General features: G+C 63.0%; 52 protein-coding genes (1 of these 52 running past the window's edge). 22 read left to right on the top strand and 30 right to left on the bottom strand.

Annotated features, from left to right (window positions below):
* Positions 1–415, bottom strand: the 5' portion of a protein-coding gene (locus H0W47_RS04515) for a hypothetical protein (RefSeq protein WP_296921279.1). Its footprint begins 194 nt before the window's first position; the window shows 415 of its 609 coding nt (coding positions 1–415); it begins with the start codon at positions 413–415; its stop codon lies off the left edge, out of view.
* Positions 416–651: 236 nt separating this feature from the next.
* Here H0W47_RS04515 and mpl point away from each other — a divergent pair, with 236 nt between their 5' ends.
* Positions 652–2079: a UDP-N-acetylmuramate:L-alanyl-gamma-D-glutamyl-meso-diaminopimelate ligase gene (gene mpl, locus H0W47_RS04510; RefSeq protein ID WP_296921277.1), complete on the top strand. Its 1428-nt coding sequence runs from the start codon at positions 652–654 to the stop codon at positions 2077–2079.
* A 52-nt stretch (positions 2080–2131) separates the two neighbouring features.
* Here the strand turns inward: mpl and H0W47_RS04505 are convergent, their stop codons facing one another.
* The 16 genes from H0W47_RS04505 to H0W47_RS04430 form a co-directional block, all read right to left on the bottom strand.
* On the bottom strand, positions 2132–2629 hold the full coding sequence (locus H0W47_RS04505; protein WP_296921275.1) for a hypothetical protein: 498 nt from the start codon (positions 2627–2629) through the stop codon (positions 2132–2134).
* Positions 2574–2933: a hypothetical protein gene (locus H0W47_RS04500; protein ID WP_296921273.1), complete on the bottom strand. Its 360-nt coding sequence runs from the start codon at positions 2931–2933 to the stop codon at positions 2574–2576. Before H0W47_RS04500 ends, H0W47_RS04505 begins: the two co-directional genes overlap by 56 nt.
* Positions 2934–3021: 88 nt before the next feature.
* Complete coding sequence (locus H0W47_RS04495) at positions 3022–3246, bottom strand: hypothetical protein (protein WP_296921270.1); 225 nt, start codon at positions 3244–3246, stop codon at positions 3022–3024.
* The gene (locus H0W47_RS04490) at positions 3243–7541 is read right to left on the bottom strand and encodes a hypothetical protein (protein WP_296921268.1); all 4299 of its coding nucleotides are present in this window, start codon (positions 7539–7541) and stop codon (positions 3243–3245) included. The genes H0W47_RS04495 and H0W47_RS04490 overlap by 4 nt, the downstream gene beginning before the upstream one ends.
* A 156-nt stretch (positions 7542–7697) precedes the next feature.
* On the bottom strand, positions 7698–8009 hold the full coding sequence (locus tag H0W47_RS04485) for a hypothetical protein (protein WP_296921266.1): 312 nt from the start codon (positions 8007–8009) through the stop codon (positions 7698–7700).
* Between the two features lie 85 nt (positions 8010–8094).
* Complete coding sequence (locus tag H0W47_RS04480) at positions 8095–9120, bottom strand: hypothetical protein (RefSeq protein ID WP_296921265.1); 1026 nt, start codon at positions 9118–9120, stop codon at positions 8095–8097.
* 95 nt (positions 9121–9215) lie between these two features.
* Positions 9216–10340 carry a 3-deoxy-7-phosphoheptulonate synthase gene (locus tag H0W47_RS04475; protein WP_296921263.1) on the bottom strand — a complete coding sequence of 375 codons (1125 nt, stop codon included), beginning with the start codon at positions 10338–10340 and terminating at the stop codon, positions 9216–9218.
* Between the two features lie 368 nt (positions 10341–10708).
* The gene (locus H0W47_RS04470; RefSeq protein WP_296921260.1) at positions 10709–11272 is read right to left on the bottom strand and encodes a hypothetical protein; all 564 of its coding nucleotides are present in this window, start codon (positions 11270–11272) and stop codon (positions 10709–10711) included.
* A 192-nt stretch (positions 11273–11464) separates the two neighbouring features.
* Positions 11465–12997 (bottom strand): metalloprotease TldD, encoded by a 1533-nt coding sequence (gene tldD, locus H0W47_RS04465; protein WP_296921258.1) that lies wholly within the window; start codon positions 12995–12997, stop codon positions 11465–11467.
* Between the two features lie 84 nt (positions 12998–13081).
* A complete protein-coding gene (locus tag H0W47_RS04460; RefSeq protein WP_296921256.1) occupies positions 13082–13414 on the bottom strand; it encodes a YegP family protein in 333 nt (110 codons plus the stop codon).
* 120 nt (positions 13415–13534) lie between these two features.
* Complete coding sequence (locus tag H0W47_RS04455) at positions 13535–14419, bottom strand: NAD(P)-dependent oxidoreductase (RefSeq protein ID WP_296921254.1); 885 nt, start codon at positions 14417–14419, stop codon at positions 13535–13537.
* A gap of 106 nt (positions 14420–14525) precedes the next feature.
* A complete protein-coding gene (gene rodA, locus H0W47_RS04450; protein WP_296921252.1) occupies positions 14526–15680 on the bottom strand; it encodes a rod shape-determining protein RodA in 1155 nt (384 codons plus the stop codon).
* Positions 15681–15749: 69 nt separating this feature from the next.
* On the bottom strand, positions 15750–16793 hold the full coding sequence (locus H0W47_RS04445) for a VWA domain-containing protein (protein WP_296921291.1): 1044 nt from the start codon (positions 16791–16793) through the stop codon (positions 15750–15752).
* Between the two features lie 36 nt (positions 16794–16829).
* Positions 16830–17843 carry a DUF58 domain-containing protein gene (locus H0W47_RS04440; protein ID WP_296921250.1) on the bottom strand — a complete coding sequence of 338 codons (1014 nt, stop codon included), beginning with the start codon at positions 17841–17843 and terminating at the stop codon, positions 16830–16832.
* A 227-nt stretch (positions 17844–18070) separates the two neighbouring features.
* Positions 18071–19081, bottom strand: a complete 1011-nt coding sequence (locus H0W47_RS04435; protein WP_296921248.1) for a MoxR family ATPase — start codon at positions 19079–19081, stop codon at positions 18071–18073.
* An 11-nt stretch (positions 19082–19092) separates the two neighbouring features.
* The gene (locus tag H0W47_RS04430) at positions 19093–19995 is read right to left on the bottom strand and encodes a trypsin-like peptidase domain-containing protein (protein ID WP_296921246.1); all 903 of its coding nucleotides are present in this window, start codon (positions 19993–19995) and stop codon (positions 19093–19095) included.
* Between the two features lie 124 nt (positions 19996–20119).
* On the opposite strand from H0W47_RS04430, the gene H0W47_RS04425 reads away from it, so the two are divergent.
* The 12 genes from H0W47_RS04425 (at position 20120) to H0W47_RS04370 (ending at position 31754) form a co-directional block, all read left to right on the top strand.
* Positions 20120–20971 carry a TatD family hydrolase gene (locus H0W47_RS04425; protein WP_296921244.1) on the top strand — a complete coding sequence of 284 codons (852 nt, stop codon included), beginning with the start codon at positions 20120–20122 and terminating at the stop codon, positions 20969–20971.
* A complete protein-coding gene (locus tag H0W47_RS04420; protein WP_296921242.1) occupies positions 20965–21465 on the top strand; it encodes a DNA-deoxyinosine glycosylase in 501 nt (166 codons plus the stop codon). Before H0W47_RS04425 ends, H0W47_RS04420 begins: the two co-directional genes overlap by 7 nt.
* 8 nt (positions 21466–21473) lie before the next feature.
* Positions 21474–22238, top strand: coding sequence for a spermidine synthase (locus tag H0W47_RS04415; RefSeq protein WP_296921240.1), 765 nt, complete (start codon positions 21474–21476; stop codon positions 22236–22238).
* 22 nt (positions 22239–22260) lie between these two features.
* Positions 22261–24063 (top strand): GspE/PulE family protein, encoded by a 1803-nt coding sequence (locus H0W47_RS04410; RefSeq protein ID WP_296921237.1) that lies wholly within the window; start codon positions 22261–22263, stop codon positions 24061–24063.
* 130 nt (positions 24064–24193) lie between these two features.
* A complete protein-coding gene (locus H0W47_RS04405) occupies positions 24194–24682 on the top strand; it encodes a tripartite tricarboxylate transporter TctB family protein (RefSeq protein ID WP_296921235.1) in 489 nt (162 codons plus the stop codon).
* 10 nt (positions 24683–24692) lie between these two features.
* A complete protein-coding gene (locus H0W47_RS04400; RefSeq protein WP_296921233.1) occupies positions 24693–26204 on the top strand; it encodes a tripartite tricarboxylate transporter permease in 1512 nt (503 codons plus the stop codon).
* Positions 26205–26324: 120 nt separating this feature from the next.
* Positions 26325–27311 carry a tripartite tricarboxylate transporter substrate binding protein gene (locus H0W47_RS04395; protein ID WP_296921232.1) on the top strand — a complete coding sequence of 329 codons (987 nt, stop codon included), beginning with the start codon at positions 26325–26327 and terminating at the stop codon, positions 27309–27311.
* Between the two features lie 37 nt (positions 27312–27348).
* Positions 27349–28959 carry a gamma-glutamyltransferase family protein gene (locus H0W47_RS04390; RefSeq protein WP_296921230.1) on the top strand — a complete coding sequence of 537 codons (1611 nt, stop codon included), beginning with the start codon at positions 27349–27351 and terminating at the stop codon, positions 28957–28959.
* An 18-nt stretch (positions 28960–28977) separates the two neighbouring features.
* The gene (locus H0W47_RS04385) at positions 28978–29910 is read left to right on the top strand and encodes a DMT family transporter (RefSeq protein WP_296921288.1); all 933 of its coding nucleotides are present in this window, start codon (positions 28978–28980) and stop codon (positions 29908–29910) included.
* Positions 29911–30070: 160 nt separating this feature from the next.
* Complete coding sequence (locus H0W47_RS04380; protein ID WP_296921228.1) at positions 30071–30868, top strand: SDR family oxidoreductase; 798 nt, start codon at positions 30071–30073, stop codon at positions 30866–30868.
* Positions 30869–30902: 34 nt separating this feature from the next.
* The gene (locus tag H0W47_RS04375) at positions 30903–31418 is read left to right on the top strand and encodes a thioesterase family protein (protein WP_296921225.1); all 516 of its coding nucleotides are present in this window, start codon (positions 30903–30905) and stop codon (positions 31416–31418) included.
* A 3-nt stretch (positions 31419–31421) separates the two neighbouring features.
* Positions 31422–31754, top strand: coding sequence for a thioredoxin family protein (locus tag H0W47_RS04370; RefSeq protein WP_296921223.1), 333 nt, complete (start codon positions 31422–31424; stop codon positions 31752–31754).
* 18 nt (positions 31755–31772) lie between these two features.
* Here the strand turns inward: H0W47_RS04370 and H0W47_RS04365 are convergent, their stop codons facing one another.
* Complete coding sequence (locus tag H0W47_RS04365; protein WP_296921221.1) at positions 31773–32969, bottom strand: MFS transporter; 1197 nt, start codon at positions 32967–32969, stop codon at positions 31773–31775.
* 110 nt (positions 32970–33079) lie between these two features.
* Between H0W47_RS04365 and H0W47_RS04360 the strand changes: the two genes are divergently transcribed.
* Positions 33080–33940 carry a PA4780 family RIO1-like protein kinase gene (locus tag H0W47_RS04360; protein ID WP_296921219.1) on the top strand — a complete coding sequence of 287 codons (861 nt, stop codon included), beginning with the start codon at positions 33080–33082 and terminating at the stop codon, positions 33938–33940.
* A 15-nt stretch (positions 33941–33955) separates the two neighbouring features.
* Here H0W47_RS04360 and H0W47_RS04355 read toward each other — a convergent pair whose 3' ends face one another.
* Positions 33956–34855, bottom strand: a complete 900-nt coding sequence (locus H0W47_RS04355) for a DMT family transporter (RefSeq protein ID WP_296921217.1) — start codon at positions 34853–34855, stop codon at positions 33956–33958.
* Positions 34856–35010: 155 nt separating this feature from the next.
* Here H0W47_RS04355 and H0W47_RS04350 point away from each other — a divergent pair, with 155 nt between their 5' ends.
* Both H0W47_RS04350 and H0W47_RS04345 read left to right on the top strand, forming a co-directional pair.
* Positions 35011–36006 (top strand): quinone oxidoreductase, encoded by a 996-nt coding sequence (locus tag H0W47_RS04350; RefSeq protein ID WP_296921215.1) that lies wholly within the window; start codon positions 35011–35013, stop codon positions 36004–36006.
* 12 nt (positions 36007–36018) lie between these two features.
* Positions 36019–36816 (top strand): NUDIX domain-containing protein, encoded by a 798-nt coding sequence (locus H0W47_RS04345; RefSeq protein ID WP_296921213.1) that lies wholly within the window; start codon positions 36019–36021, stop codon positions 36814–36816.
* A gap of 127 nt (positions 36817–36943) precedes the next feature.
* On the opposite strand, the gene H0W47_RS04340 is transcribed toward H0W47_RS04345, so the two are convergent.
* The 5 genes from H0W47_RS04340 to H0W47_RS04320 all read right to left on the bottom strand — a co-directional run bounded on the left by H0W47_RS04340 (position 36944) and on the right by H0W47_RS04320 (position 44441).
* Positions 36944–38170, bottom strand: coding sequence for a multidrug effflux MFS transporter (locus tag H0W47_RS04340; RefSeq protein WP_296921211.1), 1227 nt, complete (start codon positions 38168–38170; stop codon positions 36944–36946).
* Positions 38171–38176: 6 nt separating this feature from the next.
* Entirely contained in the window at positions 38177–39844 is a 1668-nt protein-coding gene (locus H0W47_RS04335; protein ID WP_296921209.1) for a Na/Pi cotransporter family protein, read from the bottom strand.
* A 150-nt stretch (positions 39845–39994) separates the two neighbouring features.
* A complete protein-coding gene (gene lspA / locus H0W47_RS04330) occupies positions 39995–40492 on the bottom strand; it encodes a signal peptidase II (RefSeq protein ID WP_296921207.1) in 498 nt (165 codons plus the stop codon).
* Entirely contained in the window at positions 40492–43323 is a 2832-nt protein-coding gene (gene ileS / locus H0W47_RS04325) for an isoleucine--tRNA ligase (protein WP_296921205.1), read from the bottom strand. The genes lspA and ileS overlap by 1 nt, the downstream gene beginning before the upstream one ends.
* A 107-nt stretch (positions 43324–43430) precedes the next feature.
* On the bottom strand, positions 43431–44441 hold the full coding sequence (locus tag H0W47_RS04320; RefSeq protein ID WP_296921203.1) for a bifunctional riboflavin kinase/FAD synthetase: 1011 nt from the start codon (positions 44439–44441) through the stop codon (positions 43431–43433).
* A 160-nt stretch (positions 44442–44601) separates the two neighbouring features.
* On the opposite strand from H0W47_RS04320, the gene H0W47_RS04315 reads away from it, so the two are divergent.
* Together H0W47_RS04315 and H0W47_RS04310 are read left to right on the top strand one after the other, a co-directional pair.
* On the top strand, positions 44602–45159 hold the full coding sequence (locus H0W47_RS04315; protein ID WP_296921201.1) for an HNH endonuclease: 558 nt from the start codon (positions 44602–44604) through the stop codon (positions 45157–45159).
* Positions 45160–45241: 82 nt separating this feature from the next.
* On the top strand, positions 45242–45442 hold the full coding sequence (locus tag H0W47_RS04310; RefSeq protein WP_296921199.1) for a hypothetical protein: 201 nt from the start codon (positions 45242–45244) through the stop codon (positions 45440–45442).
* 104 nt (positions 45443–45546) lie between these two features.
* Here the strand turns inward: H0W47_RS04310 and H0W47_RS04305 are convergent, their stop codons facing one another.
* From H0W47_RS04305 to H0W47_RS04290, 4 genes are all read right to left on the bottom strand, one after another.
* Positions 45547–46527: an IS5 family transposase gene (locus H0W47_RS04305; protein WP_296921197.1), complete on the bottom strand. Its 981-nt coding sequence runs from the start codon at positions 46525–46527 to the stop codon at positions 45547–45549.
* Between the two features lie 341 nt (positions 46528–46868).
* Positions 46869–48248, bottom strand: coding sequence for an alpha/beta fold hydrolase (locus H0W47_RS04300; protein ID WP_296921195.1), 1380 nt, complete (start codon positions 48246–48248; stop codon positions 46869–46871).
* A gap of 34 nt (positions 48249–48282) precedes the next feature.
* Positions 48283–49398: an acyl-CoA dehydrogenase family protein gene (locus tag H0W47_RS04295; protein WP_296921193.1), complete on the bottom strand. Its 1116-nt coding sequence runs from the start codon at positions 49396–49398 to the stop codon at positions 48283–48285.
* 17 nt (positions 49399–49415) lie between these two features.
* The gene (locus H0W47_RS04290; protein WP_296921191.1) at positions 49416–50621 is read right to left on the bottom strand and encodes an acyl-CoA dehydrogenase family protein; all 1206 of its coding nucleotides are present in this window, start codon (positions 50619–50621) and stop codon (positions 49416–49418) included.
* 62 nt (positions 50622–50683) lie between these two features.
* On the opposite strand from H0W47_RS04290, the gene H0W47_RS04285 reads away from it, so the two are divergent.
* The 3 genes from H0W47_RS04285 (at position 50684) to H0W47_RS04275 (ending at position 53287) form a co-directional block, all read left to right on the top strand.
* Entirely contained in the window at positions 50684–51970 is a 1287-nt protein-coding gene (locus H0W47_RS04285) for an MFS transporter (RefSeq protein ID WP_296921189.1), read from the top strand.
* Between the two features lie 22 nt (positions 51971–51992).
* Positions 51993–52586 (top strand): phosphoribosylglycinamide formyltransferase, encoded by a 594-nt coding sequence (purN, locus tag H0W47_RS04280; protein WP_296921187.1) that lies wholly within the window; start codon positions 51993–51995, stop codon positions 52584–52586.
* Between the two features lie 146 nt (positions 52587–52732).
* On the top strand, positions 52733–53287 hold the full coding sequence (locus H0W47_RS04275; protein ID WP_296921185.1) for a fasciclin domain-containing protein: 555 nt from the start codon (positions 52733–52735) through the stop codon (positions 53285–53287).
* Positions 53288–53373: 86 nt separating this feature from the next.
* Here the strand turns inward: H0W47_RS04275 and mdeB are convergent, their stop codons facing one another.
* Positions 53374–56067, bottom strand: coding sequence for an alpha-ketoglutarate dehydrogenase (gene mdeB, locus H0W47_RS04270; RefSeq protein WP_296921183.1), 2694 nt, complete (start codon positions 56065–56067; stop codon positions 53374–53376).
* Between the two features lie 101 nt (positions 56068–56168).
* Here mdeB and H0W47_RS04265 point away from each other — a divergent pair, with 101 nt between their 5' ends.
* Positions 56169–56636 carry an Lrp/AsnC family transcriptional regulator gene (locus H0W47_RS04265; protein WP_296921181.1) on the top strand — a complete coding sequence of 156 codons (468 nt, stop codon included), beginning with the start codon at positions 56169–56171 and terminating at the stop codon, positions 56634–56636.
* Positions 56637–56642: 6 nt separating this feature from the next.
* Here the strand turns inward: H0W47_RS04265 and H0W47_RS04260 are convergent.
* Positions 56643–57671: diguanylate cyclase (locus H0W47_RS04260; protein ID WP_296921179.1), on the bottom strand; the 1029-nt coding region annotated here is incomplete at its 5' end.

Below are 57671 nucleotides of genomic sequence, written 5' to 3'. Positions count from 1 at the left end.
CGGTGAAACCCGTCACGGTGCGCGGTTCGTAGTCCACCTGGTGATCGATCAGCGCGATCTCAGCCGACTTGGAGTCGTCGCAAAACAGCTGGATATAGATGTCCGACAGCCGCGTTGCCGTGCCGTGCCAGACCGCGCCCCCCAGGTAAGGGCGAAATGCCGCCATGCGTTGCATCCAGGTCAGCGCCAGTTCGCGCAGCGCCCGCAGCTCACCCGGCTGGCTGTCGGCGCAGAAGATGGCGATGTAATCATGCACCGCGTCCTCGACCTCGTCATTGCCGGGCAACTCGGTGCGGGCAGGCAGGCCCATCTGTTTGACGGCGCGGTGTTTGGCCGGCCCATATTCCAGGCCTTCCTCGACGATGAGGGCGGCGGCGGCGCCGGCGATTTCCAGTTTCAGAGTGGTCGGGTTCACGGTGGATAGGGTGCGGAGCGAGCTTGTGACTCTACAGCGATGGAGCCGCAGGCAGGCCGGAAAGTTGCAATCCCTGGCGCGGTGTGCTGGAAAGCTATCAAATTCATAGCTATCCACGCTTGATGGACGGGGGCTGGAGGCCAATTTTACCAATAATTCGCCATGGCCAAGCCTGCACCGCCGCAGTTCAGCCCCGTCCCTCGGGATACTGGGAAGCGCTTCCCTAGAATACCTGCATGCACATACATATCCTCGGAATCTGCGGCACCTTCATGGGCGGTCTCGCAGCGCTGGCGCGCGAGGCCGGCCACACCGTCACCGGCTGCGACACCGGCGTCTACCCGCCCATGAGCGACCAGCTGCGCGCCCTCGGCATCGAACTGGTGGAAGGCTACGGCGCGGACCAATTGGCTTTTAATCCTGATGTGTTTGTGGTCGGCAACGTGGTGTCCCGCGCGCGCGACGCCAGCGGAAAGGCGAAATATCCGCTGATGGAAGCCATTCTTGAGGCCGGCCTACCCTACACCAGCGGGCCGCAATGGCTGTCGGGCCATGTGCTGCATCACCCCACGCACCACGCCACCGGCCCGCGCCATGTGCTGGCGGTGGCAGGCACCCACGGCAAAACCACCACAACGGCCATGTTGGCGTGGATTCTGGAGTGCGCTGGCCTGCAGCCCGGCTTTCTGGTCGGCGGCGTGCCGCTGAACTTCGGTGTCTCTGCCCGGCTGGGCGAGGGCAACACCTTCGTGATTGAGGCCGACGAGTACGACACCGCGTTTTTCGACAAGCGCAGCAAATTTGTGCACTACCGGCCGCGCACCGCGATTTTGAACAACCTGGAGTTTGACCACGCCGACATTTTTGACGACCTGGCGGCGATTGAGCGGCAGTTTCACCACCTGGTGCGCACTGTGCCCGGCTCTGGACGCATCGTGGTCAACGCGCAGGAAGAAAGCCTGGCCCGCGTACTGTCCCAGGGCTGCTGGAGTGAGCGGGTACTCTTCGGCGGCCCCGCAGCGGAAGGCTTCTCGGCCCAGGGTGAGCCAGCTGCTTTCGACGTGCTCAAGGACGGCCAGAAAGTCGCCCGGGTCGAGTGGGCCATCAGCGGCGTGCACAACCAGCTCAATGCCCTGGCCGCCATAGCCGCCGCCGAACATGTGAGCGTGGCACCCGCGCTGGCCGCCGAGGCGCTGGCGAGTTTTCAGAACGTCCGGCGCCGCATGGAGATTGTGGGTGTGGCGCGGCGGGCAGAGGGCGGCGACATCACCGTTTACGACGACTTTGCCCACCACCCAACCGCCATCCACACCACCGTCGACGGCCTGCGCCGGCAACTTAATGCCGCAGGCAAGCAGGGTGACCGCATCCTGGCTATCTTTGAACCACGCAGCAACACCATGAAGCTGGGCACCATGACGGCGCAACTGCCCTGGAGCCTGGAGCAGGCCGACCTGGCGTTTTGCCATGCCGGTGGACTCGACTGGGACGCCGGCGCCGCACTCGCGCCCATGGGCGCGCGCGCGCAGGTGGCTGACAACATCGACCAACTGCTGACTCAGGTCCAAGTCGCAGTCCGCCCCGGCGACCATTTGCTGTGCATGAGCAATGGCGGCTTTGGTGGCGTTCATACGCGGCTGCTGGAGGCGCTCCGCGCTGCTTAGCCTCCCTGGATTGCTATAAATTCAGGAGCGCCTTGCGCCCGTATTTATTGGGCTAGAGCCTGAAATCGCTTATATCCAAAAAATCAGGCTCCCTGGACAACTGCTTTTGCAGCTTCAGCCAGCGCTTGAAGCCCGCGTCGTCCTGAACGGCCTGAAGGTCATGTTCCATGGCCGCTAGATCCTGCTTCAAAGCGTGCTCTTGCGCCAGCAGCTGGGGGCGCAAGCTGGAGACATTTGGCGTCTGGTAGGGGGGAAGATCGAACTCGTCCACAAGCTGCAGCCGCTGCGTCCGGAGCTCCTGCTCCAGTTCGGCGGCTTGCTGTTTGAGCAGCAGACTCATGGACTCGATTTTTTCCTCGGGCAACTGTGACAAGGACTGGGGGTCGGCTTGTTCAATACGCAGCTGGATGTGCAGCAAAGCCATGAGGTCCTGCCGCCCGTACGCAGCGTTGGCCTCACTCATCAAGGCCGTCTTACGCCGGTGTTCACCCGGATCACGCTCGCGGTCGGGGTGCAGGGCGCTGGCCAGTTGCCGGTACACCTTGCGCAAAATGGTCTCGGCGTCTTCCAGCCGTTCCTCGGCCTTGCGTTGGGCTGCCGTCGGTTTTTTGCTGGCCCGCGCCGCCTGGCGCCTGGCGCCTGGCCTGCTCAGCCTGCTGGGCCGCCTGCACCTGCGCCATGCCGGCGCGCATCACGGCGTCCAATGAGTCCAGCGATTCATCCGGTGCTATCTGCTGCCCTAAAGCATCCTCCATCATGGCCCGCATGTCTGCAGCAGCGGCCTGCTCCTTCTCTTGCAGGCTCTTGGGGCTGCGCTTGTCGTGAAAGGCGCGCATGGTTTCATCGCCGTCCATGGCGAGGGTTTCGCAGAGCCCGCAAAGAATTTCGGTTGCCACAGCGCCATGCGGCGCATCAGCGACTGGTGCCGCTCACGAAGCGGCGTCAGGGTGGCGTGAAGCAGCGGCGATGCACGTCCGCCAGCGCCTGGACATCGGCAATCTGCCCCTTCAGCTTGTCAATACGCTCCACCAGCTGGTTAAAGCGCTTTTGCGCCGGGGAAAGGCGCGCGTCCTTGCTGCCCAGGCGAAGCGCCGTACCAGTCGGGGTGGCCGCCGCCGCAGATGCGGCTGCGGTGTCATTGCCAAACAAATCGGTTTGTTCTTTCATGGCGTATCGAAGAGGCTGAAATACTGAAGAATGTCTTCTTTGGTACGGTAGCGGCCAAAGGCCTTGGTGTCCTGCTCCCGCACGATGGGAAAAGTGTCCAGGATGTACGCCGCGTCATCGGCGTCCAGCCCATACAAGTGGAAGAACAGCGCATCCAGCGCCGCCAGCCGCGTGCGGCGCTCTTCGTCGTTCCAGACAAGGGGCGGCAGGACCTCGCCCGCCGCATCCACATACCCCAGGTCGCGCGCAAACGGCGCCATGTCGTGGGCGGTGTAGGTCAGGGCAAGCACTTGGGGAATCACAAAATCAGCCACGGTGGGCTGCGGGTGGTGGCCGTTCATCAGGCCGGCCGCGCGCATGGCTTGGGTGAAGGTGGCGGGGAGTGGTTCGTTGAAACGGGCTGGGGCGATGACGGGGAGTTGCTCCAGGATGTACCAGTTGACATTCGAGGTTTGAATTTTTTGCCTCAAAACATAGTCAAGTGCAAATGAACTCATATTCGCTTGCAACAAGCAGAGGCTACGTGATTGCCCATTCTCTGCCAACAAAACCGGAAGGCTATTGCCGGTGCCAGATTCAGGTATGAGCGAGCAAATTAGCGTACGCGCATCGGTTGCCCTCGCAATTGAGCGAAATCCAAAATAGTATTTACGACGGTCATTGGAGGGTATGGAAGTAGCCAAAACCCAGTATTGAGGTAGCGGAAAACAATTCGAATTTTCTTTGTCTTTGCTTACCAAGCCGTCACTCAGTGTTGCGTGGAACGTACTTTCCTCATTAGTCGTAACGTTGGCTGCACGATGGTCGAAGTGGTGAATCATCCTTCCCACATAAAGCGGCAAAGCCTCTGCGCCATCAGTATTTTTCCAGCGATTGAGTCCAGCAGGTTGCCAGCCTTTATCCATCAACTCGCCAGACTTCATAAACAACTTGGAATCATTGGTCATGTCAAACATACGCAAATATTTGACTCGCCATGCTTTTTCGTCAGGCTTGACGCCCGTGGAGGCACTCACCTCGCCGCGCTTCACCAGAACCGGATGAGTGGCATAGAGCCTGAGCGTGATGTTTGCATCGCGCCGACTGCGAAAAATCGGCGCAGCGCCCGTGTTGGGATTCACGGCTTTGAAGTCGCTCGCGGTCAGCACCAGCGAGCGCGCCGGGTCATCGAGCTCGGCCAGCTGGTGCAAGTAAAAAGCACAGCGCGTTTCCGCAAAGTTACGCTGCAAGCCACCAAACACCAGCGCGCAAAACTTAAAGCTGGCATGCACGTCCGGAAAAAATACCTTGCGGTTTTCGAAATCAAACAGCGCGCCGAGCCGCCCGGTGTTGCTGATGCTGCCGAAGAATTCTGCTGCTCCCTTGTCGGCCGCAATGCCGCTGGGTGTTAGCAAGGCCACCAAGCCGTCAGGCGCCACCAGGGCCTGGGCGCGCTCGACAAACAGGCTGTAAAGGTTCAGGTCACCCCCACCGAGCAGCGGGTAGTCGCCACTGCCTAGTTTGCCGTTGCCCAGCACGCGGGCATTGGCCTCTGCACCGGCAACCGCATCCTGGTACTGCGCCCACAAATCCACCACGGGCGGCGTGTTGGTGGCGGTCTGCGTCATGTTGACGTTGGCGAGCGCGGCAATCATGCGTTTGCGGTCAGCGGCGCGGGGTTGGGCGGCAATCGCAGGCGAACGCTCCGCAAACCATTCCACCTCCTGCAGCTTGATGCGGTCCCACGGAGGGTTGCCAATGACGGCGTCAAACCCGCCGCGCCCGCCCGTGCCGAACACGGTGGGAAAGCTGGTCCACCAATGAAAGAAGGTTTCGCGTTTTGCCAGTGCACGCGCTTTGGCCATCAGGTCGTTGGCTGCCAGTGTGGCCGCGTCTTTTCCGTCAAGACGGCCCGAGGCCAGCACCGCAGCCAGGTTGTTGTCGGGGTTCAGTAGTTTGACCAGGCCTTCGAGCACCGGGCTGGGTTTGTCTTTTTCAGACTTCAGTATTTTTGACAGCTTGCTGATCTTGTCCACCGGCCAACCCGGCACGAGCCAGCGGAGCGCGCGCCAGAAGTCCAGCACGGCGTGAATCGGGGCCACCTGCGCGGCAGCCTCCTGCGCGAGCTTTTTTGACAGTTGCGCTTCGGCGATGTCCACGTCGGTCAGGTCGGCCACCTGCGCGATGTTTTTGGCCGCCAGCGCCAGCCGGTCAAATTCAGTTTGCAGCAGCAGTGCACCCAGGTCTTGCAGGCTGCGCTGCACCTGCGGCAAGCGCTCGCCGTGCAGGCTGTCGCCGATGCGCAGGTGGTGATCCAGAAAACTAAGCGGCGCGCCCACAGTAAAGGTGTGCAGCCACAGCGCGGTTTTGGCCAGTTCGACCGCCATCGGGTTTTTATCGACGCCAAAGATGGTCTTTTTCAAGATCATGCGGCGCACGATGTGGCGGTCGTCCAGCTGCGCGTCGGTCACGGCCCAACCATGCTCTTTGGCGGTGGTTTTGATGCTGCGGCGAATATGCGCAATGCGTGCCAGCAACGGGCTTTGCCAGGGGCGGCCGGTTTCAACCAGATGCGCGGCCCACGGCTGCAGGCTGACCTGGTGCGTGGCGGTGACCATGGCTTCAAGCACGCGGTCCGCCAAGTCGTCTACCAGCGCCACCAGAAAATGCCCGCTTCCCATGGCCGGGTCGCAAATTTTGAGTTCCAGAATCTGGCTGGCCGGGTCCATGGCGTCCAGCGCGTCCCAGTCGCCGGGGTTGAGCGAGGCCTTTTTGGATAGCTTTTGAAGGTGGGCCTCAAAAGCATCCAGCCGCTCTTTGGCCAGCAGTCCCACGGACTCGCGCAAGATCAACCGAACCAGATCGTCATGCGTGTAGTAACTGCCCGACACCTTGCGGGCGAAGCTGGCAGGCTGGGCGGTCAGGCGGTTGATCTCTGGTTTGTCTTTGTAGTCGTCTTTGGCCTGGACTTCATGCACCAGGCTGTAGTCGAGCAGGCGCTCGTAAATACCCCCGAGGTGCGAGACCGACAAGTCGCGGTAGTTGATCCAACCGCGCAACAGGTCTTCGGTGCGGCGCGACAGCGCATCAATGATGGGCGCCATGACGGCGTCGGTGACGTGGGTGCGCTCCAGCAGTGGCGCGCGTGCGCGGTCAAACAAGCCGCCGTTGTAGGCGGGCATGCCAATGTCGTCATCGCCCACATTGATGATGTGAAACACGCCGTTAAGCGACAGCCACATCTTGGGCACCGTGCTGGAAAACTTGGTCCCTGCGTCCACCTTGTCCCGCACCTCTTCGCGCAAGCGCCGCACGCTGTAGGGCGCATAACGCGCGTCCTTCACCGGCAGCAAATTGCGGTCTTCGGCGTAAAACAAAAACAGCAGGCGGTACAGCAGCACCAGCGCGGCTTCGCGCACTTCGTCCAGGTACTCGCGGGTGTACTGCGGGCGCTTGAACTGGCCGTAGCCGACCTCTTGCGTGACGGCGTGCAGGTCGCCGCGTGCCAGGGCGTCGGCAAGCTGCGGAAAAACCTCGCCAGACACACGGGCGCCCAGGTCTTGCGAGACTTTTTCTTCGTACAAGCGCGCTTCGTTGAGCGCATAGGCATGAAAAGTCCGCTGGGCGCTGTCCCAGCTTTGCGGCAAAAAGGCCGCGCGGTGAAAAAACAAATAGAACAGGCGCAGCGCGTGGCTGGGCTCAATTTCGTCCAGCTCGTGCTGCACGCCCGGCACACCGAGGGCGGCCGCCAGATCAACCTCAAAAAACTCTTCGGCGCGTGAGCGGGCATCTTGCCAGTAAAGCCGCCAGACGGCGCCGTTGGTGAGCATGCCCCATTTGACGGCGCGGTCGGACACCACGTCGGCGCGGCTCAGGTAACGCAGCATTTGCGACGAGGGGGCATCGGGGTCGGTAGCGTCGGTGGCGTCGCCCCGGTCCAGCGGGCGCAGCCAGCGCTTGGCTTCCAGAATGGCCAAGCCGTGGCGGTAACGCTGGTCGTCTTTCAGCGGCAGGGCGGTGGCCTTGGCAGCGGCGTTGGCAAACAGCAGCACGTCGGGCACATCTTCGCGGCGCTTGCCGGAAAGGTTGACCTGCGGCAGCATGTCGTCGCCCCAGCCCAGCTCAACCAAAACCTTGTTGATGACCAGCGCCTCGGTCTGCGCTTCGTTAATGGTCGACTCGCCGTCCAGGCCTTTAAAAATCTCCAGCAATTGGTGCCGAAAAGCGCCAAACCCGGTATCAGTCAGCGCCTGGTGCGGCGGCGTATCAGTCACACCACGGGTCAAAAAGTCCTGGGTAAAAAGTTGCCCTTGCATGGTCTGGTGTGCGCGATAAGCCTGTGGAGTTGGGTCGAGTGTAAAGGTGGCGAATTGGCGGCTGCAGTTAAGCGCAGCGCTCTTGCCAAATTGCTACGATTTTTATAGCTGTCTAAGCCCATCCGACGCGGGCTGGATGTCAAAAAAGCCAGAAATCTAGTAGCTGATACTCATCGTCACCACGTCGATGTGCACCGCTGGCTTGGCCAGTGCTGCGCTGGCTGCGCGTGCAAAAGCCTGGGCCCAGGCGGGGTCGGCAAAGCGGGCTCGGCCGGCCGCCTGCGCCACCACCAGCACTTTGTCGGCGGTCAGCAGCTTGCCTGTGGGCCGTAGCGGTTCGCAGTCCATTTGCGTGAACTGGTCTTCCAGCCAGATCCTGGCCAGGTCGTGCGGCAGCGGCTGGACTTCTTCCAGGTCCACGCGGATGGGCGGGGCGTTTTTGAACGACACGGTGACTTCGCTGCGCATGGGGTTCTCGCTGTGAAATAAGGGCAAGCCCAGCTTGGGCTCAGCGGCCGTGGCTGGCAATCGGCTGAAACCCGGGCGTCTGCTTTTATTTGCGGCCGAGCTGGGCGGGCGCCGTCGGATCCACCGTCACGGTGCGCGGCTGGCCGACAGCGGCTGCGGCCGCCGGAGCCGCCAGCAGGGCTGCGCAGTCCGCAGCGCTGCCGGCCGTGACGTCGAGATTGACAAAGCTGCCGGTGCCAGCCTTGTCTGGCGTGGTGGTGATCGATCCGGCGAAATACAGACTGGCGAGATCGCGGGTGAGCTGTGCCGCCGTCAGGCCGGTGCGCTGCTGCAGGCGCTCAAAGGTGCTGATCTCCTGCGACAGGGCGCGCAGCAGCAGCAGTTGCGAGTCGCGCAGCCAGCGCATGGGCACGTCTGGCGCGCGTCGTAAATACACCGGCTTGCTGCGATAGCGCGGCGGCAGCACATCGCGCCGGGTACGCTGCGTATAGATCCAGCGCAGCTGCGACAGGCTGTTGGGCAAAAAATGGGCCGGTATGCCGCGCGCTGCCAGCGGACGCCGGTCCCACCGGGCCAGTTCGAAATCCGGCGGTTCAGCGTCCGGCGAAATGCCGATGCGCCATTCGTGAAAATCCATCACGGCCAGCAAGGTGCCGTGGTGGCTGACCTGGTAAATGCCGGGCAGCAGTTGGCTTTCCCGCGCAATCAGTTGCCCGCCGAGCACGAACTGGCAACGCAGCGAACGTAACCGGGTTTCGAGCTTGTGCAGCATCTGGTGCAGGCTGGGCACTGAAGTCGGATCGAAGGTGTACATCGGGTCCAGGTTGCCGGGCGCCAGCGGCAGCGAGAACGCGATCGGCCGGTCGACTTCCGACAGGTTGATCTGGAGGGTGCGCTCGGTGGGCCGGCCGGCCAGCACTTTCAGGGTGTCGGCACTCAGCAGCCTGCTCTTCTCGCCGCTGACCAGCCAGGCGTCGGCTTCTGAAAATGCGCTGATCTGCCACGCGGCCAGGCCCTGGGGCAGGCGCGCCAGCAGCGCTTCCAGGTGTTTGGTTTGCTCCGGCGTGAAGCCGGCCAGACCCAGGCACAAAATGGGCTGCTCTGACGACATGGAAAGTGTTAGGCGAGAGGTGAAAACTGTGATGCCGAGCGGCCGCGGGCACACGTCATCAAACTGTAACCCTTCCCTGCGCGCCCGGCAACTTGTTAGCGCGCGCGCCGCGTCTTGACCGCCTCAGACAACAGGTCCAGAACGGTCAGCGAATCGTCCCAGCCCAGACAGGCATCGGTAATGCTCTGGCCGTAGTCCAGCGCCTTTGCATCGTCTTTGCCAGGCGTGAATTTCTGCGCCCCCGGCTTCAAATGGCTTTCCACCATCAGGCCGAAGACCTGTTTGGATCCGCCTGCCACCTGCGCGGCGATCTCGCGCGCGACGTCACGTTGCTTTTCATGCTGCTTGGAACTGTTGGCATGGCTGCAGTCAACCATCAGGGTCGCCGGCAGTTTTGACGCCTCGAGTTCCTTGCAGGCGGCGCTGACGCTGGCCGCGTCGTAGTTGGGCGCCTTGCCGCCGCGCAGGATCACATGGCAGTCTTTGTTGCCGTTGGTCTGCACAATGGCGACCTGGCCGTTTTTGTGCACCGACAAGAAGTGGTGGCCGCGCGCCGCAGCCTGGATCGCGTCGGTGGCGATACGGATGTTGCCGTCGGTGCCGTTTTTGAAACCGATGGGCGCCGACAGGCCCGAGGCCAGCTCACGGTGGACCTGGCTTTCGGTGGTGCGCGCGCCAATCGCGCCCCAGGCGATCAGGTCGCCGATGTACTGCGGCGAGATCACGTCCAGGAACTCACTGCCGGCCGGGAGGCCCAGGCGGTTGATGTCGATGAGCAACTGGCGCGCAATGCGCAGGCCCTCGTCGATTCGGAAGGTTTCGTCGAGGTAGGGGTCATTGATCAGGCCTTTCCAGCCGACGGTGGTACGCGGCTTCTCGAAGTACACACGCATCACGATTTCCAGCGTATCCGCGTATTTTTTGCGCTGCTCGGCGAGGCGGCGTGCGTACTCCAGGGCGGCCACCGGGTCGTGGATGGAGCACGGGCCGATCACCACCAGCAGGCGGTCGTCGGTGCCGGCCATGATGTTGTGAATGTCCTGGCGGGTCTTGCCGATCAGTGTCTCGACAGGGGTGTCGCTGATCGGGAAGAAGCGGATTAAATGCTCGGGTGGGGGCAACACGGTGATGTCCTTGATGCGTTCGTCGTCGGTCTGGCTGGTTTTGTCGACGGGGCTCGCATACCAGGCATCGCTGGTTGAGGTGGCTTTGGCATTCATGGCTGGCTTCCTTGTGGGACTTTGAACAATCAATCGGCAGGTAACGCGGGCAAAAAAAAACCGCCGGAGGTCCGGCGGGTTTTCAAGAATCGGTTGCGTATTTAACAGCTTACGCGAGGATCTCTCTACCGCCGGAGGCGCTTGAGAACCAAAAGTAAGCAAAATAAAATTTCGCGGAGGTCATGGCTGGAATGTAGCACAAGCCACAGCCAGGGCAACAGCGCGAGCGCTCAGGCTGTCTCCTTACAGCGTCGTTCGAGGCAGGAACCTCTTTCAAGCAAGGGCCGCGGGTCCGGCTCAGCCGGCCCGCAGGCGCAGCGGCCCCCTCGGGGGGCAGGGCGCTACGCGAAGCGAGCAACCGTGGGGGCTCACCTCCTCAGGCGTACCCACCAGCTGCGGGCGCGCTTGAGGCGGGTGGCATCCAGCGCGGCGGGTACGGATTCCGCGAGCGCGTGGTTGCTCAGTTGCTCGTACATGTCGATGAGCAGCATGCCCTCGCCGAGCGTGCGCCAAGCGACCAGCTCAAAATCCTCCAGCGGAATGTCCTGCGGCGGCAGCACCTGCGCCGCTTCCGGCTGAGCGGGCGGCAGAAGCCACTGGCCAATCAGCACGCGGAAGTTGTTCAGTGCGGCCAGGTAGGCGGCGTATTCGTAAAGGCCGCGCCAGGCCGGGCTCAGGCCAATCACCAGCGCCCGGTGTTCGCGCAGGTTGGTCATCAGGTCCATCAGCAGGGGCGCGGCTTCGACCGGTCCTGCGGCCAGTTTCAGGCGCGTCAGCACTGCCTCGATGCTGACCGACAGCACGCCCATGCCCTCGGCCAGTTGCAGCGACTCCTCGTCGGCCATGGCCGAACGCAGGAACTGGCTGAGTTCATCAAAACTCTGGATGCTGGGAAGCTGGGTCTCGGGATCGATGACCAGCCGGGGATTCATGGACGCCCCCCGAAGCGGCCATTGGCCGCCCTGTGCCGATTACCAGAGGCAATGGCCCTTCGAGCCGTCCAGGCCTGCCAATGCAGGCCTGTAGCCGCGGTTCTCAGCCCCCACTGGGGGACGAGGCTGGCGGACCGGCAAAGCCGGTTCCGCGGCATCCTGGAATGGTGTCCCTGGAGCACAGCGGCCCGCCTACGCCGTACCACCTACGGTGAGGCCGTCGATGCGCAGGGTCGGCTGGCCGACGCCGACCGGGACGCTCTGGCCTTCCTTGCCGCAGGTGCCGACGCCGCTGTCGAGCTGCATGTCGTTGGCGATCATCGTCACGCGGGTCAGCGCGTCCGGGCCGTTGCCAACAATCGTCGCGCCCTTGACCGGGTACAAAATCTTGCCGTTTTCGACCCAAAAGGCCTCGCTGGCCGAGAACACGAACTTGCCCGAAGTGATGTCGACCTGGCCGCCGCCGAAGTTGGTGGCGTACAGGCCCTTCTTGATGCTGGCGACAATTTCTTCGGGCGCCTTGTCGCCGCCCAGCATGTAGGTGTTGGTCATGCGCGGCATCGGCACATGGGCATAACTTTCGCGGCGGCCGTTGCCGGTGGGCTTGACGCCGGACAGCCGCGCATTGAGCGAGTCCTGGATGTAACCCTTGAGGATGCCATCCTCGATCAGCACATTGCGCTGGCTGGCATGGCCCTCGTCATCGACGTTGAGCGAGCCGCGCCGGTCGGCAATCGTGCCGTCGTCAAGCACCGTGACACCTTTGGCCGCCACACGCTCGCCAATCCGGCCGGAAAACGCGCTGGAGCCCTTGCGATTGAAGTCGCCTTCCAGGCCGTGGCCAATGGCCTCATGCAGCAGGATGCCGGGCCAACCGGGGCCAAGCACCACGGTCATCTCGCCGGCCGGCGCTGGGCGCGCTTCCAGGTTGGACAGCGCCGCAGTCACTGCGTCGGTGACATATTCATTGATCTGCGCCTCGTCGAAATAGGCCAGGCCGAAACGCCCGCCACCGCCACCCGAGCCCATTTCCCGGCGGCTCACGCCGCCAATTTTTTTCTCTGCAATCACGGTGACCGACAGGCGCACCAGCGGCCGCACGTCGGCGGCCAGCGTGCCGTCGGCACGTGCCACCATCACCACGTCGTATTCACTGGCCAGGCCAGCCATCACCTGCACGATACGCGGATCTTTGGCCTTGGCGAGTTTTTCGACGCGTTCGAGCAGTTTGACTTTGGCCGTGCTGCCCAGCGTCGCGATGGGGTCCATGTCCTTGTAGAGCGCGCGGCCTGGTGCCACCTTGCGCGAGGGCACCTTGATACGGCCGGCACGGGTCGCTGCCGAGATGGTGCGCACGGTGCGCGCCGCGTCGAGCAGCGAGGCTTCGGAAATGTCGTCGGAGTAGGCAAAGGCGGTTTTTTCGCCGCTGACTGCACGCACACCCACACCCTGGTCGATGCTGAAGGAGCCGGTCTTGACGATGCCTTCTTCCAGGCTCCAGCCTTCGCTGCGGGTGTACTGGAAATACAGGTCGGCGTCGTCCACGCCCCAGGAGGTGATTTCACCCAGCGCGCGCGACAGATGTGCCTCGGTCAGCCCGAAGGGCGCCAGCAACAGCTTCTGCGCAATCTCCAGCCGCTGCGAGGTCGCGTCGGCAGTGGGCCGGGCGCTGGTGGCGGAGGCCGGACGGCGGGCCGAAGAGGGCGAAGATTTGAGTGAGGTCATGCGGTCATTGTAGGCAGTCCGCCCTCGCCTGCGCCTCGCGGGGCTTTGCCCCTCAGGCTGTGCGACGCGCCCGAAGCCGGTTCCTTAGCTCAGGTCGCTGGTGGTAGCGCCCGGGCCGTTGGTTTTGCAGGATTCGATGCCGTTGTCGCGCGCAGAGGCGCTGGAATACATCTGACTCTGGCCGATCACCTGGTTGTTGCCAGCGCGCAAGGTGAAATAGGGCGATCCGTCCTTGCCGTCCAGCCGCACATACATGGCGTCGTCTGCAGCATTTTTTTTCACCGATTCAATGCCTGCAACAGCGCTGGCTTTGGCGTCGTACATCTCGCTGGACAAAATGGTCTGCCCGTTGGCAGCCAGCAGCGAGAAGAAATACTGCTCGTTTTTGGACTTCTTGAGTTCGAATTTTCCGGCCATGGCGATGTTCCTTAAGAAAAAGTGGTTACAGGCGATTGCCCATATTTGTAGCCGACCCGAGGCCACAGCGCAAGGCCTTATTCCCGCGCCTCTGCGTCGCTTCGCGGCGCGAGCTGACAGTCAGATCTGGCGCCCGCCCAGGTACTTGAAAATCGCCGCGTCGTCGAGTGCAGCCAGGCCGGCCTGGTGCGCGTCCGCGAACACCTGGCTGGCACGTGCACCCAGCGGACCGTCGAAGCCGGCGGCTTTCCCGGCCTCCAGCGCCAGCCGGGTGTCCTTCTCAAGCAGGGTCACATGCGCACGCGGCGCGTAGTCGCCGGCGATGGCGCGGCGCAGCCGATCTGAGCCGATCCAGCTCTGTCCGCTCGATTGCTCGATCACGTCCAGCGTGCGGCCGGCGTCCAGGCCCAGCCGTTCAGCCAGCACGAGGACTTCAGCCGCGCCGACCAGGTTGATGCCGGCCAGCAGGTTGTTGACCAGCTTGGTGCGGGCGCCGTCGCCGGGCCGCTCGCTGATCCGGAACAGCTTGTTGGACAAGGCCTGCAACAGCTCGGCCTGAGCCTCGAACACGGGTTGCGCGCAAGCGACCATCAGGCTCATGGAGCCATCCCGGGCCCGCGCCGGGCCACCTGACATGGGTGCATCGACCGTGTGTACCCCCAGCGATGCGAGGCGGGCAGCGAATGACTCGATCTCCTGCGGCGCGATCGTCGGGCACAGAAGCACCGTGTGCCCCGGCTGCAGCATGCAGGCCAGCCCGGCCGGCCCGAACAACACGGCCTCGGTCTGCACGGCGTCCACCACGCAAACCAAAAATGCTACTGAATTGATAGCTGCTTGCGCAGGTGTGGCGAGGGCTAGAGCCCCTTTTCGTTCAAGATCTGCGACTTTGGAGGCATCGACGTCACAGACCTGCACGGTCCAGCCACGCTCCAGCAGGTTGGCGGCCATGGCGCCGCCCATGTTGCCGACGCCGATGATTGAAACGGCCGGTCGTGTACTCAAGACGACGCCTCAGTTACTTCTCCAGCACTCAAACCAGGCGGTTTCGGCGTCCCCGCAGTCCTTCGCCTTGTCGATCCCCGCTTTGCGGGGCCCCTCGCCAGGAGGCTCATGACTGCACCAGCCGCTTGGCCTTGGAAATCGACATCAATATCCCGACCGCCAGTCCCAGCGTGACCATGGCCGTGCCGCCGTAACTGATGAAGGGCAGGGGCACGCCCACCACCGGCAAAATCCCGCTGACCATGCCCATGTTGACGAAGGCGTAGGTGAAAAAAATCATGGTCACGGCACCGGCGAGCAGGCGTGAAAATAGCGTGGGCGCCTCCAGCGCAATCACCAGGCCGCGGAAGATCAGAAAGAGAAACGCAACAATCAGTGCCAGGTTGCCGACGAGCCCGAACTCCTCGGAATAAGCCGCGAAGATGAAGTCGGTGGTGCGCTCGGGAATGAACTCCAGGTGGGTTTGTGTGCCCTGCATAAAGCCCTTGCCCAGCAAACCACCCGATCCGATGGCGATCATGCCCTGAATGATGTGAAAACCCTTGCCCAGCGGGTCGCGCGTCGGGTCCAGCAGGGTACAGATGCGCTGCTGCTGGTAGTCATGCAAGACCGGCCAGCGCATGCCTTTTGCACAAAGCTCGGGCTCGAACCAGACCAGCAACAAGACACCCACGATGGCGAGCAACACCGGCGGCAGGATCAGCTTCCAGCTCAATCCCGCAAAAAAAATCACGGCGAGGCCTGCCGCCAGCACCAGCAGCGAGGTGCCCAGGTCCGGCTGCTTCATGATCAGGCCGACCGGCACCATCAGCAAGGCTCCGGCGACCAGGAAGTCGAGCGGGCGCAACTGGCCCTCGCGCTTCTGGAACCACCAGGCCAGCATCAGGGGCATGGCAATTTTCATGATCTCGCTGGGCTGGATCACGATACCCAGGTTGACCCAGCGTTTGGCGCCTTTTTTGGTGATGCCGAAAATCGCCACCGCAATCAACAGTGCAACACCCGCGACGTAGAGCGGCACGGCAAAGGCCATCAGGCGCTGAGGCGGGATTTGCGCCACCACAAACATGATGAAGCCGGCAATCAGCATGTTGCGGCTATGGTCGATAAACCGGGTGCCATGGTCAAAACCCGATGAATACATGATCAGCAGCCCGGCGCCGGCCAGCAGAAAAACGGCAAACGCCAGCAGCCCGTCGAAGCCCTGGAACATCGGGGCGGCGCGCTGGAAAACAGAAGGTTTGTCGAAAACGGCGGACATGGGGAGGGATTATCTGCCAGCTCGTTGCCGGCAGCAGCGCGGTGTCGATTCCGTCCAGCGAAGCTGACGTCAAAGAATCCGGTTGAACCACAGCAGCGACAGCGATGCCGACATCAGCGCCAGCAGCGCTGCCCCCAGCGCCAGCAGGCCGGAAATCTCGGTTTCCTTCTTCTCGACGGTCAGGCGCGAACTCAGAGTTTGGTAGACCTTTTTCAGGTCGGCTGCGGTGCCCGCGTAAAAGTACTCCGCCTGCGTTTTGGCAGCAATCGCCTTGAGGGTTTCCTCGTCAAGTTTGACGCGCATGGACCAGCCTTCAAAACCGATGGTTTCGCCATCGACCGTGCCCACACCCACGGTGTAGATGCGCACACCGCGGTCGGCGGCCATTTTGGCGGCTTCCAGCGAATCGACACCGGTGGTGCGCTGCCCGTCAGTCAGCAAAATGATGGCCGCCGAGGTGTAGGAACCCGGCGCCACCGGCGTGAATTCCTTTTTCGGCTCCTTGGGCGCCTGGTCGATGGCGATGCCGCTGCTGCGATTGCGGCCGTAGGTCAGCGAGGCCAGGTCAATGCCGGCGCCGGGAAACAGCTCAGCCAGTGACACCACGATGGCGTTCCCGATGGCGGTGGCGCGCTGCAGTTGGAACTTGTCAATGGCAGCGACCAGGTCCTCACGGCTCAGCGTGGCCGGTTGCACCACGGAGGCGGTGCCGGCAAAAGCGACGATGCCCACCCGCACGCTGCGCGGCAGCTCGGCCAGGAAGGCCTTGGCGGCGTTTTGCGAGGCGACCAGGCGATTCGGCTGCACGTCGGTAGCGCGCATGCTGCCCGAGACGTCCATGGCCAGGATGATGGTTTCCTGCTGGGAGGGCAAGGTGATCACGGCGAACGGGCGCGACGCGGCCAGCAGCATGGCGGCCATGGCCAGCAGAAACAGCAGCGGCGGGATGTGGCGGCGGAAAGTCTGGCCGGCGCCCATGGCTTCGCGCACGATGGACAGGCTGGCATAACGCAGCGCCATTTTCTTTTTTCGCCGCAGCAGCCAGACATACAGGATCACCAGCAGCGGCAGGGCCAGCAACAGCCAGAGGAATTGCGGCCAGAGAAAAGTCACAGGTGAGTTCATGGGTGGGTCTCCTCCGGGGTGCGCTCAAGCAGCCGCCTTGAGATGGTTGGGCAGCTTGCGCTGGCCTTTGCCTGCGGCGCCAGACGACTGACCGCGGCGCTTGCGAAGGTCGGTAAAACGCATGATGGCGTCCACCAGGTCGCCATCGGTCGAGAGTTCCAGCGTGTCGACACCGGCACGCATCAGCGCCTGCCGCAGCTCGGCCTCGCGCTGCGCTGCAATGCGTGTGAACCGCTTGCGAAAACCGGCGTCGTGGGTGTCCACCAGTAACTGTTCGCCGGTTTCTGCATCGCGGATCGGGATCAGGCCGAGGTCGGGCAGTTCGAGTTCCAGCGGATCGAGCAGGCGCACCGCCACGACCTCATGGCGCTGCGCCAGCTGCCCCAGCGTTTTCTCCCAGCCGGGCTCGCTGATGAAATCCGACACCACAAACACCGTCGAACGCCGGCGCAGCATTCGGGCAGCTGAGCGCAGCAAATCGTCCAGCCGTGTGGTGGCGCTCCCGGTGGCTTCGGGGCGGGTCTGCATCGCGTGCAGCATGTGCAGCACATGCGGACGGCCGCCACGCGCCGGCAGCACGGTTTCGACGCCGCTTCCGTACAACATGGCACCGACGCGGTTGCCGTGGCGTGTGAGTACGCGCGACAGCACGGTGACAAATTCCGCAGACACCTGGCTCTTGCGCTGGTTGCCGGAACCGAAATCGACCGAGGGGCTCAGGTCCAGCAAAAACCAGCTGGCCATTTCGCGGTCTTCGGTGAACACGCGCACATGCGGGAGTTGCAAACGCGCGGTGACGTTCCAGTCGATATGGCGCACGTCGTCGTGGTGCTGGTACTCGCGCAGGTCGGCCAGGTCCATGCCGGTGCCGCGCATCAGCGTGCGGTAGTCGCCCTGCAGCAGGCCGTCAAGCCGGCGCAGCACCGTCCACTCAAGGCGCCGCAGCACATGTTCGGCGCCAGCCAGCGGCTGGATCGTTGCCGGCGGCGTGGCCTCGGCGGTTTCGGGCTGGACGGATTTGCGGAACCAGTTTTTCATGGCCGTTCAGCGCCCTAAAGCGGTCGGGTTCTCTTCTCTTTTCAAGCAGGGGCCGCGGGTCCGGCTCTGCCGGCCCGCAGGCGCAGCGGCCCCCCCGGGGCTGGAGCCTGCGGCTCCAAACCTGCTTGGGCAGGTTTGGACAGGCGACAGAAGCGAAGCCTCTGGCGAGCGGCGGCCTGCAAGTTGCAGGGAGCTACACGCAGTGAGCGACCGTGGGGGCAACATACCTAGGCAGCCAATTTCTCATGTTCCAGAGGCCTCGCCGGCGCCGGCACCTTGGCCATGATTTTGCCCACCACAGTGTCCGCGTCCAGCCCTTCGGACAGCGCTTCGTACGACAGCACCAGTCGATGGCGCAGCACATCGGGAACCAGGTCGGTCATGTCTTCGGGCAGGGCGTAGGTGCGGCCGCGCAGCATGGCCAGCGCACGCGCGCCCTCGGTCAGGTTGATGGTGGCGCGCGGGCTGGCGCCGAAGGTGATGAAGCGCTCGAGCTCCTTGAGGCCGTGTTTTTCCGGCGTGCGGGTGGCCGAGACCAGGCGCACCGCGTACTGGATCAGCGACGGGTCCACATAAACCCGTCGGCACTCGCGCTGCAGCTCGGCCAGTTGCGCGGTGGTCGCCACGCTGGAGACGGCCACAGCCGGCCCGATCACGCGCTGCACAATCACAAACTCTTCCTCATCGGTCGGATAGTCCACCAGCACCTTCATCATGAAGCGGTCCACCTGCGCCTCGGGAAGCGGATAAGTGCCCTCGGTTTCGATGGGGTTCTGCGTCGCCATGACGAGGAAGGGCTCGGGCACCTTGTGCGTTTCGCCGGCAATCGTGACCTGGCGCTCCTGCATGACTTCCAGCAGCGCGCTTTGCACCTTGGCCGGCGCGCGGTTGATCTCGTCGGCCAGCAGCAGGTTGGTGAAGACCGGGCCCAGCGAAGTGCTGAAGTCACCGGTTTTCTGGTTGTAAATGCGCGTGCCCACCAGATCGGCGGGCACCAGGTCGGGCGTGAACTGGATGCGTTTGAAATTGCCCTGGATGGTGTTGGCCAGGGTCTTGACGGTCAGGGTCTTGGCCAGGCCGGGCACGCCTTCGACCAGCAGGTGGCCCTGGGCCAGGATGGCGACCATCACGCGTTCCAGAAAGCGGTCCTGGCCGACCACGATGCGTTTGACTTCGTAGAGGATTTGCTCCATCAGTTGCGCGGTGTGGGCGTCCTGGGAGGATGTCTGGGTTTGCATGGGTGGGGTCCTTAGAAGGGGGTCAGGCCAACGGCCGAGGCAGCGTTTTCAATCGGCACCGCAAAGGCGATGCCGACAAAGCTGCGCTGCTGGTTGGGGTTGAGGATGGCGGTGACGATGCCGACCACCTCGCCGTCCATGGTGACCAGTGGGCCACCCGAGTTGCCGGGGTTGGCGGCGGCGTCGAACTGAATCAGGTTGACAATGTCCCGCTTGCCTTCGGGCGAGCGGAAGGTGCGTTTGAGTCCGGAGATCACGCCCGACGAAGCCGAGGGACCGATGCCGAAGGGGTAGCCGACTGCAAGCACGTGGTCGCCGGGCGCCAGGTCGCCGGTCGAGCGCATGGTCGCCGCAATCATGTCATCGGGGATTTTGTGTGCCTGCAACACGGCCAGGTCATTTTCCGGCTGCAGGCCGGTGATGTGGGCGGTCGATTCCATACCGTCGGAAAACACCACCTTGATGCTCTGCGCGCCCTGCACCACATGCAGGTTGGTCAGGATGATGCCCTTGTCGACAATCACCACGCCCGTGCCGACGCCATATTCCACGTCTTCCTTGCCGTCTTTGCTTTTGCCATAAGACATGACGCGTACCACCGAAGGCCGGATCGCCTCATAGGCCTTCGCTACGGCCGAGGGCAATTGCGTGGTTTCCAGCGTCTTGAGCACGGCGGCGTTGATGTCGTCCTGGGTCAGCTTGCGCGGCATGGGTCGCAGCGACAGCGCCAGGCTCAGGCACAGCAGCGCGGTCAGCACCACCAGCGCTGACCAGAGCAGACGGGGATTGGAAAGCGAAAAGAAGCGGGTGGCGGGCGGGGCTGGCGTACCCGGCACTGCCACCGCGGCGGGCGCTTCGTGTGCCGTGGCCGGGGAGGGTCTGCTGGAGCTGCTGTAACGGGCGGGCCTGCGCATCCGTGTCACCTGTAAAAATGGTTTTCTGGACTGACAAAGGCACGGTATCACGTCTGCTGCCTCCCTGCATATAGTTCGGTCATCCACCGGGATATTGCCGGGGCGATTCAGGCATCATCGCTTCATGCCTGTCTGGATAGACACCCATTGCCACCTCGATGCCGCAGAATTTTCGGCGGATCGTGCCGCCATGCGCGAGCGAGCGAGTTCTGCGGGGGTCGCCCTGTGTGTGCTGCCGGCGGTGGAGGTGGCCAACTTTGCAGCGGTGCGGGAATTGGCGCACCAGTTTGGTGACAGTTACGCGCTTGGGATTCACCCGCTGTATGTCAGGCACGCGCAAGACGGCGATCTAGCGCTGCTGGACGCCGAACTGGGCTTGCGACAGTCCGACCCGAGGCTGGTGGCGGTGGGCGAGATTGGCCTCGATTATTTTGTGCCTGAGCTCAATGAAAGCCCGCTGCGCGAACGCCAGGAGTTTTTCTACCGCGAGCAGCTCAAGCTGGCGCGTAAACACAGCCTGCCGGTGATCCTGCATGTGCGGCGCTCGGCCGACCGGCTGCTCAAACACCTGCGCGAACTGGTGCCAGCCGGCGAGTCGTGGCAAGGCATCGCCCATGCCTTCAACGGCAGTGAGCAGCAGGCCGGGGAGTTCGTCAAACTGGGCCTCAAACTGGGTTTCGGTGGGGCCGTGACTTTCGAGCGGGCGCTGCAGTTGCGCCGCCTGGCGGCCACGCTGCCGCTGGATGCGCTGGTGCTGGAGACCGACGCGCCTGACATCGCGCCGCACTGGCTGTACACCACCGCTGAACAGCGCGCCCAGGGCCAGGCGCAGGGGCGCAACGAGCCGGCCGAGTTGCCGCGGATTGCGGCGGTGGTGGCGCTTATGCGCGGCCTGGCAGTCGAAGAACTGGCCGCAGCCAGCACCAGCAATGCGCTGGCGGCCCTGCCCAAACTGCAGAAGCTGCTGGCATGCTGATCGGTTTGCCGCCGCTGGTGTCGCCGCAGACCCGCCTGCTGATCCTCGGCAGTTTCCCGGGCGCTGCTTCGCTGGCGGCGCAGCAATACTACGGCCACCCGCAGAACCAGTTCTGGCGGATTTTCCAAGCCATTTGGCCATCCAGCCCTTGTCCGGCGGGCGCAGACAGCTATCAAATTCGTAGCGAATGGCTGCTTGCCAGAAAGCTTGGGGTCTGGGACGTGTACGCGACCTGTGAGCGCGAAGGCAGTCTGGACAGCCGCATTCGCCGGCCGGTGATCAATGATTTCGCAGGGCTGCTGCGGCTATGCCCGCAGCTCGAAGCCATCGCCCACAATGGCGGCGAGAGTTTCAAACATTCTCGCCACACCGCGCTGCTGGGTTTGCCGGTCCATCGTTTGCCGTCCACCAGCTCGGCCAACGCCTCATGGTCATTCGAGCGCAAACTCGACGCCTGGCGGGTAGTTTTTGAGAAGTACCGATTGACTGACTGAATTCACTGATGGCCCGCAAAAACACCGATTCCTCGCCGGACCTGCCCGAAGTCAACTTTTCAGACTTCGGCGACGTGCGTTACCTGCACCTGGGCACCGAGTGGGTGCAGGGCTCCATGCTGCTGGACAGACCGTTTGATATCGAGCTGGAGTACGTCCAGCGCATGATGGCCTGGCTGCTGTTTGTCGATGCGGACGTCGTGGCCTCGCGGCATGTGATGCAGCTGGGCCTGGGCTCGGCGGCGCTGACCAAGTTCTGCTACAAAAAGCTGAAGATGAAAACCACGGCGGTGGAGCTGAATCCGCAGGTGATTGCAGCCTGCCGCTTGTGGTTCAAGCTGCCCAAGGACGACGCGCGGCTGCAGGTAATCCTGGCCGATGCTGCGCAGGAGATCCGCCATCCCTTGCACCGGGGCCGCCTCGATGCGCTGCAGGTGGACTTGTACGACCATGAGGCGGCGGCGCCCGTGCTCGACAGCGAAGCCTTTTACGTCGACTGCCGCGACGCGCTCAGCGAAGACGGCTTGATGACGGTCAACCTGTTTGGCCGCGATTCCAGCTACCTGCGCTCCCTAGAAAAAATAGCCGAAGCTTTCGGCCCGGAATCGGTGTGGGCATTCAAGCCGACGCGCGAAGGCAACACCATTGTTCTGGCGCAGCGCGAGCCGACCCGGCCTGAGCGCGGCGAACTGGTTCAACAGGCAGACGCCATCGAGTCGCGCTTCGGCTTGCCCGCCAAAAAATGGCTCAGGCTGTTTAAACCGGTTTGCTGAGCGCTTCAGTTAAAGTGCCCCCATGCGCCCCGCCATGCCCCCGCAGTCCCGCCCTCAAACGTCTGGCCAAGCCGTCCCGGCGGGACCGCTGGACTGGCGCCGCCTGGTCGAGTGGCTCAGCGAAGACGGGGTGATCTCGGCCGCCGAGGCGCAGCGCACGATTACCCGTTGCGCGCAGGTGCAAAGCGCCCAGCATCCGCTGATCCGCCTGGCCAGCGTCAGCATGACGCGGCTGGCCGACGGCAAGCCGCTGGATATTGAGACCATTGCCCAGTGGCTGGCGGGCCGCGCCGGCCTGGGTTATTTGCGCATCGATCCCCTGAAGGTCGATGTGGGCAAGGTCGCCGACACCATGTCAGCTCTGTATGCCGAGCGCCACAAGGTCTTGCCGGTGCAGGTGACAAGCGTCGAAGTCGTGATCGCGACTTCCGAGCCCTTTATCACGGACTGGGTGTCCGAGGTCGAGCGTCAGGCCAAACGCAGCGTGCGCCTGGTGGTGGCCAACCCGTCAGAGATCGCCCGCTACACGGCCGAATTTTTTGCACTGGCCAAATCGGTCAAGGCGGCAATGAAGGCCGGTGGCAACAGCGGTGCCGCGAGTTTTGAGCAACTGGTTGAGCTGAACAAAAGCAACAAGCAGCTCGATGCCAACGACCAGGGCGTGGTGCAGGTGGTGGACTGGCTCTGGCAGTACGCCTTTGACCAGCGCGCCAGCGACATCCACCTGGAGCCACGGCGCGACCAGGGCGTGATCCGTTTCCGTATCGACGGCGTGTTGCATCCGGTTTATCAGATGCCGATGGGCGTGCACAACGCCATGACCGCGCGCATCAAGCTGCTGGGCCGCATGGATGTGGTTGAAAAGAGGCGGCCGCAGGACGGCCGCATCAAGACCCGCAATCCGCGCGGCGACGAGGTCGAAATGCGCCTGTCCACCTTGCCGACAGCCTTCGGTGAAAAAATGGTGATGCGCATTTTTGACCCCGATACCACCGTCAAGGACCTCGATGCGCTGGGCTTTTCGCAGCACGACGCGACGCGCTGGGAGCAACTGGTCAAACGTCCCTACGGCATTGTGCTGGTCACCGGCCCGACCGGCTCGGGCAAAACCACGACGCTGTATTCGACGCTCAAACGCATCGCCACCGAAGAGGTCAATGTCAGCACCATCGAGGACCCGATCGAGATGATCGAGCCGGCCTTCAACCAGACACAGGTGCAGGCCCATCTTGATTTCGATTTTCCCGAAGGCCTGCGCGCCCTGATGCGGCAGGACCCGGACATCATCATGGTGGGCGAGATCCGGGACTTGCAAACCGCCGAGATGGCGGTGCAGGCCGCCCTGACCGGTCATCTGGTGTTCAGCACCCTGCACACCAACGATGCGCCTTCGGCGGTGTCGCGTTTGATGGAGCTCGGCGTGCCGGCCTACCTGATCAACGCAACGCTGCTGGGTGTGCTGGCGCAGCGCCTGGTACGCACGCTGTGTGCGCAATGCCGCGAAAAAGATGAAGGCAGTTCGCGCGAAGCCCTGTGCGAGATCGTCAAGCCCTGGCAGATCAACGGAGCGTATCAGCCGTACAAACCGGTGGGCTGCGTCGATTGCCGCATGACCGGCTTCATGGGCCGCATGGGCTTGTACGAATTGCTGACGGTGACCGAGGCCTTCAAGGACAGGGTCACCCGGGAGCCGAACATTGACGCCTTGCGGCGCCAGGCTGTGAGCGATGGCATGCGCCCCTTGCGTCTGGCGGGAGCGCTCAAGGTGGCCGAGGGCGTGACCACCATCGAGGAAATCCTGTCCACCACACCACCCCTGTCATGAATACTGTCTCGACGGAGACATGTCGGGGTTCTGAAGGCTTCCTTGCGTAAGTGAAAGCCACATCCTGCGCAGGGGTGAATCCATGCACAATTCAGCGATCCAATAGTTCTTATTACAGGAGACAAACACTGTGCATATCAAGAGTCAAAAAGACTTCTTCTGCGGGCTGATGTTCATGACCGTGGGCGTGGCCTTCGCTTGGGGCGCCAGCACCTACAACGTCGGTACGGGCGCGCGCATGGGACCGGGATACTTCCCGCTGATGCTGGGCATTTTGCTGGCTGTGATCGGTGCTGCCGTGACCTTTTCTGCACTGGTGGTGGAAACTGAAGGCGGCGACAAGATCGGCAGGATCGCCTGGAGGCCGCTGATTTTCGTGATCGGCGCCAATGTGATTTTCGGCATTTTGCTGACCGGCGTTGCCAAGTTCGGAATTCCGGCCTTCGGCATGATTGTTGGCATTTACGCACTGGTGTTTGTTGCCAGCATGGCTGAAGCCGGATGGAAGTACAAGACAACGTTCATTCTTGCGACCGTGCTGGCCATTGGCAGCTACCTCGCCTTTGTTGTCGCCCTGAAGCTGCAGTTCCCGGTGTGGCCCTCGTTCATCACCGGCTAAGGAAAACAAAATGGATTTGATTGCAAATTTGTCACTGGGGTTTGGCGTGGCCTTTACGCCCATCAACCTGCTGTACGCCTTCGCCGGTTGTGTTCTGGGTACCTTGATTGGAGTGCTGCCGGGCATCGGCCCCGTCGCCACTATCGCGATGCTGCTGCCTGCCACCTATGCGCTGCCTCCGGTGTCGGCGCTGATCATGCTGGCCGGTATTTATTACGGTTCCCAATACGGCGGGTCCACTACAGCTATTCTGGTGAATCTGCCCGGCGAGTCTTCATCGGTGGTGACCTGTATCGACGGCTACCAGATGGCCCGAAAGGGGCGAGCGGGGCCGGCGCTGGCCGCTGCGGGCCTGGGGTCCTTCTTTGCCGGATGCGTCGGCACGCTCATCATTGCGGCCTTCGCACCGCCGCTGACGGAACTGGCGTTCAAGTTTGGCCCGGCCGAATATTTCGCGCTGATGGTGCTGGGCCTGATTGGGGCTGTTGTACTGGCTTCCGGGTCGCTGCTCAAGGCGGTCGGCATGATTGTGCTCGGCCTGCTGCTGGGCCTGATCGGGACCGACGTGAACTCTGGCGTGGCACGCTTCAGTTTCGACGTGCCGGAACTGACTGACGGCATCGGCTTCGTGGTGATTGCCATGGGTGTGTTCGGCTATGGTGAGATCATCAGCAACCTGTCCCAGCCCGAGCATGAGCGCGAGGTCTTTACGGCCAAGGTTTCGGGCCTGATGCCGACCAAGCAGGATTTCAAGGATATGGCGCCTGCGGTGCTGCGCGGCACGGCCCTGGGTTCGGCCCTCGGCATTCTGCCTGGCGGTGGTGCCCTGCTGTCGGCCTTTGCAGCCTACACGCTGGAGAAGAAAATCAAGGGCCGTCCAGGCGAAGTGCCTTTCGGCCAGGGCAACATCCGCGGTGTGGCTGCCCCTGAAGCGGCCAACAATGCCGGTTCGCAGACTTCCTTCATTCCGCTGCTTACCTTGGGCATTCCCCCGAATGCTGTGATGGCTTTGATGGTCGGCGCCATGACCATTCACAACATCCAGCCCGGTCCGCAGGTCATGACCAGCAACCCGGAGTTGTTCTGGGGCTTGATCGCGTCGATGTGGATCGGCAACGCCATGCTGGTGATCCTGAACCTGCCGCTGATCGGCATCTGGATCAAGCTGCTGACCATTCCCTACCGCTTGTTGTTTCCCGCAATTGTGTTGTTCTGCGCGATTGGCGTGTATTCGACCAACAACAACACCTGGGACATCTGGATGGTGGCAATTTTCGGAGTCATTGGCTACTTGTTCATCAAGCTGGGCGCCGAGCCCGCACCCCTGCTACTGGGCTTTATCCTGGGGCCGATGATGGAGGAAAACCTGCGCCGGGCCCTGCTGCTGTCGCGCGGAGACTGGAGCACCTTTGTCACGCGACCATTGTCGGCCAGCCTGTTGGCGATAGGTGCCCTGCTGCTGGTGATCGTGCTGCTGCCCTCAGTGAAAAGAAAGCGGGAAGAAGCCTTTGTCGAGGACTGAATATCCCTTCCCCATTAAAAGAAGCGCCTTTGGGCGCTTTTTTTATGCCTGGCTGTGTGCCCGGGCTAGTCCCGTCGCCACCCCGGGCACACGGCAGCAAAATCATTCACAATCCGAGAAATGAAACGTACACATAGCATCGTTGCAGCGCTTGTCTTCCCGGTTTTCTTGGCTACCGCACAGACAGCGCCGCCGGCCGCTACGGCCCTGGGCTATCCGGCCAGACCGATACGCATGATCGTGCCGTTTCCGGCAGGTGGCGCCACCGACATCCTCGCGCGCGCCCTATCGCAAAAACTGGGCGAAAAAATCGGCCAGACCGTGGTGGTCGACAACCGTCCCGGCGCCGGTGGCACCATAGGTGCGGATGCTGCGTCCAAGGCTCCGCCGGACGGCTACACGCTGCTGCTGGCGACCTCAAGCACACACAGCATCGGCCCGGCCATCAATCCGAAGATCCCGTACAACGCCGAGACGGATTTCACCCCGATTGCCTACGTCGCCAGTTCGCCCAACATCGTCCTGGTGCCGAACTCGTCGCCGGCCCGGTCCATGCGTGAGTTCACCGATCACGCGCGCAAGAATCTCGGCCGCCTGAACTACGCGTCCAGCGGCAACGGCACCATCGTGCACCTGACCACCGAGTATTTCAAGGCGCAGTCCGGCACCTTCATCCTTCATATTCCCTACCGCGGCACGGCGCTGGCCATGCCCGACCTGATCAGCGGCAAGCTCGATGTGCTGTTTGACTCCTTCGTCACCGGCATGCCGCATGTCAAGGACGGCAAGCTGCGCGCACTGGCGGTAACCACCCTCAACCGCACGGCGCTGGCGCCCGATCTGCCGACGGTGTCCGAGAGCCTGCCGGGCTTCGAATCGGTGACCTGGTTTGGCGTGTATGGTCCCAAAGGTCTGAGTCCCGAACTCACCGCCCGCGTGAACCAGGCGGTCAATGCGGCGCTGGCCGATGCCGAGGTGAAGGAGCGTTTTGCCCGGCTGGGTGCCGAACCCACAGGCGGCACGCCGCAGGTCTTTGCGGCCATGGTCCGCGCCGACAACGCGAAGTGGAAGAAAATCATCGCCGAACGCAAGATCACCACCGATTGACCATCCGGTCTGCGCGCCCCTCTCTTTAGAGCTCTCCATGAACTTCAATTACGACAACCCCTATTCCTCCACCCGCCTTCCGCTGTTTGCGCGCAATGTGGTGTCCACCTCCCACCCGCTGGGTGCGCAAGCTGGCCTGCGCATGATGCTGAAAGGTGGCAACGCGGTGGACGCGGCGATTGCCTCGGCGGCGGCGATGACGATGGTCGAGCCGGTCAGCAACGGCCTGGGCAGCGATGCTTTTTGCCTGATCTGGGACGGCAAAGAACTGCATGGTTTGAACGCCTCAGGCCGCGCGCCGCAGAGCTGGACACCGGATTACTTCCGGAAAAAATACGGCGCTGAGGCACAAACCCCGCCGAAGCGTGGCATGGATTCGGTCAGCGTGCCTGGCGCCGTGGCCGGCTGGGTCGCCATGAGCGAACGTTTCGGCAAGCTGCCCTTTGCCGACCTGATGGAGCCGGCCATTGAAATTGCCGAGCGCGGCTATCTGCTGCCGCCGGTGGTGCAGCAGAAATGGGCGGCAGCCACTGAGGAGCTGAAAGGCCAGCCAGGGTTTGCCCAATCCTTCCTGCCCTGGGGCCGAGCGCCCACCATCGGCGAGCTATTCCAGTTCAAGGCGGCCGGCAAGGCCTTGCGCGCGATTGCACAGAGCAAGGGCTCGGCTTTTTACGGCGGCGAAATTGCGCAGGCGATTGAAAAATTTGCTGCCAACAACGGTGGCAGCATCACCGCCAGGGATTTTGAAAGCTACCAGCCTGAGTGGGTCAAGCCCATTGGCAAGGACTACCGTGGCTACACCCTGCATGAGATCCCGCCCAACGGCCAGGGCATTGCTGCACTGATCGCGCTGGGCATTCTGGACAAGTTCGATGTGGCCGGCCTGGTGGTCGATGGCGTCGATTCCCAGCACCTGCAGATCGAAGCCATGAAGCTGGCCTTTGCCGATGTCTACAAATACGTGGCAGAACCATCGTCAATGGCGGTGAGCGTCGATCAAATGCTCGATGACGCCTACCTGGCGTCGCGTGCCAAACTCATCGACATGAAAAAGGCCCAGGACTTCGGCGCAGGCAATCCGGTCAAGGGTGGCACGATTTACCTGACTGCCGCCGACGAAGACGGCATGATGGTCAGCTTCATCCAGAGCAACTACATGGGCTTTGGCTCGGGCTGTGTCGAGCCCGAGTTCGGTATCAGCCTGCAAAACCGCGGCCATGCCTTCAGCCTGCAGGAGGGCCCCAACCAGGTGGCGCCAGGCAAGCGGCCGTTTCACACCATCATTCCGGCTTTCCTCAGCAAGGACGGCCAGCCCGTGATGTCTTACGGGGTGATGGGCGCCAACATGCAGCCGCAGGGCCACATGCAGACCCTGGTGCGCATGCTCGACTACAAGCAGAGCCCGCAAGTTGCCTGCGATGCGCCGCGCTGGCGCTACAACGCCGGTTTCGAGATCAATGTCGAATCGGCGATGGACAAGGCCACCGTGCAGGGCCTGGCCGAGCGCGGCCACCGCATGGAAGTCATCAACGATTCCTACCAGGACTTCGGCGCCGGCCAGTTCATCTGGCGTGCCGGCAACCCCAAGGTCGAAGGTTATGTGGCGGCCAGCGATGCGCGGCGCGACGGCCAGGCCGTTGGTTTTTAAACAACCGCCTTGTCTCATATTTCAGAGCAAAAACTGCCTCCAGCCCATATCCAGAGGGCGCCTATAGCTCCTAAAAGCATAGCGAGCGGCCTGCTGCTGGCAACCCTGGGTGCCATTTTCTTCAGCGGCAAGGCGATCATCGTCAAGCTCGCCTATCGCTACGGCGTCGATGCCGTCACCCTGATCATGTACCGCATGCTGTTTGCGCTGCCGATCTTCGCGCTGATGGCATGGTGGGCCAGCCGGGGCAGGGCAAGCCTCACGCGCAAGGACTGGCTCGGCGTGCTCTGGCTGGGCTTCACTGGTTATTACCTGGCGAGCTTTCTCGACTTCGCGGGCCTGGCCTACATCACCGCTTCGCTCGAACGCCTCATCCTGTATCTCAATCCGACGCTGGTAGTGCTGCTGGGACTGGTGCTCTACCGCCGGCGTATCACAGCAACGCAAATCATTGGCATGGCTATCAGTTACAGCGGTGTGGTGCTGGTGTTCGGCCATGAAATCACCTTGTTGGGACCGGAAGCCGCCTGGGGTGCCTTGTTGGTGTTTCTCAGTGCCATCAGTTATGCGATCTATCTTGTCTACAGCGGCGAGCTGGTCAAACGCCTGGGCGCCCTGCGGCTGGTGGGGCTGGCCAGCACGGTCGCTTGCCTGTGTTGTCTGCTGCAGTTTGCGCTGCTCAGGCCGCTCAGTGCCGCAGCAGTGGCGCCCGAGGTCATCTGGCTGTCGCTGCTCAACGCCACTTTGTGCACGGTTGCGCCCGTGCTGATGGTGATGATGGCGATCGAGCGCATTGGCGCCAGCATGGCCTCGCAGGCCGGCATGGTGGGGCCGATATCCACCATCCTGATGGGTGTGGTGATTCTTGGTGAGCCGTTTACCGCGTGGGTGGCGGCGGGGACGGTGCTGGTCATTGCGGGGATATTTGTGTTTACCCGTGGGCGGACGTGAGGTGGCGGCTTTGTTTGCGTCACGCTGCGCCTGCGTCTCCTCTTGGACAGTAGGCATAACTCCCCACCAAGCGGCAAGACACAAGAAACCAGCCCGTGCAGGCGGTTGAATTTACTCAGTATCATGGCCCTTCACTTTCACGAAACGAAGCGGAAATATTATGGATCTGGGCATCGCAGGCAAATGGGCGCTGGTGTGTGGCGCCAGCAAGGGACTGGGCCTGGGCTGTGCCCAGGCGCTGGTGCGCGAAGGGGTGAATGTGCTGATTGTGGCCCGGGGTGCCGAGGTGCTGAAGGCCGCCGCTACAAAATTAATAGCTGACTATGCAGGCGGGTCGGGGGCTACGGTGCAATTTCTTGCTGCAGACATTACCACCATAGACGGCCGTGCTGCGGTGTTTGCGCAGCGCAAGGACTTTGACATCGTGGTCACCAACGCCGGCGGTCCGCCGCCCGGCGACTTCCGCGACTGGGACCGTGACGCCTGGATCAAGGCGGTCGATGCCAATATGCTGACGCCGATCGAGCTGATCAAGGCCACGGTGGACGGCATGGCCGCCCGCGGTTTCGGCCGCATCGTCAACATCACCTCAAGCTCGGTCAAGGCGCCCATCGACATCCTGGGCCTGTCCAACGGCGCCCGCAGCGGGCTGACCGGATTTGTTGCCGGCTTGGCACGCACCAGCAAGCTGGCGGGCAGCGGTGTGACCATCAACAATCTGCTGCCCGGTGCCTTCGAGACCGACCGCCTGCGCGTGACCATGCAGGGCGCGGCCAACAAAAGCGGCCAGCCGGTGGATGCGATCATGGACGCGCGCCGCAAGACGATTCCGGCCCGCCGGTTCGGGACGCCGGAAGAGTTCGGCGCCATCTGCGCTTTTTTGTGCAGCACCCATGCGGCCTACATCACCGGCCAGAACGTGCTCGCTGATGGCGGCGCGTACCCCGGCACCTATTGAGCCGGGGCCAGGCCCCGGGCGCTGAAGGCATGCCATGTCCGGCCTGCTGAGAAACCTGCTGACCCTCCTGCGCGCGCTGCGGCATTACCGCAGCGCGGACCCGCAGTCACGCACGCTGGTGCATTTTCGGGTCACGCCCCTGGACACAGGGATCGCCACGCTCAAGAGTGACCGTTACCTGCAGATGGCTGAGTCGGCACAACTGGACTTCGGGATCAAGACGGGGTTGTTGCAGGGCATGCTGCGCCAGCGCTACAGCTTCGTGAATGCTTCCCAGCTGGTGCGCTTTGCCAGACCCGTGCGCCTTTTCGATCGCGTGGCGGTGACGTCGAAGGTGATTCATACCGATGCCAAGTGTGCCTACTTTCAGCATGTGTTCACAGTCGGATCCCAGGTGCACGCTGAAGTGTTTGTGAAGATGAAGTTCAAGAAGGGGCGGCTCACGATTGCCCCCTGCGAATTGCTGGGCAGCTTCGACAGGCCCAAGCCGGCCTGGCTGCAGCACTGGGACGATACGCTGGCCGCCGCACCGCAGGACTTGCACATCTGAACCATGGGCTTTTCAGACAACTTCACCGATCCCGAGCCGCAGCGCGCGCAGATCGACGTTTTGGCAGGCCCGACGGTGCTGGAGTTCGGCACCGGCTGGTGCAGCTTCTGCCGTGGCGCGCAAGCGCTTATCACGGCAGCGTTTGTCGGTCATCCCGGCGTGCGCCATATCAAAGTGGAAGACGGCCGCGGCCGGCGCCTGGGCCGCTCCTTCGGCGTCAAGCTGTGGCCGACGCTGGTGTTTCTGCGCAATGGCCAGGAACTGGCACGCCTGGTGCGGCCGGCGCGCGAAACGGATATTGCGCGGGCGATGGCCTTGATCGACCCGCCAGCCTGAGCCAGCCCCTGATCCGCGTTAATCCGCCGGCGACGGCAGACGCTGCAAGCCCCGAATCCTGGCGTTGACGATCAGACCGGCCTGCACCACAAAACCCGCGAGCGCCAGTACCAGGCAAGCCGGCTCGCCCCATGTCGCACCGACAAACCCACCGAGCGCGGCGCCGACCGGTCGGGCGCCGGTGTTGGCTGTCAGAAAAATCGCGGACACGCGGCCCAGCATGGCATCGGGTGTGACCGTCTGGCGCAGCGTGGTGGAGGTGATGGTCCAGATGATCGGGCCAGCGCCGAAAAGAAAAAACGCCAGCCCGGCCAGCAAACCGGATGGGAAGACCAGCGTGGCCACCATCGTGAGGGCGGCCAGCACCGAAAAAGCCGGCCCCAGCTGGATGGCGCGGCCGAAGGGCAGTGTGGCGACAATACGCGGTGCCAGCAGCGCGCCCGCGATCATGCCGGCGCCGTAGCAAGCCAGCGTCAGGCCCACCGCGCCCGCATTCAGGCCGAGCAGCCGCAGCGCATACGGCACATAGGCCGCCTGCAGGACAAACCAGGACAGGTTCCATGCCACGGCCGTCAGCAGAATCGGCCGCAACAAGCTGTGGCGCCAGACCAGCTGTGCGCCCTCGCGCAGTTCCAGCAGCGGATGCCGCGGGGCCGCCGCCGGGCGCGCGGGCTCCGTCAATTGCAGCAGCAGGGCCAGCGCCGCCACCGACAGCATGGCTGCGAGCGCAAATGCAGCCGGTGCACCGGCCCATGCCACCAGCGCGCCCCCCAGTGCCGGGGCGCCAGCAAACGCAGCGCTTCTTGCCAGTTCCAGCCGGCCGTTGGCCCTGGCCAGCGCTTCGCGCGGCACCAGTGAGGGCAGCAGCGCCGGCGCTCCCACGCTGAAACCGACGGTGCCTGCAGCGCCGATGAACCCGAGCAGGGCCAGCAGCCCGATGGAGACTTCACCAAAAACAAGCACGCCCAGCAGGGCGAATAGCGCCAGTGCGCGCAGTGCTTCAGCCCCTGCCATCAGGCGCCGCCGCGAACCGCGGTCCGCCAGCAGGCCCAAGGGGATGGAGAGCAGCAGAAAGGGCAGGGTTTGGGCCGCGGCCAGCAGCCCGATGTCGCCCGGACCTGCGTCCAGCAAGAGCACGGCGACGATGGGCACCGCCGCCAGGCTCAACTGTTCGGCGGATTGCGCTGCGAGGTTGGCCCGGGTCAGGGCCGACATGGGTGGGGGTAGCGGGGTGCGCATGTATTCGATCCGGAAATGGTCATCATGGCGCGGGCGGCGGCATGCGGCTGGCCGTTTGCGGACCCGTGAGCGCGCACAATAGACCCATGAAAGCTCCCCCCAGATTGCAGTCCCTCGTTGAGGAAGGCCTGATCGATAGCGTTGTGCGCCAGCTCATGAGCGGCAAGGAAGCCATGGTCTATGTGGTGCGCTGCGGCGACGACACGCGCTGTGCCAAGATCTACAAGGAGGCCACGCAGCGCAGCTTCCGCCAGGCGGTGGACTACACCGAAAACCGCAAGGTCAAGAACAGCCGCCAAGCCCGTGCCATGGCCAAGGGAACGAAGTTCGGCCGGCAGGCGCAGGAGGCCGCGTGGCAAAGCGCCGAGGTCGATGCCCTGTACCGACTGGCCGCCGCCGGCGTGCGTGTGCCCACGCCCTACAACTTTCACGACGGTGTGTTGCTGATGGAGCTGGTGACCGACGAACACGGCGATGCCGCCCCCCGGCTTAACGATGTGCTGCTTTCGCGCGAGCAGGCGCTGGCCCACCACGCAATGCTGATCCGGCAGGTGGTGCGCATGCTCTGCGCCGGTGTGGTGCACGGTGACCTGTCGGAGTTCAACATTCTGCTGGGCCACCAGGAGGGCGTGGACAGCCCGGTGATCATCGATTTACCGCAGGCCATCGATGCCGCCGGCAACAACCACGCGGCCCGGATGCTGCTGCGCGACGTGGACAATCTGCGTCACTTCTTCGGCCGGGTGGCGCCCGAGCTGCTGGCCACCGACTACGGCCTGGAGATCTGGGAGCTGTACCAGCGCGGCGCGCTGCATATTGACACACCGTTGACCGGCCGATTCGAACGCCGGACCGCGCCAGTGGACATGGGCAGCGTGCTGCGCGAGATCGACGACGCGCGCGCCGAAGAGGCCGCGCGGCGGGTGCGCATGCAGGTGGCGGGGTAGCCGGCGAAAAGTCCGTCAGCGCCGCGACGACACCACAATCCCGCCGACAATCAGCACAAAGGCAATGCCGTGATAAAGCTGCGGCAGCTCGCCCAGAAAGGCGGCTGACATCAGCGCTGCAAACAGAGGCGTGAGATTGGAGAAAAAGCCGGCAATGTTGGGGCCGACGCGTTGCACGCCCACGCCCCAGCAGCGGTAGGCCAGGATGGCCGGGCCGATGGCCACGAAGAGCAGGGCGGCGGCCAGCGGCCAGCCCCAGACGATGCGGGCGTCGGTCAGCGCCCACTCACCGGCCGCAAACAGGCCCGACCACCCCAGCCCGAACACCATTTGCGCCATCAGGAAAGCGGCCCAGTCCTTGCGAATCTCGGGCGGGTCTTTCGGCTGCGAGAGCATCCAGCTGTAGAAGGCCCAGGCCAGCGTGGCCAACAGCACATAAACATCGCCGGGCACCAGCCGGATCTGCGCCAGCAGCGCCCACTGGCCGCGCGACAGCACCAGCAGCACACCGGCAAGCGACAACACCGCGCCGAGCATCTGCCGGCGTGAGACACGTTGGCCGAACCACAAGGCACCGATCGCCAGCATCCACACCGGCGTACTGGAGGCGACCAGGGTGACGTTCAGCGGGGTCGAGGTCTGCAGTGCCAGATACTGCAGCGCGTTGTAGCAACCCACGCCCAGCAGCCCGAGCACTGCGAAACGCTTCCAGCTTGACCAAAGGCTGCTGCCGGGCCGCAGCAGCCAGCCGGCCAAGGGCAACAAAATCACAAAGGCCAACGCCCAGCGCAGGAAGTTCAGCGTGATGGGCGGCACCAGGTCGTGGACCAGTCGGCCCACCACAGCGTTGCCGGCCCAGAGTAGGGGCGGCACCAGTAGCAAGAGGGCGGTGCGAAAATTCAGTCCGGATGTCATGCGGGGACTGTAACCATCTGCCTTCGACTGCGCTTTCCGATGCATGGACGTCCGGCGCTGCGACGGGATGACACGGCGTGCACCCTGCAAGCCCGGTGGATTCATGGCAGGATGCAGGCCGCACCCCCCTTCAACTGCATTTTCAAGGAATCATCATGGCCATGACCCGCTCCAGAGCCGTCCGTATCGACCAGCACGGAGGGCCTGAAGAGCTCAAGCTGGTGAACGTGGAAGTCGGTGAACCCGGGCCGGGCGAGATCCGCATCCGCCACAAGGCGATTGGCCTGAACTACATCGATATTTACCAGCGTGCCGGCGTGTACAAGCTGCCCATGCCGCTGCAGCTCGGCATGGAAGCTGCCGGTATCGTGGAGGCCGTCGGCGAGGGCGTGACCCACCTCAAGGCCGGCGACCGCGCTGCCTACGCCAGCCAGCCACCTGGCAGTTATTGCGAGGTGCGGGTGATGCCGGCCAAGTGCGTCTGCAAACTGCCCGATGACATTTCCTTCGACACCGGCGCGGCCATGATGCTCAAGGGCCTGACGGTGCAGTATTTGCTGCGCCGCACCCAGCCCCAGGGTGGCTTGCAGGCAGGTGACCATGTGCTCTTCCATGCCGCTGCCGGCGGCGTTGGCCTGATCGCTTGCCAGTGGGCCAGAGCCATGGGCCTGCAACTGATAGGCACGGCCGGTTCGGACGAAAAATGCGCGCTTGCCAAAGAACACGGCGCCGCCTTCACCATCAACTACGCAAAGGAAGATTTTGTCGCTCGCGTCAGGGAGATCACAGGCGGCCAAGGTGTGAAGGTGGTTTACGACTCGGTCGGCAAGGACACCTTCCTGAAGTCGCTGGATTGCCTGCGGCCCTTCGGCCTGCTCGCCAACTTCGGCAATGCGTCTGGCAAGGTGGAGCCGCTGGATATCGGCTTGCTGGCGGCCAAGGGTTCGCTGTATGTGTCGCGTCCCACGCTGTTCACCCACATCGCCGACCGTGAAACCACCCAGGCCATGGCCGATGATCTGTTTGAACTGGTCAGCAGCGGCAAGGTGAGCATCCCCATCGCCCAGCGTTTTGCGCTGGCTGATGTGGCGGAAGCCCACCGCTCACTGGAAGCGCGCAAGACCACGGGTTGCACCCTACTGACCTTGTAGTTTGTGACGCTCATGGACCCACAATGGCTGGCAGCCCTGCGCGCCAGCATCACGCAGGCCCCGGCGCGGCCACGCGTGCCGCTGCTGGCTGGTGATGTCGTGGTAGGTTCGGTGGAACCCAGTTTCTTGAGTCAAATCAGGCTTCAGTCCTTGTCAGACGGGCGCGAGCAGCTATCAAAAACAGAGCATCTAGGTGGCCCGGCCTGGTGTCTTCGGGGGGAGCCGACCGCTGCGCTGGGTGCGCTGGCGCTGGCCTTGCGCGAGGCCGGTCTGGCCCACGCATGGCGCGACGAGCAGCTCGCGGTGACGGACGGGCAGGGCCGGCGCATAGGCAGCGTAGAGCGCGCCGTGGTCCGTGTGCTGGGCATTGCCACCGCGGCGGTGCACCTGATAGCGCGGGCCGAAGACGGCCGCTTCTGGGTGCAGCAAAGGGCCTGGAGCAAATCCAACGATCCCGGTATGTGGGACACCTTGATGGGCGGCATGATCAGCGGCGCGGACACCCCGGACAGCGCACTCGAACGCGAAACCTGGGAAGAGGCCGGCTTGCGTCTTGAGGATTTGCGCAACATCGTTCGCGGCGGCCGCCTCGATATCCGCCGCCCCTGCGACGACGGCCGCGGCGCAGGTTATGTGATCGAGCGCATTGACTGGTACCACTGCACCGTGCCGGATGGCTTGGTGCCGGTAAACCAGGACGGCGAGGTCGAACAGTTTGTGCTGATGGATGTTGGCGAAATGATAGCCAGGATGCACGCCGGCGAATTCACCAGCGAAGCCGCGCTGATCCAGGCGGCACTGCTGGCCTGAACGCCAACGCCTCGGTGCGGTAGCATCCCCTTCGAGCAGGGCCGCGGATCTGGCTTTGCCAGTCCGCAGGCGCAGCGCCCCCTCGGGGGGGGGGCAGCGACCCGCGCAGCGGCGGAGCGTGGGGGCTTTAAGCTACTGCGCGGCCGATTTCGGGCCAGCGATGGTGCAGATACAGCCAGGCCAGCAACCCGATCCCTAGCATCAGCAATGACACCGCTGCCAGCGCCACCGTCGAATGCATGATCAGTGGCGCGATCACGCCGGCCACAATGCCATTGGCGGTGGAGCCGATGAAGGCTTGCAGCGACGAGGCCATGCCGCGCCGCTCGGGGTAGAGGTCCAGCACCAGCAGCGTGACCACCGGGACCATCAGGGCCCAGCCAAAGGCGAAGATCGCAATCGGGAACAGTGCCCAGGACACATGCGCCTTGAACAGCAGGTTGGCCAGCAGGTTGAGCACCGCCACCACCAGCATGATCACAAAGCCGTGGCGGATTTGCTGCTTGGGCGCGATCTTGCCGGCCAGGCGCCCGCTGAGCCAGGAGCCGGCCATGATGCCGGCGATCGTCAACACGAAAAACCAGAAAAATTCGGTAGGAGCCAGCCCGAGATGCTTCTCAAGGAATTCGGGTGCCGACAGCACATACAAGAACATGCCATTGAAGGGCACACCACTGGCCAGTGCCAGCAGCAGAAAACGCGGGCTGGAGCCGAGCTGCCAGTAACCGCGCATCAGATGCCGCACTTCGAAGGGCTGACGCTGCGTGATATGCAGCGTCTCCGGCAGCAGCTTGAAGTTGGCCGCCCAGAGCAACACGCCGACACCCGTCAGGAACCAGAAAATCGCGTGCCAGTCCAGGTGCATAAACAGCCAGCCACCAATGATGGGCGCAATCGCAGGTGCCACACCGAAATAAATCGTCACCTGGCTCATCACCTTCTGCGCCTGCGCCGGCGGGAACATGTCGCGGATCACTGCGCGGGAGACCACGATGCCGGCGCCGGTAGACAGGCCCTGCAGCGCCCGGAAAAACACCAGCTGCTCGATACTTTGGGACAAGGCGCAGCCAGCCGAGGCCACAGTGAACATCGCGATGCCCCACAGCACCACCGGGCGTCGGCCGAAGCTGTCGGCCAGCGCGCCGTGGAATAAATTCATGAACGCAAAGCCGAACAGGTAGGCCGACAGGGTCTGCTGCATCTCGACCGGTGTGGCGCCCAGCGAGCGCGCAATGCCCGAGAACGCCGGGAGGTAGGTGTCGATGGAAAACGGGCCCAGCATGCCCAGCAGGGCCAGCAGCACGGCCAGGGCCCAGCGCGGCCCCTTCCAGAGGTGGTCGGCGTTTGGGTTCATGAAGGCTTAGCGGGACACGTCGTCCATCAGCACGCTCTGGCGCAGCCGGTTCGGTGCCAGCGCGCCGGCCGAGTCGAGAATGGGGTAGGCAATCGAGCAGATGTGCGAGTTAATGCGCTTCAAGTCACTGATCAGGTCGATGTGCAGCGAGCTGGTCTCCATGCTCTGCGTGGTGCCGTCGGACAGCCGGCCCAGGTGTGTGGCGGCGTAGGCGCGCTCCAGGTCGCGAAAGCGTGCTTTTTCTTCCAGCAACTTTTGTGCATCGCGCACGCTGCCGTTGAGGAACACACTCATGCTCAGGCGCAGATTGTCGATCAGACGCTGATGCAGCTCGCAGATTTCGGCCATGCCGGCTTCCGAGAAATTGCGGCCGGGCTTGATTTTCTTGTCCTCGATGTCGATCAGCACCCGCTCGATGATGTCGCCGATCTGCTCCATGTTGATGGTGAAGCTGATGATGTCGGTCCAGCGCCGGCTTTCTTCCTCGCCCAGCGCCTCGCGCGAGATCTTGGTCAGGTAGTACTTGATGGCCGAATACAGCGCATCGACCGTGTCGTCCAGCTTGCGAAGGTCCTCGGCCAGGCGCAGGTCGTTGTTGCGGATGACATTGAGCACGCCGTTGAGCATGCTTTCGACCACATCGGCCTGGTGCAGCGCTTCACGCGCCGCGCATGAAATTGCCAGCGAAGGCGTGGCCAGCGCGGAAGGGTCCAAATGGTGCGGCCTGCCACCAGCCGTGGGGCCCTTGACCGGGCGCGGCAGAAATTTCTCGACCCAGCGCGCCACCACTTGGGTCCAGCCGATAAACACCACGCCCACCGCCGTGTTGAACATCAGGTGGAACATCACCACCATGGTTGCCGTTGCGCCCAGGTGCGGAGCCACATGACGCAGCCACAGGCCGACGAAGGGTGCTGCCACCGCGACGCCCAGCAGCTTGAACACCAGGTTGCCCAGCGGCACTTGGCGCACCTCGATGGCCGAGCGGGCTGTCGTGAGCACCGCGAGCAGGCCGCTGCCGAGGTTGGCGCCCAATACCAGGCCCAGCGCGACGTCCGGCGGGATCACGCCGGTGGTCGCCAGCGTAGCCGTCAACAGCACGATGGCCAGGCTGGAGTAGGAGACCACCGCCAGCACCGCGCCCACGGTAATCTCCAGCAGCAGATCGCTGCTCAGGGTGCCGAGCAGGGCCTTGACCGCAGAATTTGAGGTCAGTACCGACGTGGAGTCGGTCACCAGCCGCAACGCCAGCAGCATCAGCCCGAGACCGATCAATATGCGGCCGACACGCCCGACGTTGGTTGACTGCCGCGATATGAACAGCACGACACCGGAAAAGATGAACAGAGGCGACAGCCAGGACAGGTCGAATGAGAACACCACGGCCATCAGGCTGGTGCCAATGTCGGCGCCCAGCATCACCGCCAGAGCGAGCGGCAGCGAGATCAGCCCCTGACCGACAAAGGAGGACACGATCAGCGCCGTGGCCGTGCTGGATTGCACCAGCGCGGTCACGCCTATACCCGACAGCGCGGCATTGAAGCGGTTGCTGATGCTGCGCGACAGCACGTGGCGCAGGTTGGCGCCGAACACGCGCAGTATGCCTGTGCGAACAAGATGGGTGCCCCAGACCAGCAGCGCGATGGCGGCCAAGAGATTCAACAGATGCTTCATAACTTCAGATTTAGACGACTATACGCCAGCGCATACGCTAGACAGGTGGGCCTCTTTACCAGCCGGGGCCGCGGAACCGGCTCCGCCGGGCCGCAGGCGCAGCGCCCCCCTCGGGGGCAGAGCGCTACGCGAAGCGAGCAAACGTGGGGGCTAACTCCTTTTCACGCGCAATAACTCGTCCAGGATCAGGCAGACTGCGCCGATGCTGATGGCAGCATCGGCGATGTTGAAGGCAGGGAAGTGCCAGCCTGCATAGTGAAAATCGAGAAAGTCCACGACGTAACCATACAGAAGGCGGTCGATCACATTGCCCACGGCACCGCCCAGGATGCAGGCCAACGCGAACGAAAACAGCTTTTGCCCGGAGTGCGATTTGAGCATCCAGACGATGAAGATGGCAGCTGCGATGCCGATGGCGGTGAAAAACCAGCGCTGCCAGCCCGATGCCGAAGCCAGGAAGGAAAACGCAGCGCCACTGTTGTGCACCCGCACGATGTTGAAGAAGCTGGTCACGTAGGTCGCGTCGCCGAGCTGGTAATAGCCCAGGATCAGCACCTTGGTGAACTGGTCCGCGATCAGCAGGATCAGCGCCAGGCCCAGCCAGGGGAGCAGGCTCGCAGTGGTGGTTCTGAAGGTGCTCTTGGGCATTACGCGAACCTCCTGTCTTCGCCGGCGCCAAACAGATTGCTGGTGCAGCGGCCGCAAATCGTGGGATGCGCCGGATCCCGCCCGACGTCGGCGCGGTAGTGCCAGCAGCGCTCGCACTTGGTGTCAAAACTGGTCTTGACCCTTATCGACAGGGCATCACCAGCTATCAATTCAATAGCAGATGTAATGAAGACAAACTTCAAATCCTCCTCCAGGCTGGCCAGCAGGGCGTGGTCGTCCAGGCCAACTTGTAAAGCCACGTTGGCCTGCAGCGACGAGCCGACCTTTCCGTCGGCACGCAGCGCTTCGATGTCCTTGTTGACTACATCACGCAGCTCGCGCATGCGGGTCCATTTGGCCAGCAGGGCTTCGTCAGGCGCGCCCAGATCTGAATAGGTTTCCATAAAGATGGACTCTGAGCTGCCGAAGACCTTCCAGGCTTCCTCAGCGGTGAAGCTCAGGAAAGGCGCCATCCAGCGCAACATGGCGTGCGTGATCTGGTGCAGCGCGGTCTGTGCGCTGCGCCGGGCCAGCGATTTTGGTGCCGTGGTGTAGAGCCGGTCCTTGAGAATGTCGAGATAGAAGGAGCCCAGGTCTTCGCTGCAGTAGATCTGCAGTTTGGAGACCACCGGGTGGAACTCATAGACCTCGTAATGCGCCAGGATGTCGGCTTGCAACTGGGCCGCGCGGCTGAGCGCGTAACGGTCGATCTCCAGCATCTGCGCCAGCGGCACCGCGTCGCTGAGCGGGTCGAAGTCGCTGATGTTGGCCAGCAGAAAGCGCAGTGTGTTGCGGATGCGGCGGTAGGCGTCCACCACCCGCGCGAGGATCTTGTCGTCGATGGCCAGGTCGCCGGAGTAGTCGGTCGATGCGCACCACAGGCGGATGATCTCGGCGCCCAGCTTGCCCGAAACCTCTTGCGGTGCCACCACATTGCCTTCACTTTTGCTCATCTTGCGGCCCTTGCCGTCCACCGTGAAGCCGTGCGTCAGCAGGCCCTTGTAAGGCGCGTGGTCGTACATCGCGCATGAGGTGAGCAGCGACGAGTGGAACCAGCCGCGGTGCTGGTCATGGCCTTCAAGATATAGATCGGCTGGCCAGGTGGATTGCGCCGCGTGGCTGTGGCGAAGCACGTGGTCGTGCGTGGTGCCGGAGTCAAACCAGACGTCAAGGATGTCGGTGCTCTTGATGTAGTTGGGCGCCCCATGCTCGCCATCCGCGCCGATGATGGATTCGGCCGTGGCCTTGCTCCAGGCCTCAACGCCGCCGGCTTGCACCATGCTGGCTGCCTGGTCCATGATTTCCATGGTGCGCGGGTGCAGCTCACCGGTGGCGGTGTGGATGAAAAACGGCAGGGGCACGCCCCAGTTGCGCTGGCGGCTGATGCACCAGTCGGGCCGGCCGGCGATCATGTCGCGCAAGCGGGCTTTGCCGTTTTCCGGATAGAAACTGGTTTCCTCGATGGCGTCCAGCGCCAGCTGGCGCAGGGTTTGTGGCGCCTTGTCTTTGGTGAAAACGCCAACGCCCTCGTCCATGCGCACAAACCACTGGGCGGCCGCGCGGTAGATCACCGGCGTCTTGTGGCGCCAGCAATGCGGGTAGCTGTGCGTGATGTTTTCGGTGGCAAACAGGCGGCCGGCATCGCGTAGCGCGTCGATCACCAGCGGTGCGGCTTTCCAGATGTTCAGCCCGCCGAACAGTGCGAGTTCGTCCACATAGCGGCCGTTGCCCTGCACCGGGTTCAGGATGTCGTCGTAGGCAATGCCGTTCGCCACGCAAGAGTTAAAGTCTTCCACGCCGTAAGCCGGCGAGGAGTGCACGATACCGGTGCCGTCTTCGGCGGTGGCGTAGTCGGCCAGAAACACCGGGCTCAGGCGCCGGTAGCCCGCATCGACGTCGTGCAGCGGATGCATGAAATTGAGCAGCGCCAGATTTTTGCCCGGGGTAGTGGCCAGCACGGTGCCGGTCAACTCATAACGCGCCATGCACTTTTCCACCAGCACCGAAGCCAGCAGGAGGATACCGCGCTCGGTGTCGACCAGTGCGTACTCCAGTTCGGGGTTCAGATTCAGCGCCTGGTTGGCCGGGATGGTCCAGGCGGTGGTGGTCCAGATCACGGCGAAGGCGTCTTTGTCCAGACTTTTCAGGCCAAAGGCCGCAGTGAGCTTTTCCGGCTCGGCACTTTTGAAACCGACATCCAGGGTTTGCGACTTCTTGTCGGCGTATTCGATCTCAAATTCGGCCAGCGAGGAGCCGCAGTCGAAACACCAGTAGACGGGCTTCAGGCCGCGATAGACAAAGCCGCGCTCCATGATGCGTTTGAGCGCGCGGATCTCGTCGGCTTCGTTGCCGGGGTTCATGGTCAGGTAGGGGTTGGCCCATTCACCGAGTACGCCCAAGCGTTTGAAGTCTTCTTTCTGCGCAGCGATCTGTTCCGTGGCAAAAGTGCGGCTCTTGGCCTGCACGTCGTCTCTGGAAAGATTGCGGCCATGCAGCTTTTCGATGGCGTTTTCGATCGGCAGGCCGTGGCAGTCCCAGCCCGGCACATACACAGCGTCCAGGCCTTTGAGCTGGCGCGCCTTGACGATCATGTCTTTGAGAATCTTGTTGGCGGCGTGGCCGATGTGGATCTGGCCGTTGGCATAGGGCGGCCCGTCATGCAACACAAACTTTGGCTTGCCGGCGCGCACATCACGCAGCTTTTTATAAATGCCCTTGTCGTCCCACTCCTTGACCCAGCCCGCTTCGCGTTTGGGCAGGTCGCCGCGCATCGGAAACGGCGTGTCGGGCAGGTTGAGGGTGCTGCGGTAATCGGTCTTGTTGTCGGACATGGAAAACTCTTGTTGAGGCGGCCTGGTGAGGCAAGGCTGCCGGAAATGCTGTTCGGGTTGACAAGCCTTGCGCCGGAGAGTGGCGGGGCCAGGGGCGACGAGATCGTCTAAATTCGGTCGCGCGTCGTCTGGCGGCTGGTTTCCGTGTGCATGGACGCAAAAAATGCCCGAGCGTCATCGCAGTCCCTGGCAATGCCCGCCTTGAGGCTGTCCAGACCGTCGTACTTCAGTTCGTCGTGCAGTTTGTGTAGCAGTTCCACGCGGATGATTTTACCGTATGCCTCCTCGGCGCCCAGGCTGGCGGGCCAGTCCAGGCAATGGGTTTCCAGCAGCACCCGCCCGCCGTTGACATCGTCCGGGTCAAGCGTGGGGCGTATACCCAGGTTGGCAACGCCGGGCAGGGGGTCCGGGCCCAGGCCGAAGACCTGCACTGCGAAAATCCCGCTGGCGGCAGGCTTCCAGTGCGAAAAGCGCAGGTTCAGGGTGCGAAAACCGAGCTCGCGTCCCAGCTTGCGGCCGTGCACCACGTGGCCGGAGATGCTGTAGGGCCGGCCCAGCAGACTGGCCACGCGACTCATCTGGCCTTGCCCTAGCGCATCGCGCACCGCCGAGCTCGACACCCGTGTGTTGCTCACTTCATAACTGTTCATGCGTGCCACGTCAAAACCCAGGCGCTCACCCGCCGCATCCAGCATGGTGTAGTCACCCGTGCGTTTGGCGCCGAAGCGGAAGTCGTCGCCGACCAGTACGTAACGCACGCCCAGGCCCTTGATCAGCACATCGTCAATAAAGTCTTCTGCCGGCTGAGCCGCCAGCCGCGCATTGAAAGGCAGCACCACACACTGGTCGATGCCGCAACGCGCCAGCTCGGTCAGCTTGTCGCGCAGTGTGGCAATACGCGCCGGTGCCAGTTCGGGCTTGCGGGTGACCGCCGCGAAGTAGTCGCGCGGATGCGGCTCAAAAGTCATCACGCAACTCGGCACGCCCCGGTGCTGTGCCTCGTTCTTCAGCAGCGCCAGCATGGCCTGGTGGCCCCGGTGCACGCCATCGAAGTTGCCTATGGTCAGCGCGCATTGAGCTGCGAGTCGGGGATGGTGGTAACCGCGAAAGATCTGCATGCTGCCAATTATCGTTTTAATAGCGCCACAGGTCGGCTGGGTGCGGGTTGAAGCGGCCAAAGCCCCTGCACGGTGAGCTTTGTCATGAATTCGCTGTATATTGAGGCGTCAGGTATTTTTAAGTCCGGTTCCATGCGTTTTTAAACCAGTGGAGGTTCGTTTGAAGGTCTTGAAGCTCTCAGCCCAGGGGTTGCCACAGTCGTGGATCAGCCTCGAACAAGCCGTGTTGCACTATGCCTCGGAGGAAGTGCGCTGGGAGATGGGTGCGCGGGTGGCGACCTTTCACGGTGGCCACAATGCGGTGACCGGCAACCAGTCCATCATCAACGTCAACAGCATCATCGGCACCAAGGGCGTGCCCAACATCAACCCCTTCAACCTGAAGCCGGGGCTGACCAACGGCAAGCTGTTTATCCGCGACCGCAACATCTGCGCCTACTGCGGCGACCACTTCCATGAGGAAGACCTGACCCGCGAACACATCATCCCGTTTGCGCAAAACGGCATCGACACCTGGATGAACGTGGTCACCGCCTGCCGGGCCTGCAACCACCGCAAGAGCAGCCGCACGCCCGAGCAGGCCCACATGCCGCTGCTTTACACGCCTTACGTGCCCAGCCTGTGGGAAGACTTCATCCTGCGCAACCGCCGCATTCTGGCGGACCAGATGGAGTTTCTGATGGCGCATGTGCCTAGGACCTCGCGGCTGCTGGTTTGAGTTCGCGGGCTAACTCGGACCACCGCGAAGCCCTGCGCCTTTACTTGTATCGCCCGGCGCGATGAGATTTCTGCGTATCCTCTTGCAGCTCGTCATCCTTGTGATGGGCGGAATTGGGCTGGCGGTTCTGATTTTCCAGCCGGTTCCTCACCTGACAAGGATCTTCGGATTTTTCGTTTTTGTTGCTTTTCTTCTGGCGTTAACGCTGGCTCTCAAAGAGCAGACCGAAGAACGGTTATTGACGAGCCAACAACCCACCTTCAGTTCGCTAGGGAAGGTCTGAACAAGCCTGCTTCACGAGCAAGTTGAGGGCATCAAGTTGGCGCGTGAGCGCCAAGTGCCGCTTGCAATACGTGTTGTCAGGGAGTTTTGGCCTCATTCCCCGCCTCATGCCGCTTTCGGACGGACCACTCCCGTCATCGCCATCAACTGTTTGCGCGCCATCCACAAGTTCGACAGCGCAAACAGCGTGACGACGTGCGCGGTGTTCTTTGCAAGCCCGCGAAAGCGGGCCTTCACCAATCCGAATTGCCGCTTGATCACGCGGAATGGATGCTCCACCTTCGCGCACACGCTGGCCTTGCGGTGTTCTTCCTTCTGCACCTTCGTCTTGGCCCTGCCTTGAGGCAGCTTGGCAATATCGCTCGGCCTGGCAGCGATATGCCACTGCACATTGCGCTTCACTCGGCTCGACGCGCCGCGATAGCCGGAGTCAGCCCAGACCTGTTCTTCCTTGCCATGCAGCAGATCGCCGACCTGCTCGACATCCGCCTCGTTCGCTGCAGTCGTGGTGACGGTGTGCACCAGGCCGCTATCCGCGTCTACTGCGATGTGGGCCTTCATGCCGAAGAACCACTGGTTGCCCTTCTTGGTCTGATGCATCTCAGGATCACGCTCGCCGTCAGCGTTCTTCGTGGAACTGGGCGCGGCAATGATGGTGGCGTCAACGATGGAACCGCGCTTGAGCAGCAGGCCCTTGCGCGCCAGTAGCGCGTTGACCACCTTGAGCATGTCGTCGGCCAAATCGTTGGCCTCCAGCAGGTGGCGGAAGTTCAGGATGGTCGTCTCGTCCGGAATCGGTTCGTTCAAGCTCAGGCGCGCAAAGCTGCGAAGCGAGGCGATCTCGTACAGTGCCTCTTCCATCGCCGGGTCGGAGAGTGCAAACCAGTTCTGCATCAGGTGCACCCGCAGCATCGACTCCAGCGCGTACGGCCTGCGGCCGCGGCCGGCCACCGGGTAGTGCGGCTCAATGATCTTGAGCAGCACCTTCCACGGCACTACCAGCTCCATCTCTTCGAGGAACACCTCGCGCCGGGTCTTCTTGCGCTTACCGGCATACTCCGCATCCGCAAAACTGATTTGGCTCATCGCCCAGTCTCCCTTGCATCAATCAACGCGCGACGGCATGATTGGTGGACTTGTTCAGACCTTCCCTAGGCATCGCCTTGGGTCTTGTAGGCATATTTTGCGCATTCTACGGATTGGGTTTCATCATCGGTAATCAACCCATGCCTGATGGCAGCGGTACATGTCGCGCCTTGTGCGGACTCACACTGTTGGCCGCCCAATTGTTCGGCGAAACAGCGGCAAAATTTTTTGCGTTCTGCCTGTGGTCGGGGGTTGGGCTGTTTCTCTGCCTTGTGGGCTACAAACTGAGTACGCGGCGTGGCGCCTGACTGGTGCGCCAAATCGCCGTTGAGTCCAGAAACTCAGTAAGTCAACTCCAGCACCACCACATGGTTGCCGCTCACCGGCCAGGTCTGCCCGGTGATCTTTTCTCCATTGAAGTCTGCTGAAATCGGGCGCATGCCTTCTTGCAGGAGATTGATTTTCGAGCTTGAAACGCCGGCGCCTGCAGGGGGCACACCCGGCAGTGCGGCTTGGCTGTCAAACATCATCCTGTCACGCTGCGCGTCGAAGTAGCCGCGCGGGCGGGTCATCGTGATCGTGGATTTGGCGGCCTTGTCGGCCTCGGGGATGCGCTCTGCGCGCAGGTTGATGATCTTGCTGGAGCGCGGGAAGGGGCTGCGGTAAATGTGGGTGGTGGCATAACCGGTGGCCTGTATCGCGAACTCGTATGGAACACCTGGCTGCGCGGTGAAGGGCCCCCACATGCCGTCGGTGCCGACGGTTTTGCTGTGGACGGCGTTGCCTACACGTGCTCCGGTGGCGGGGTCGGTGGCGTAGACCATCAGTTGCGCGCCGGGCAGTGGCAGGTTGTTGGTGTAGTTGCCGGAGGCCGGGTCGGTCGGGCTCAGGCCCAGGCCGGCGAGCTTGCCGTTGAGCATGATGGGTGTTTCAGGCTGGATGGCCAGGGTCTGTGGGGCCTTGCCGGTGATGAAGCGGTAGGTCGCCTCAAAGGCGGCGGGCGAAAACGAGGTCTCGCGGTGATCGACGCGCGGCAGCACGATATTAGTCGCGCCCTTGAGCGCAGGCCCGTCAAAAGTCACATTGGTCGGTGTGCCTTTTGCGCCTATCCAGAGGCCGTCAGGCTGGGCAAACTTGTCGTTGTTGTCCGAGCGCAGGGTCAGCCACTTGACTGGGCCGCTGACTTCGTCGCCGGCGGCGTTTTTCGGTGCGTTGAGCCCGGTCAGGAAGGGGCCGGTGCCGGCAAATTCATTGAACTCGCGAAAACCCTTGATGGCCTGCACGCCGTGATTCGGTGTACCGCCCAGGACGGCATGGCTCACGCGTGAAGCGCCGCCGCCGTTGTAGATGTAGTTGCGGATGGCGTTGCCGCCGCGGGAGTTGCCGACCAGCACAACCTGGCGCGCGCCCGTGGCTTGCAGCACCTTGTCGACCTCGGACTTCAGGAAGGCCATGTGCTCGGCGGTCGATGTGCGGCCAGGCTGGGCCTTGCCGTCGTCGTCGCGTGCCACAGGGTAGGGCACATCGATCGCGTGCAGGCGCTCGCGCGGCCAGCCGTTCGACTCAAAACGCCAGATCGTGGTCTGCCACAGTGCTGCGGTGTCGCCGTTGCCATGCACAAACACAATCGGCGGGTGTTGTTCGGGTGTGGGTGATGTGGCGCAGGCGGCCAGCAACAAGGTGCTGGCGACCAGGGTGAAGAGCGTGCGGCGAGTTGTCATGGTTGTCTCCTGATTGTTGTTGTTGTGATCGTGATCAGGCGAAAACGCCTGCTGTGTCTTGCATGCGGGCCGAGACCTCACCCAAGTGATGCAGCGTATCGCCGAATGTCATTTCCAGCTGCGTCAGCTTCTTGAAGTAGTGGCTGACGATGTACTCGTCGGTCACGCCGATGCCGCCGTGTAGCTGTACCGCCTGCTGGCCGACAAAACGCATGGAAATGCCGAGCTGGTACTTGGCGCGGGCCATCGCGGCGCGGCGTTCTGCGGCCGGTGCATTGAGCTTGAGCGATGCGTAGTAACTCATGGAGCGGGCCAGCTCCAAGTACATCTTCATGTCCGCCACGCGGTGGCGCAGTGCCTGGAAGCTGCTGATGAAGACGCCGAACTGCTTGCGGGTGTTCATGTACTCGACGGTGATGGCCAGGGTTTTGTCCATCACGCCGACGGCTTCGGCGCAGCTGGCGGCGATGCCGATGTCTGTCCCATGCTCAAGAGCAGTCAGCCCGTCCAGCGTGATCAGTGTCGCGGGCGCATCCTTGATCATCACGTCGGCGGCGCGGCCACCATCCTGCGTGACGTAGCCACGGGTGGTGACGCCAGGGGCCGTGCGTTCCACCAAGAACAAGGCGATCTTGCCGTCGGCCTGTGCCGGAACGATGAATGCGTCGGCCTGGTCGCCGGCGGGTACTATGCTTTTAGTAGCAGACAAAGTCCAGCCGGCGGGGGCTGAGGTCGCTTTTGCCTCACAAACATCGAGTTGGTAGCGGGCCTTGCGCTCCTGCGAGGCCAGCACCACGAGGGCTTCGCCGCTGGCAATCTTTGGTAGCCACGTGGCCTTGACGTCTTCGGGCGCGTAACCCGAGAGCACAGCGCCGGCAATCAGCGACTGGGCCAGCGGTTCGGCCACGATGCCGCGTCCCAGCTCTTCCATCACCACCATGCCCTCGACCGGGCCCATGCCCATGCCGTCGTTGGCTTCCGGGATGTAGAGGCCGCACAGGCCGAGTTCGGCGAGCTGGCCGTAAGCCTCGCGCGAGAAACCGCCGGCCTTGGCGATGCCGCGGCGGCGCTCGAAGTCGTAGCCCTTGTCCACCCATTTGCGGACGGCGTCGCGCAGTTGCTCCTGGTCGTCAGTGAAATCGAAATCCATGTTGTTGTTCCTTCTGGTCAGCCGAGCACGAACTGCGAAACGATATTGCGCTGAACTTCATTCGAACCGCCGTAGATCGTGGTCTTGCGCAGGTTGAAATAGGTCGAGGCCAGCGGCGCATTGGCGACGACGCCGCCGGGAAATCCACCGAGCGCCCCTGCAGTAGCGTCGCCCTGCCAGCCGGCTTCCATGGCTTCCTCGATGAAGGGCAGGCTGAAGGGGCCGGCGGCCAGCATCATCAGTTCACTGTAGCGCTGCTGGATTTCGCTGCCGCGAATCTTGAGCAAGCCGGCGATGTCCAGTGAGTTCTTGCCGGACTTCTCGGCCGACAACACGCGCAGCACCAGCATCTCCAGCGCGACCACATCCACTTCGAGTTTGGCGATTTCGTCCCGGAAACGCATGTCGTCCCACACACCTTCGGCCTTGGCAATACGCTTGAGGCGCTCCAGCTCGCGTTTGGCGCGGTTCACGTCGGCGATGTTGGTGCGTTCGTGGCTGAGCAGGTGTTTGGCGTAGGTCCAGCCCTTGTTTTCTTCGCCGACCAGGTTGTTGGCCGGCACCTCGACGTTGTCGAACCAGACCTCGTTGACCTCGGCCTCGCCGTCGAGCAGCACGATGGGCCGCACAGTAACGCCGGGCGACTTCATGTCGATCAGCAAAAAGCTGATGCCGGTCTGGGGTTTGCCTTCGGTGCTGGTGCGCACCAGACAGAAAATCCACTCGCCGTACTGACCCAGCGTGGTCCAGGTCTTCTGGCCGTTGACGATGTATTTGTCGCCGACGCGTTCAGCGCGGCATTTGACTGACGCCAGGTCGGAGCCAGAACCCGGCTCGCTGTAACCCTGGCTCCACCAAACGTCACCGCTGCCGATGCCGGGCAAGAAGCGCTGCTGCTGCTCGGGCGTGCCGAAGGCCATGATCACCGGCGCAACCATCACCGGGCCGAAGGGCACGACGCGTGGCGCACCGGCCAGCGCGCACTCTTCCTCGAACAGGTGTTTTTGCACTGCGTTCCAGCCCGGACCGCCGAACTCTGTGGGCCAGCCGTGGCCCAGCCAGCCTTTTTTGCCGAGAATTTTTGCCCAGCGCTGCATGTCGTCGCGGCTAAGGCGCAGGGCGTTGTGCACCTTGTGCGAGATATCAGCCGGCAGGTTGGCACCCACCCAGGCGCGTATGTCTTCGCGAAATTTTTGTTCTTCAGGGGTGAAAGCTAGATCCATAAACGGCATGTCTCCAATTGGTTCGGTAACTTCACATTTTTAGCACGGTCGTTCGGAATTTTATGTCCCAGTTGGGACAAATAGCGAGCGATTCCGCCTTGCAGAACCCGCAGGCGCTGCAAGCCCGGGCCTGCCCGGATAATCGACGCATCTTGCCGTCTTACCGCACCATCATCAGCGCCCTCAGTGTCGGCCAGATTCTTGTCTGGGCGATTTTGTATTACGGCTTTGCCTCCTTTGTGCTGCCCATGCAGCGCGACATGGGCTGGAGCCAGCCCGACATCATGGGTGCCTTCACGCTGGGCCTGATGGTCTGGGGGCTGGCGACTTATGCGGTGGGCGCGGCGATTGATCGCGGGCGCGGTCGTGCGGTGCTGACGGGTGGCGCACTGCTGGGCGCGGTCGGTTGCGCGCTCTGGTCGCAGGCGCACAGCCTGCCGCTGCTGTACGCGGCCTGGGCGGTGCTGGGGCTGGCCATGGCGATGACGCTGTACGAGCCCGCCTTCATGGAGATCACCAAACGCTTCCCCGAGCGTTATCGGCAGGGCATCACGACCCTCACGCTGGTCGGCGGTTTTGCCAGCACCCTGTCGTTTCCGGCGGTGGCCTGGCTGCAGGCCCGCCTGGGCTGGCGGCCCGCGCTGCTGGTGATGGCGCTGACCCTGTTGCTGGTGGCCCCGCTGCATGCGTGGGTGCTGCGCGGGGCGTGGAAGCGCCCCCGGGCAGCCGGCGCCGCGCCGGCGGAAGTGACGCAAGACCAGGCGACATTGCGCGAGGCCATGCAGGGCTCTACCTTCTGGCTGCTGACGGCTGCCTTCACCTTTTATATCTTTGCGATCTCGACCATCTGGTCCCATCTAATGCCGGCCTTCGAATCACGCGGGTTGACGCAGACCGAGGCGGTGGCCGTGATGGTCTGGTTCGGCCCGGCGCAGGTAGCGGGGCGCTTCGCCTTTTTATGGCTGGGGCGTGCGCTGAACCAACGCACGCTGGGGCTCGCCGTATTTGCGCTGTTTCCTGTGTCGCTGGCGCTGTTCGCGCTGGGCCGCGAGCCTGCGGTGCTGCTCGCCTTTGCGGTGCTCTTCGGCGTGGCCAACGGGCTGATCACCATCGTGCGCAGCAACATCGTGCCGGATTTTTACGGCCGCGAACATGTGGGTCGTATCGGCGGCGCCATGTCGGGCATCGCGCTGTGCACGCGCGCCGCTGCGCCCTTTCTGGCGGCCTGGGTGCTGGTGGGGTTGGGCGGCTACACCGGCCTGCTCTGGGGGCTGGTGGGCATGGGGGTGGTGTCTTTCGGCTTGTTTGCGCTGGCGCGTCGGCCGGCGTCCCGCGCATCACCGCGATAATTGAGCACAGGTTTTTCTCTTTATGCCTCTCCCCAAAAACATCGTCATCCTGATTTCCGGCAGCGGCTCCAATATGGCCGCCATTGTTCAGACCGCGCAGCAGCAAGGATGGCAGGAGCAGTTTGGCGCGACGGTCGCGGCCGTGATCAGCAACCGGCCCGACGCGGCCGGCCTGCAGCTTGCGCAGTCGCTGGGCGTGGCGGCGCAGGCGCTGGACCACCGGGCCTTCGAGTCGCGTGAGGCCTTTGACGCCGCCCTGATGCAACTGATTGACGGTCACCAGCCGGCGCTCGTGGTGCTGGCCGGGTTCATGCGCATCCTCACGCCGGGTTTTGTCGGCCACTATGCGGGACGATTGATCAATATCCACCCCTCGCTGTTGCCGGCATTCCCCGGCCTGAACACGCACCAGCGCGCCATTGACGCGGGCTGCGCGCAAGCCGGTTGCACCGTGCACCAGGTCACGGCCGAGCTCGATCACGGCCCCATCCTCGCGCAGGCAGTGGTGCCGGTGCTGCCGGGCGACACTGCCGACACACTCGCCGCACGGGTGCTGATCGAAGAGCACAGGCTCTACCCGCTGGCGGTGCGCCGCTGGCTGCAGGACGAGCCCTGAGCGCCACCGACACAAAAAGATACCGAGCCAATACCTGAGTTGTTGAAACTGTTGAATCCAGGCGGCGGATGAGCCCGTATTCAACTCAGCCGTTGATCTCCCTTCCGGATGTCGGCTGATTGTTCAACTTCCTCAAAGGTATTCACATGCAAACGAAACACAAACTGGCTTCCATCGGCCTTGCTATTGCCATGTCCATGGCAGCTGCCCCCTCATTCGCGAAAGTCATGGTGGGCGGCGCGCCCATGCTGCCTTCCAAAGACATCATTGATAACGCCGTCAACTCGAAAGACCACACCACACTGGTGGCCGCCGTCAAGGCTGCTGGCCTGGTGGACACACTCAAAGGTGCGGGTCCCTTCACGGTTTTTGCACCTGTCAACAAAGCCTTCGCCGCGCTGCCAGCTGGCACGGTGGACACACTGCTCAAGCCTGAGAACAAGGAGATGTTGACCGGCATCCTGACCTACCACGTGGTGGCAGGCAAGATGGACGCAGCCGCGCTTAAAAAAGCGATTGCAGATGGCAAAGGCTCTGCTTCACTCAAGACCGTTGCAGGCGGATCGCTGACTGCCAAAATGAAGGGTGGCAAAGTGATGGTGACTGACGAAAAAGGTGGCACCGCGACCGTGACCATCGCCAACGTGTACCAATCCAATGGCGTGATCCATGTGATCAACAAGGTTCTGATGCCCAAATAATTCCGCCCCGCCCCCCCCGGCGGCGGGTCTGAAATGAAAAACCCCCGCACGGCTTGCGCCGAGCGGGGATTTTTTTGTCTGGCAAATTACTGCGCTTGTGAAAGCTGATGCAGCGCCGCCCTCACGATGCTGGCCGCATCCACGCCGAAGAACCCGCGCAGCGCAGCGCGTGTGTCGCTTCGGCCGAAACCGTCGGTGCCCAGCGTCAGATAGCTGCGGCCCGGCGGCAGGAAAGCGCGAATGCTCTCGGGTACGGCGCGCACGTAGTCGGTGGCGGCGATGATGGGGCCCTTACTGGCTGCCAGTTGCTGCGCGATGAAGGCCTGAGTCGCTGCTTCACCGGCCAGCGCGCGCTGCTGGCGGGCGGCGCCGTCGCGCGCGAGTTCGCTCCAGCTGGTCACGCTGTAGACCGCGGCATCCACACCTTGGGCGGCCAGTTGCTGCGCTGCTTTGATGACCTCGGTCAAAATGGCCCCGGAACCCATCAAGGTCACTTTTTGAAGCGTTTTCGGGGCTTGGCCCTCGTCTGGCGGGCGTGAATAGCTATCAAAATAATAGCAACCCCTGAGAATGTCAGCTTCCGCGCCGGGCCGCAGATCGGGCTGGGCGTAGTTTTCATTCATCAGGGTGACGTAATAAAACACGTCCTGTTGTTCCACCATCATCTCGCGTATGCCCTGGTCGATGATCACCGCCAGCTCGCAGGCAAAGGCCGGGTCCCAGGCCTTGCAATTGGGAATGGTCGCAGCCACCAGATGGCTGGAGCCGTCCTGGTGCTGCAGCCCTTCGCCGCCCAGCGTGGTGCGGCCCGAGGTCGCGCCCAGCAAAAAACCACGTGCGCGCTGGTCGGCGGCGGCCCAGATCTGGTCGCCGACGCGCTGAAAGCCGAACATCGAGTAGTAGATGTAGAAGGGGAGCATCGCCAGCCCGTGCACGCTGTAGCTGGTGGCTGCCGCCGTCCAACTGGCCAGCGCGCCGGCTTCGCTGATGCCTTCTTCGAGGATCTGGCCATCGAGTGCCTCGCGGTAGCTGAGCACCGAGCCGATGTCTTCCGGCGCGTACTTCTGGCCCACACTCGAATAAATACCCACCTGCTTGAACAGGTTGGCCATGCCGAAGGTGCGTGCTTCGTCCGCAACGATGGGAACGATCCTGGGGCCGAGTGACGCGTCCTTGAGCAGGCCGCCCAGCATGCGCACAAAAGCCATGGTGGTGCTCATTTCCTTGCCGCCAGCTGTCAGCGCGAATTGGGCGTATGCCGGCAGGGCGGGTAGAACCACGGTATCGGCAGTGGTTTCGCGTTTGGGCAGGTAGCCGCCAAGTGCCTGGCGCCTCGCATGCAGGTAGGTCATCTCCGGGCTGTCGGCGGCGGGTTTATAGAAGCTGAGGCTGGTCGCCTGTTCGTCGGACAGCGGCAGGTTGAAGCGATTGCGAAACTCGATGAGGTCCGCGCCGTCGAGCTTTTTCTGCGAATGCGTGGTCATTTTTCCCTGGCCGGCGCTGCCCATGCCGTAGCCTTTTTTGGTGTGCGCCAGGATGACCGTGGGCTGGCCGCTATGGTTGGCTGCCGCCGCATAAGCCGCATGGATTTTCACCAGGTCATGGCCCCCGCGCTTGAGTCGGTCGATCTGCTCGTCTGTCATGCCTTGCGCCAGTCGGGCGAGTTCTTCGTTCTGGCCGAAGAAGTTGTCGCGGTTAAAGCGTCCGTCTTTCGCGGCAAAGGTCTGCATCTGGCCGTCCACCGTGTGGGCAAAAGCCTGGGTCAGCGCACCCGTCAGATCGCGCGCGAACAGGCCGTCCCAGTCGCTGCCCCAGACCAGCTTGATGACCTTCCAGCCGGACCCCAAAAACAGTTTTTCCAGCTCGTCGATGATGCGGCCGTTGCCGCGCACCGGGCCGTCGAGCCGCTGCAGGTTGCAGTTGACGACCCAGACCAGGTTGTCGAGGCCTTCGCGTGCAGCCAGGGTCAGGGCGCTCATCGATTCGGGTTCGTCCATCTCGCCGTCGCCAAACACGCCCCAGACCTTGCGCCCGCCGCAGTCGAGCAGGCGGCGGTGCGTCAGGTAGTGCATGAAACGCGCGTGGTAAATCGAGCTGATCGGCCCTATGCCCATGGAGCCAGTGGGGAACTGCCAGAAGTCCGGCATCAGGTAAGGGTGCGGGTAGCTCGACAGGCCTCTGGCCGAACCGTCGCCGTGCGCCGGCGCCGACAGCTCCTGCCGGTAAAAACCGAGATCCTTCTGGTCGAGCCGGCCTTCGAGGTAGGCGCGCGCATACACGCCGGGTGCGCTGTGCGGCTGAAAAAACACCAGGTCGCCACGATGCTGACCCTCATTCAGCCCTTCACGCGCGTGGAAGAAGTGGTTGAAACCGGTTTCAAACAGGTCGGCCGCACTCGCATAACTGGCGATGTGGCCGCCCAGTTCGGCCGAGCCACCGGATTCGGCCTGATTGGCGCGCACCACCATGGCCAACGCGTTCCAGCGCATCAGCGAGGCCAGCCGCTCCTCGATCGCCAGGTCGCCGGGGAACACTGGCTGCTCATCAACGCTGATGCTGTTGACGTAGGGCGTGGACAGCTCCGGCGTCCAGCCGACGCGCTGCTCGCGCGCCAGCCGCGCCAGTTGGTCGAGCACAAAGCGGGCGCGCGCCTGGCCCTGCGTTGCGGCCAGCGCGGTGAAGGCCTCACGCCACTCGGCGGTTTCCTGGGGGTCGGTGTCGGGCGGCGGGGGGGAGGGCGTGTCGTGCAGAAGGGTGTGCAGTGGCAGGGGTGCATTCATGGACCCAATATACGCAGAAGTGCGCGGCATGAGTGACCGTGACGCGTCGCGCACGCGGATTGTGAAGCATAAAATGCCGCCAACAATGAGATTTTTGGAATATGAAGCTGGATGCCATTGACTTACGTATTCTGGACGAGCTGCAGCGCGACGGAGCGCTGTCCAATGTCGAGTTGGCCAGGCGCGTTCACCTGAGCCCGTCGCCCTGCCTGGCCCGCGTCAAGGCGCTGGAAGCGGCTCGGGTGATTGACCGGTATGTGGCCATCGTCAATGCGGTCGCGCTGGGGCTGGGCCTGATGGTGTTCATCTCCATCAGCCTGCGTTCACAGAGCAAGGAATCACTGGCCGAGTTTGAGCGGCGCATTGCCGAACACGACGAGGTGATGGAGTGCTACCTGATGACGGGCGACAGCGATTACTTGATCCGCGTGGCGGTGGCCGACATGGGCGCGCTGGAAAAATTCATTCTGGAACAACTCACCCCGATTCCGGGCATCGACAAGATACGTTCGAGCTTCGCGCTCAAGCAGGTCAGGTACAAGACCGCCTTGCCGCTGCCGGCCGCCTGACCCGGCTCAGGCTACCGGGGTGCGCTGCGGCTCGGTCTCGCTGTCATTCAGCGCTGGATGCGAAACCTCGATGGCGTTGATTTTGGCTACCAGATCCACTGGTCGTATGCATTCTTCAGGCGGAAGGCTCGCCAGTTCGCCGGCGCTGTCGACAAACTGGACATACTTCTTCGGTCCCGGGCGCATGCGCCGCAGCCGGCTTTTCAGGCTGTCAATGATTTGCTGGCCGGTAGGGTGCTCGGGCGTGCCGTGCCATATGGCAATGTGCAGGTTGAAGGCGTTGGGCTCGTCGAGCTTGTCAGACAGTCGAATGCAGTCGGCCAGAATCTTGGTAGACACCTCGGATACGGCCTCGCGGTTGACCGGGCCTTCGATCAGCATCAGGAACAGGTTTTCTTCATATCGCACCACTGTGTCCATGTCGCGTGCCGCGCGACGCAGGATTTCCCCGACACGCGACAGCGCGACGCTGCGCTTGTTGTCGTTGAGTTCGTCGGGGCTGGACGCCTGGTCCAGCCAGCTCACCAGCATGATGCCGCATGCCGAACGCCGACGGCGTGCGCGCAGCAGCATTTGCGCCAGCCGGTTGTCGATCACCCGTGGCAGCATCAATCCGCTGGCCGGATCGTAGTTGGCAAGGGCAGCAATGCGATGGTTGGAAAACAGCGCCGCCCGGCTTCGCCAGGCCAGCACAAAAAAGATCCAGAGCAGGCCGACCATGGCCGACAGCACGCCGGCAGCCTGCGCGGCCTCGATGTTCATGAACCAGCGCGCGTTGTGGAAGATGCGCGCCAGCGCCGCCAGTGCGATGGGCGCGATGCCCATCAGCAGAAGCAGGTTCCAGGCCTGTCCGCGCACGGACATCCAGAGCAGACTGCCCAGAATCGACAAGGTGGCGAACGCCAGCCTCAGGTTGCGCAGGTCGCGCGGAATGAAGTTCCGGTCCATCGCCATCAGCCCCGCCATCAACAGGCTGCCGGCGGTGACGGCCAGCAGCAGCCTGTAGATAGGTGGGTGGCTACTGCGGGCATAGCT

Origin of the sequence: Polaromonas sp., from assembly GCF_013817205.1 — a bacterium.
Taxonomy (GTDB): domain Bacteria; phylum Pseudomonadota; class Gammaproteobacteria; order Burkholderiales; family Burkholderiaceae_C; genus Polaromonas.
Note: the sequence above shows the minus strand (reverse complement) of the source record. Positions and strands in the feature narration are given on the sequence as shown.

Bases quoted from the DNA above. Each gene is read 5' to 3' on its own strand.
- mpl (WP_296921277.1), top strand. From the start codon at position 652: ATGCACATACATATCCTCGGAATCTGCGGCACCTTCATGGGCGGTCTC.
- H0W47_RS04500 (WP_296921273.1), bottom strand. From the start codon at position 2,933: ATGGACGGCGATGAAACCATGCGCGCCTTTCACGACAAGCGCAGCCCC.
- H0W47_RS04495 (WP_296921270.1), bottom strand. From the start codon at position 3,246: ATGAAAGAACAAACCGATTTGTTTGGCAATGACACCGCAGCCGCATCT.
- H0W47_RS04490 (WP_296921268.1), bottom strand. From the start codon at position 7,541: ATGCAAGGGCAACTTTTTACCCAGGACTTTTTGACCCGTGGTGTGACT.
- H0W47_RS04485 (WP_296921266.1), bottom strand. From the start codon at position 8,009: ATGCGCAGCGAAGTCACCGTGTCGTTCAAAAACGCCCCGCCCATCCGC.
- H0W47_RS04480 (WP_296921265.1), bottom strand. From the start codon at position 9,120: ATGTCGTCAGAGCAGCCCATTTTGTGCCTGGGTCTGGCCGGCTTCACG.
- H0W47_RS04475 (WP_296921263.1), bottom strand. From the start codon at position 10,340: ATGAATGCCAAAGCCACCTCAACCAGCGATGCCTGGTATGCGAGCCCC.
- H0W47_RS04470 (WP_296921260.1), bottom strand. From the start codon at position 11,272: ATGAATCCCCGGCTGGTCATCGATCCCGAGACCCAGCTTCCCAGCATC.
- tldD (WP_296921258.1), bottom strand. From the start codon at position 12,997: ATGACCTCACTCAAATCTTCGCCCTCTTCGGCCCGCCGTCCGGCCTCC.
- H0W47_RS04460 (WP_296921256.1), bottom strand. From the start codon at position 13,414: ATGGCCGGAAAATTCGAACTCAAGAAGTCCAAAAACGAGCAGTATTTC.
- rodA (WP_296921252.1), bottom strand. From the start codon at position 15,680: ATGTCCGCCGTTTTCGACAAACCTTCTGTTTTCCAGCGCGCCGCCCCG.
- H0W47_RS04440 (WP_296921250.1), bottom strand. From the start codon at position 17,843: ATGAAAAACTGGTTCCGCAAATCCGTCCAGCCCGAAACCGCCGAGGCC.
- H0W47_RS04435 (WP_296921248.1), bottom strand. From the start codon at position 19,081: ATGCAAACCCAGACATCCTCCCAGGACGCCCACACCGCGCAACTGATG.
- H0W47_RS04430 (WP_296921246.1), bottom strand. From the start codon at position 19,995: ATGCGCAGGCCCGCCCGTTACAGCAGCTCCAGCAGACCCTCCCCGGCC.
- H0W47_RS04425 (WP_296921244.1), top strand. From the start codon at position 20,120: ATGCCTGTCTGGATAGACACCCATTGCCACCTCGATGCCGCAGAATTT.
- H0W47_RS04420 (WP_296921242.1), top strand. From the start codon at position 20,965: ATGCTGATCGGTTTGCCGCCGCTGGTGTCGCCGCAGACCCGCCTGCTG.
- H0W47_RS04415 (WP_296921240.1), top strand. From the start codon at position 21,474: ATGGCCCGCAAAAACACCGATTCCTCGCCGGACCTGCCCGAAGTCAAC.
- H0W47_RS04410 (WP_296921237.1), top strand. From the start codon at position 22,261: ATGCGCCCCGCCATGCCCCCGCAGTCCCGCCCTCAAACGTCTGGCCAA.
- H0W47_RS04400 (WP_296921233.1), top strand. From the start codon at position 24,693: ATGGATTTGATTGCAAATTTGTCACTGGGGTTTGGCGTGGCCTTTACG.
- H0W47_RS04395 (WP_296921232.1), top strand. From the start codon at position 26,325: ATGAAACGTACACATAGCATCGTTGCAGCGCTTGTCTTCCCGGTTTTC.
- H0W47_RS04390 (WP_296921230.1), top strand. From the start codon at position 27,349: ATGAACTTCAATTACGACAACCCCTATTCCTCCACCCGCCTTCCGCTG.
- H0W47_RS04380 (WP_296921228.1), top strand. From the start codon at position 30,071: ATGGATCTGGGCATCGCAGGCAAATGGGCGCTGGTGTGTGGCGCCAGC.
- H0W47_RS04375 (WP_296921225.1), top strand. From the start codon at position 30,903: ATGTCCGGCCTGCTGAGAAACCTGCTGACCCTCCTGCGCGCGCTGCGG.
- H0W47_RS04370 (WP_296921223.1), top strand. From the start codon at position 31,422: ATGGGCTTTTCAGACAACTTCACCGATCCCGAGCCGCAGCGCGCGCAG.
- H0W47_RS04365 (WP_296921221.1), bottom strand. From the start codon at position 32,969: ATGTCGGCCCTGACCCGGGCCAACCTCGCAGCGCAATCCGCCGAACAG.
- H0W47_RS04360 (WP_296921219.1), top strand. From the start codon at position 33,080: ATGAAAGCTCCCCCCAGATTGCAGTCCCTCGTTGAGGAAGGCCTGATC.
- H0W47_RS04355 (WP_296921217.1), bottom strand. From the start codon at position 34,855: ATGACATCCGGACTGAATTTTCGCACCGCCCTCTTGCTACTGGTGCCG.
- H0W47_RS04350 (WP_296921215.1), top strand. From the start codon at position 35,011: ATGGCCATGACCCGCTCCAGAGCCGTCCGTATCGACCAGCACGGAGGG.
- H0W47_RS04345 (WP_296921213.1), top strand. From the start codon at position 36,019: ATGGACCCACAATGGCTGGCAGCCCTGCGCGCCAGCATCACGCAGGCC.
- H0W47_RS04340 (WP_296921211.1), bottom strand. From the start codon at position 38,170: ATGAACCCAAACGCCGACCACCTCTGGAAGGGGCCGCGCTGGGCCCTG.
- H0W47_RS04335 (WP_296921209.1), bottom strand. From the start codon at position 39,844: ATGAAGCATCTGTTGAATCTCTTGGCCGCCATCGCGCTGCTGGTCTGG.
- lspA (WP_296921207.1), bottom strand. From the start codon at position 40,492: ATGCCCAAGAGCACCTTCAGAACCACCACTGCGAGCCTGCTCCCCTGG.
- ileS (WP_296921205.1), bottom strand. From the start codon at position 43,323: ATGTCCGACAACAAGACCGATTACCGCAGCACCCTCAACCTGCCCGAC.
- H0W47_RS04320 (WP_296921203.1), bottom strand. From the start codon at position 44,441: ATGCAGATCTTTCGCGGTTACCACCATCCCCGACTCGCAGCTCAATGC.
- H0W47_RS04305 (WP_296921197.1), bottom strand. From the start codon at position 46,527: ATGAGCCAAATCAGTTTTGCGGATGCGGAGTATGCCGGTAAGCGCAAG.
- H0W47_RS04300 (WP_296921195.1), bottom strand. From the start codon at position 48,248: ATGACAACTCGCCGCACGCTCTTCACCCTGGTCGCCAGCACCTTGTTG.
- H0W47_RS04295 (WP_296921193.1), bottom strand. From the start codon at position 49,398: ATGGATTTCGATTTCACTGACGACCAGGAGCAACTGCGCGACGCCGTC.
- H0W47_RS04290 (WP_296921191.1), bottom strand. From the start codon at position 50,621: ATGGATCTAGCTTTCACCCCTGAAGAACAAAAATTTCGCGAAGACATA.
- H0W47_RS04285 (WP_296921189.1), top strand. From the start codon at position 50,684: ATGTCCCAGTTGGGACAAATAGCGAGCGATTCCGCCTTGCAGAACCCG.
- purN (WP_296921187.1), top strand. From the start codon at position 51,993: ATGCCTCTCCCCAAAAACATCGTCATCCTGATTTCCGGCAGCGGCTCC.
- H0W47_RS04275 (WP_296921185.1), top strand. From the start codon at position 52,733: ATGCAAACGAAACACAAACTGGCTTCCATCGGCCTTGCTATTGCCATG.
- mdeB (WP_296921183.1), bottom strand. From the start codon at position 56,067: ATGAATGCACCCCTGCCACTGCACACCCTTCTGCACGACACGCCCTCC.
- H0W47_RS04265 (WP_296921181.1), top strand. From the start codon at position 56,169: ATGAAGCTGGATGCCATTGACTTACGTATTCTGGACGAGCTGCAGCGC.